This is a genomic window from Pseudomonas sp. KCJK9016 (genome assembly GCF_046231795.1).
GTDB classification, from domain to species: domain Bacteria; phylum Pseudomonadota; class Gammaproteobacteria; order Pseudomonadales; family Pseudomonadaceae; genus Aquipseudomonas; species Aquipseudomonas bananamidigenes.
The window spans coordinates 1-57,004 of sequence record NZ_JBJJMM010000027.1 but is presented as its reverse complement, the minus strand read 5'-3'; the positions used below and the strand labels follow the sequence as shown (position 1 = coordinate 57,004).

51 protein-coding genes, 2 tRNA genes and 4 pseudogenes (1 of these 57 cut by a window edge) are annotated in these 57,004 nt (G+C 60.5%); 36 read left to right on the top strand and 21 right to left on the bottom strand.

The window, feature by feature from the left end; all coding sequences use genetic code 11:
• The 9 genes in view from ACK6BI_RS22780 to ACK6BI_RS22740 are tightly spaced (at most 55 nt apart) and all read left to right on the top strand, a layout consistent with a single transcriptional unit that may run on beyond the window.
• Positions 1-614, top strand: partial view of a MerR family transcriptional regulator gene (locus ACK6BI_RS22780; protein WP_409318825.1) — the 3' portion only. It extends 328 nt beyond the left edge of the window; the window shows 614 of its 942 coding nt (coding positions 329-942); its start codon lies off the left edge, out of view; the stop codon is at positions 612-614.
• Positions 615-634: 20 nt separating this feature from the next.
• Complete coding sequence (gene phrB / locus ACK6BI_RS22775; RefSeq protein ID WP_409318824.1) at positions 635-2,080, top strand: deoxyribodipyrimidine photo-lyase; 1,446 nt, start codon at positions 635-637, stop codon at positions 2,078-2,080.
• Complete coding sequence (locus ACK6BI_RS22770) at positions 2,073-2,495, top strand: nuclear transport factor 2 family protein (protein ID WP_409318823.1); 423 nt, start codon at positions 2,073-2,075, stop codon at positions 2,493-2,495. The genes phrB and ACK6BI_RS22770 overlap by 8 nt, the downstream gene beginning before the upstream one ends.
• Complete coding sequence (locus ACK6BI_RS22765) at positions 2,492-3,274, top strand: SDR family NAD(P)-dependent oxidoreductase (protein ID WP_409318822.1); 783 nt, start codon at positions 2,492-2,494, stop codon at positions 3,272-3,274. Before ACK6BI_RS22770 ends, ACK6BI_RS22765 begins: the two co-directional genes overlap by 4 nt.
• On the top strand, positions 3,271-4,518 hold the full coding sequence (locus tag ACK6BI_RS22760) for an NAD(P)/FAD-dependent oxidoreductase (RefSeq protein ID WP_409318821.1): 1,248 nt from the start codon (positions 3,271-3,273) through the stop codon (positions 4,516-4,518). The genes ACK6BI_RS22765 and ACK6BI_RS22760 overlap by 4 nt, the downstream gene beginning before the upstream one ends.
• A complete protein-coding gene (locus ACK6BI_RS22755; RefSeq protein ID WP_409318820.1) occupies positions 4,515-5,330 on the top strand; it encodes a DUF1365 domain-containing protein in 816 nt (271 codons plus the stop codon). Before ACK6BI_RS22760 ends, ACK6BI_RS22755 begins: the two co-directional genes overlap by 4 nt.
• A complete protein-coding gene (locus tag ACK6BI_RS22750) occupies positions 5,317-6,588 on the top strand; it encodes a class I SAM-dependent methyltransferase (RefSeq protein ID WP_409318819.1) in 1,272 nt (423 codons plus the stop codon). The genes ACK6BI_RS22755 and ACK6BI_RS22750 overlap by 14 nt, the downstream gene beginning before the upstream one ends.
• Complete coding sequence (locus ACK6BI_RS22745) at positions 6,581-7,069, top strand: DUF2878 domain-containing protein (protein ID WP_409318818.1); 489 nt, start codon at positions 6,581-6,583, stop codon at positions 7,067-7,069. The genes ACK6BI_RS22750 and ACK6BI_RS22745 overlap by 8 nt, the downstream gene beginning before the upstream one ends.
• Positions 7,070-7,124: 55 nt before the next feature.
• Positions 7,125-7,430 carry a YkgJ family cysteine cluster protein gene (locus tag ACK6BI_RS22740; protein ID WP_409318817.1) on the top strand — a complete coding sequence of 102 codons (306 nt, stop codon included), beginning with the start codon at positions 7,125-7,127 and terminating at the stop codon, positions 7,428-7,430.
• Positions 7,431-7,470: 40 nt separating this feature from the next.
• Here ACK6BI_RS22740 and ACK6BI_RS22735 read toward each other — a convergent pair whose 3' ends face one another.
• From ACK6BI_RS22735 to hemA, 6 genes are all read right to left on the bottom strand, one after another.
• Positions 7,471-7,989 (bottom strand): acyloxyacyl hydrolase, encoded by a 519-nt coding sequence (locus tag ACK6BI_RS22735; protein WP_409318816.1) that lies wholly within the window; start codon positions 7,987-7,989, stop codon positions 7,471-7,473.
• Between the two features lie 111 nt (positions 7,990-8,100).
• Positions 8,101-8,892: a glutamate racemase gene (murI, locus tag ACK6BI_RS22730; RefSeq protein ID WP_409318815.1), complete on the bottom strand. Its 792-nt coding sequence runs from the start codon at positions 8,890-8,892 to the stop codon at positions 8,101-8,103.
• Entirely contained in the window at positions 8,885-9,640 is a 756-nt protein-coding gene (locus ACK6BI_RS22725) for a molybdopterin-synthase adenylyltransferase MoeB (protein ID WP_409318814.1), read from the bottom strand. Before ACK6BI_RS22725 ends, murI begins: the two co-directional genes overlap by 8 nt.
• The gene (gene prmC, locus ACK6BI_RS22720) at positions 9,634-10,464 is read right to left on the bottom strand and encodes a peptide chain release factor N(5)-glutamine methyltransferase (RefSeq protein ID WP_409318813.1); all 831 of its coding nucleotides are present in this window, start codon (positions 10,462-10,464) and stop codon (positions 9,634-9,636) included. The genes ACK6BI_RS22725 and prmC overlap by 7 nt, the downstream gene beginning before the upstream one ends.
• The gene (gene prfA / locus ACK6BI_RS22715) at positions 10,465-11,547 is read right to left on the bottom strand and encodes a peptide chain release factor 1 (RefSeq protein ID WP_409318812.1); all 1,083 of its coding nucleotides are present in this window, start codon (positions 11,545-11,547) and stop codon (positions 10,465-10,467) included.
• Positions 11,544-12,830 carry a glutamyl-tRNA reductase gene (gene hemA, locus ACK6BI_RS22710; protein ID WP_260520989.1) on the bottom strand — a complete coding sequence of 429 codons (1,287 nt, stop codon included), beginning with the start codon at positions 12,828-12,830 and terminating at the stop codon, positions 11,544-11,546. The genes prfA and hemA overlap by 4 nt, the downstream gene beginning before the upstream one ends.
• 182 nt (positions 12,831-13,012) lie before the next feature.
• Here hemA and ACK6BI_RS22705 point away from each other — a divergent pair, with 182 nt between their 5' ends.
• The 8 genes from ACK6BI_RS22705 (at position 13,013) to ychF (ending at position 19,928) form a co-directional block, all read left to right on the top strand.
• Positions 13,013-14,737, top strand: a complete 1,725-nt coding sequence (locus ACK6BI_RS22705; RefSeq protein ID WP_409318811.1) for a tetratricopeptide repeat protein — start codon at positions 13,013-13,015, stop codon at positions 14,735-14,737.
• A 3-nt stretch (positions 14,738-14,740) separates the two neighbouring features.
• The gene (gene lolB / locus ACK6BI_RS22700) at positions 14,741-15,358 is read left to right on the top strand and encodes a lipoprotein insertase outer membrane protein LolB (RefSeq protein ID WP_409318810.1); all 618 of its coding nucleotides are present in this window, start codon (positions 14,741-14,743) and stop codon (positions 15,356-15,358) included.
• A gap of 2 nt (positions 15,359-15,360) precedes the next feature.
• Positions 15,361-16,212: a 4-(cytidine 5'-diphospho)-2-C-methyl-D-erythritol kinase gene (gene ispE, locus ACK6BI_RS22695; protein ID WP_409318809.1), complete on the top strand. Its 852-nt coding sequence runs from the start codon at positions 15,361-15,363 to the stop codon at positions 16,210-16,212.
• A 37-nt stretch (positions 16,213-16,249) separates the two neighbouring features.
• A tRNA-Gln gene (locus tag ACK6BI_RS22690) sits at positions 16,250-16,324 on the top strand.
• 47 nt (positions 16,325-16,371) lie between these two features.
• On the top strand, positions 16,372-17,313 hold the full coding sequence (locus tag ACK6BI_RS22685; protein WP_003171603.1) for a ribose-phosphate pyrophosphokinase: 942 nt from the start codon (positions 16,372-16,374) through the stop codon (positions 17,311-17,313).
• Positions 17,314-17,453: 140 nt separating this feature from the next.
• A complete protein-coding gene (locus tag ACK6BI_RS22680) occupies positions 17,454-18,050 on the top strand; it encodes a 50S ribosomal protein L25/general stress protein Ctc (RefSeq protein ID WP_260520993.1) in 597 nt (198 codons plus the stop codon).
• 170 nt (positions 18,051-18,220) lie between these two features.
• The gene (gene pth, locus ACK6BI_RS22675) at positions 18,221-18,805 is read left to right on the top strand and encodes an aminoacyl-tRNA hydrolase (protein ID WP_007951726.1); all 585 of its coding nucleotides are present in this window, start codon (positions 18,221-18,223) and stop codon (positions 18,803-18,805) included.
• Positions 18,806-18,827: 22 nt separating this feature from the next.
• Complete coding sequence (gene ychF, locus ACK6BI_RS22670; RefSeq protein WP_085584701.1) at positions 18,828-19,928, top strand: redox-regulated ATPase YchF; 1,101 nt, start codon at positions 18,828-18,830, stop codon at positions 19,926-19,928.
• A gap of 63 nt (positions 19,929-19,991) precedes the next feature.
• On the opposite strand, the gene ACK6BI_RS22665 is transcribed toward ychF, so the two are convergent.
• A complete protein-coding gene (locus ACK6BI_RS22665) occupies positions 19,992-21,203 on the bottom strand; it encodes an MFS transporter (RefSeq protein ID WP_409318808.1) in 1,212 nt (403 codons plus the stop codon).
• 333 nt (positions 21,204-21,536) lie between these two features.
• Between ACK6BI_RS22665 and ACK6BI_RS22660 the strand changes: the two genes are divergently transcribed.
• Positions 21,537-23,594: a methyl-accepting chemotaxis protein gene (locus ACK6BI_RS22660; protein ID WP_409318807.1), complete on the top strand. Its 2,058-nt coding sequence runs from the start codon at positions 21,537-21,539 to the stop codon at positions 23,592-23,594.
• On the opposite strand, the gene ACK6BI_RS22655 is transcribed toward ACK6BI_RS22660, so the two are convergent.
• Positions 23,587-24,489: a LysR substrate-binding domain-containing protein gene (locus ACK6BI_RS22655; protein ID WP_409318806.1), complete on the bottom strand. Its 903-nt coding sequence runs from the start codon at positions 24,487-24,489 to the stop codon at positions 23,587-23,589. The genes ACK6BI_RS22660 and ACK6BI_RS22655 overlap by 8 nt on opposite strands.
• Positions 24,490-24,715: 226 nt before the next feature.
• Between ACK6BI_RS22655 and ACK6BI_RS22650 the strand changes: the two genes are divergently transcribed.
• The 7 genes and pseudogenes from ACK6BI_RS22650 to ACK6BI_RS22620 all read left to right on the top strand — a co-directional run.
• Positions 24,716-25,834 carry an ABC transporter ATP-binding protein gene (locus ACK6BI_RS22650; protein WP_409318805.1) on the top strand — a complete coding sequence of 373 codons (1,119 nt, stop codon included), beginning with the start codon at positions 24,716-24,718 and terminating at the stop codon, positions 25,832-25,834.
• 15 nt (positions 25,835-25,849) lie between these two features.
• The gene (locus tag ACK6BI_RS22645) at positions 25,850-26,770 is read left to right on the top strand and encodes an ABC transporter permease (protein WP_409318804.1); all 921 of its coding nucleotides are present in this window, start codon (positions 25,850-25,852) and stop codon (positions 26,768-26,770) included.
• Positions 26,770-27,576 (top strand): ABC transporter permease, encoded by an 807-nt coding sequence (locus ACK6BI_RS22640; protein WP_409318803.1) that lies wholly within the window; start codon positions 26,770-26,772, stop codon positions 27,574-27,576. The genes ACK6BI_RS22645 and ACK6BI_RS22640 overlap by 1 nt, the downstream gene beginning before the upstream one ends.
• Before the next feature lie 27 nt (positions 27,577-27,603).
• On the top strand, positions 27,604-28,650 hold the full coding sequence (locus tag ACK6BI_RS22635; RefSeq protein ID WP_409318802.1) for an extracellular solute-binding protein: 1,047 nt from the start codon (positions 27,604-27,606) through the stop codon (positions 28,648-28,650).
• A 58-nt stretch (positions 28,651-28,708) separates the two neighbouring features.
• Positions 28,709-30,163: an amidase gene (locus tag ACK6BI_RS22630; RefSeq protein WP_409318801.1), complete on the top strand. Its 1,455-nt coding sequence runs from the start codon at positions 28,709-28,711 to the stop codon at positions 30,161-30,163.
• Positions 30,164-30,249: 86 nt separating this feature from the next.
• Positions 30,250-30,326, top strand: a tRNA-Met gene (locus ACK6BI_RS22625).
• A 143-nt stretch (positions 30,327-30,469) separates the two neighbouring features.
• A pseudogene (locus tag ACK6BI_RS22620) lies at positions 30,470-30,597 on the top strand (integrase); the annotation flags it as partial.
• A gap of 79 nt (positions 30,598-30,676) precedes the next feature.
• Here the strand turns inward: ACK6BI_RS22620 and ACK6BI_RS22615 are convergent.
• Together ACK6BI_RS22615 and ACK6BI_RS22610 are read right to left on the bottom strand one after the other, a co-directional pair.
• Positions 30,677-30,841, bottom strand: a complete 165-nt coding sequence (locus ACK6BI_RS22615; protein ID WP_409318800.1) for a hypothetical protein — start codon at positions 30,839-30,841, stop codon at positions 30,677-30,679.
• Positions 30,842-31,236: 395 nt separating this feature from the next.
• Complete coding sequence (locus ACK6BI_RS22610) at positions 31,237-32,277, bottom strand: DMT family transporter (protein WP_409318799.1); 1,041 nt, start codon at positions 32,275-32,277, stop codon at positions 31,237-31,239.
• Positions 32,278-33,002: 725 nt separating this feature from the next.
• Between ACK6BI_RS22610 and ACK6BI_RS22605 the strand changes: the two are divergent.
• Both ACK6BI_RS22605 and ACK6BI_RS22600 read left to right on the top strand, forming a co-directional pair.
• Positions 33,003-33,143: pseudogene (locus tag ACK6BI_RS22605) on the top strand (pyocin); the annotation flags it as partial.
• A 70-nt stretch (positions 33,144-33,213) separates the two neighbouring features.
• Complete coding sequence (locus ACK6BI_RS22600; RefSeq protein ID WP_409318798.1) at positions 33,214-33,426, top strand: bacteriocin immunity protein; 213 nt, start codon at positions 33,214-33,216, stop codon at positions 33,424-33,426.
• Positions 33,427-33,661: 235 nt separating this feature from the next.
• Here ACK6BI_RS22600 and ACK6BI_RS22595 read toward each other — a convergent pair whose 3' ends face one another.
• Entirely contained in the window at positions 33,662-34,768 is a 1,107-nt protein-coding gene (locus tag ACK6BI_RS22595; RefSeq protein ID WP_409318797.1) for a M14 family metallopeptidase, read from the bottom strand.
• Positions 34,769-34,923: 155 nt separating this feature from the next.
• Here ACK6BI_RS22595 and ggt point away from each other — a divergent pair, with 155 nt between their 5' ends.
• Positions 34,924-36,756, top strand: coding sequence for a gamma-glutamyltransferase (gene ggt / locus ACK6BI_RS22590; protein WP_409318796.1), 1,833 nt, complete (start codon positions 34,924-34,926; stop codon positions 36,754-36,756).
• Positions 36,757-36,895: 139 nt separating this feature from the next.
• Here the strand turns inward: ggt and ACK6BI_RS22585 are convergent, their stop codons facing one another.
• The 4 genes and pseudogenes from ACK6BI_RS22585 to ACK6BI_RS22570 form a co-directional block, all read right to left on the bottom strand.
• Entirely contained in the window at positions 36,896-37,495 is a 600-nt protein-coding gene (locus tag ACK6BI_RS22585) for a flavin reductase family protein (protein WP_409318795.1), read from the bottom strand.
• A gap of 86 nt (positions 37,496-37,581) precedes the next feature.
• Positions 37,582-38,013 (bottom strand): annotated as a pseudogene (locus tag ACK6BI_RS22580) (methyl-accepting chemotaxis protein); the annotation flags it as partial.
• Between the two features lie 108 nt (positions 38,014-38,121).
• Positions 38,122-38,808: pseudogene (locus tag ACK6BI_RS22575) on the bottom strand (PAS domain-containing protein); the annotation flags it as partial.
• A gap of 206 nt (positions 38,809-39,014) precedes the next feature.
• Entirely contained in the window at positions 39,015-40,328 is a 1,314-nt protein-coding gene (locus ACK6BI_RS22570; protein ID WP_409318794.1) for an MFS transporter, read from the bottom strand.
• Positions 40,329-40,527: 199 nt separating this feature from the next.
• Here ACK6BI_RS22570 and ACK6BI_RS22565 point away from each other — a divergent pair, with 199 nt between their 5' ends.
• The 4 genes from ACK6BI_RS22565 (at position 40,528) to ACK6BI_RS22550 (ending at position 45,799) form a co-directional block, all read left to right on the top strand.
• A complete protein-coding gene (locus ACK6BI_RS22565) occupies positions 40,528-41,946 on the top strand; it encodes a short-chain fatty acid transporter (RefSeq protein WP_065261181.1) in 1,419 nt (472 codons plus the stop codon).
• Between the two features lie 156 nt (positions 41,947-42,102).
• A complete protein-coding gene (acpA, locus tag ACK6BI_RS22560; RefSeq protein ID WP_409318793.1) occupies positions 42,103-43,803 on the top strand; it encodes an acid phosphatase in 1,701 nt (566 codons plus the stop codon).
• A 119-nt stretch (positions 43,804-43,922) separates the two neighbouring features.
• Positions 43,923-45,095 carry a hypothetical protein gene (locus ACK6BI_RS22555; RefSeq protein ID WP_409318792.1) on the top strand — a complete coding sequence of 391 codons (1,173 nt, stop codon included), beginning with the start codon at positions 43,923-43,925 and terminating at the stop codon, positions 45,093-45,095.
• Between the two features lie 179 nt (positions 45,096-45,274).
• Complete coding sequence (locus ACK6BI_RS22550) at positions 45,275-45,799, top strand: SET domain-containing protein-lysine N-methyltransferase (protein ID WP_409318791.1); 525 nt, start codon at positions 45,275-45,277, stop codon at positions 45,797-45,799.
• Between the two features lie 8 nt (positions 45,800-45,807).
• Here ACK6BI_RS22550 and can read toward each other — a convergent pair whose 3' ends face one another.
• Positions 45,808-46,452 (bottom strand): carbonate dehydratase, encoded by a 645-nt coding sequence (gene can / locus ACK6BI_RS22545; protein WP_065261176.1) that lies wholly within the window; start codon positions 46,450-46,452, stop codon positions 45,808-45,810.
• Positions 46,453-46,593: 141 nt separating this feature from the next.
• On the opposite strand from can, the gene ACK6BI_RS22540 reads away from it, so the two are divergent.
• A complete protein-coding gene (locus ACK6BI_RS22540; protein WP_065261175.1) occupies positions 46,594-46,998 on the top strand; it encodes a serine kinase/phosphatase in 405 nt (134 codons plus the stop codon).
• A 46-nt stretch (positions 46,999-47,044) separates the two neighbouring features.
• On the opposite strand, the gene rimI is transcribed toward ACK6BI_RS22540, so the two are convergent.
• Together rimI and ACK6BI_RS22530 are read right to left on the bottom strand one after the other, a co-directional pair.
• Entirely contained in the window at positions 47,045-47,497 is a 453-nt protein-coding gene (gene rimI, locus ACK6BI_RS22535; protein WP_065261174.1) for a ribosomal protein S18-alanine N-acetyltransferase, read from the bottom strand.
• A complete protein-coding gene (locus tag ACK6BI_RS22530; RefSeq protein WP_409318850.1) occupies positions 47,490-48,242 on the bottom strand; it encodes an energy transducer TonB in 753 nt (250 codons plus the stop codon). Before ACK6BI_RS22530 ends, rimI begins: the two co-directional genes overlap by 8 nt.
• A 232-nt stretch (positions 48,243-48,474) precedes the next feature.
• Between ACK6BI_RS22530 and mksB the strand changes: the two genes are divergently transcribed.
• From mksB to mksF, 3 genes are read left to right on the top strand one after another with little or no spacing between them, the layout of a single operon-like run.
• Entirely contained in the window at positions 48,475-49,755 is a 1,281-nt protein-coding gene (gene mksB, locus ACK6BI_RS22525; RefSeq protein ID WP_176704497.1) for an Mks condensin complex protein MksB, read from the top strand.
• The gene (mksE, locus tag ACK6BI_RS22520) at positions 49,745-50,446 is read left to right on the top strand and encodes an Mks condensin complex protein MksE (protein WP_409318790.1); all 702 of its coding nucleotides are present in this window, start codon (positions 49,745-49,747) and stop codon (positions 50,444-50,446) included. The genes mksB and mksE overlap by 11 nt, the downstream gene beginning before the upstream one ends.
• Entirely contained in the window at positions 50,443-53,283 is a 2,841-nt protein-coding gene (gene mksF / locus ACK6BI_RS22515) for an Mks condensin complex protein MksF (RefSeq protein WP_409318789.1), read from the top strand. The genes mksE and mksF overlap by 4 nt, the downstream gene beginning before the upstream one ends.
• 67 nt (positions 53,284-53,350) lie before the next feature.
• Here mksF and ACK6BI_RS22510 read toward each other — a convergent pair whose 3' ends face one another.
• From ACK6BI_RS22510 to ACK6BI_RS22500, 3 genes are read right to left on the bottom strand one after another with little or no spacing between them, the layout of a single operon-like run.
• Positions 53,351-55,654 (bottom strand): MlaD family protein, encoded by a 2,304-nt coding sequence (locus ACK6BI_RS22510; RefSeq protein WP_409318788.1) that lies wholly within the window; start codon positions 55,652-55,654, stop codon positions 53,351-53,353.
• Positions 55,647-56,270, bottom strand: coding sequence for a paraquat-inducible protein A (locus ACK6BI_RS22505; protein ID WP_409318787.1), 624 nt, complete (start codon positions 56,268-56,270; stop codon positions 55,647-55,649). The genes ACK6BI_RS22510 and ACK6BI_RS22505 overlap by 8 nt, the downstream gene beginning before the upstream one ends.
• Entirely contained in the window at positions 56,257-56,916 is a 660-nt protein-coding gene (locus ACK6BI_RS22500) for a paraquat-inducible protein A (protein ID WP_409318786.1), read from the bottom strand. The genes ACK6BI_RS22505 and ACK6BI_RS22500 overlap by 14 nt, the downstream gene beginning before the upstream one ends.
• Positions 56,917-57,004: the final 88 nt, after the last annotated feature.

Below are 57,004 nucleotides of genomic sequence, written 5' to 3'. Positions count from 1 at the left end.
GCCAGGCCGCCTTGCTGGCGATCACCCGGTTGAATGAACGCAACCTCGACGACAGCATCAATCAGGCCATGGCGCTGTATCCACCACGTACCTTGTGCGAGCAATTGCTGATGCCATTGCTGGCGGAACTCGAACAGCGCTGGCAAGGCCAGTTCGGCGCGCAGATGGAGCGGGTGTTTTTTTACTCCTGGCTGCGTAGCAAATTCGGCGCACGCATCTACCATAACAATCGTCAATTGCGCGGCGCACCGCTGCTGCTGGTCAATCAGTCGGATCTGTTGCTTGAGCCACACCTGTGGCTCTGCGCCTGGCTGATCAGCAGCGCCGATTGCCCGGTGCAGGTGTTCGACTGGCCGTTGCCGGCGGGGGAGCTGGCGCTGACCGTCGATCACCTGCAAGCCCGCGGCGTCCTGCTGTACTCCAGCAAAGCCATGAATTTCGGGCAGTTGCCAAAACTGTTGAACGGCATCGACTGCCCAAAAATGATTGCCGGACCCACGGTGTGTATCCACCACGCCGAGTTGTCCACAAGAACCACCGAGATCGCTGATCTGCACTTGGCCGAAGATCCCTTGTCGGCTCATCGGGCACTCCTTCAGCGTGGGTGGATTTGATGATTCGGGCCGAGAACACCATGCAATTGATCTGGCTGCGCAGCGATCTGCGCCAACATGACAACACCGCCCTGACGGCCGCCGCCGAGCGTGGTCCGACCGTGGGCGTTTACCTGTTGAGCCCCGAACAATGGCAGGCACATGACGATGCACCGTGCAAGGTCGATTTCTGGCTGCGCAACCTGCAGGCACTGAGCAAAAGCCTCGGCAAACTGAACATCCCGCTGCTGATACGCAGCGCCCCGCGCTGGGATCAGGCCCCGGCAGTACTGCTTGAGCTGTGCCGGCAACTGCGGGTCGAAGCCGTTCATGTGAATGAGGAATACGGCGTCCACGAAAGCCGCCGCGATGCTGCCGTTGCCAAGGCATTGAAGGCCGAGGGGATCGCATTTCAAAGCTATCTCGATCAGTTGCTCTTCAAACCCGGCAGTGTCCTGACCAAGACCGGCAGCTACTTTCAAGTGTTCAGCCAGTTCCGCAAGGTCTGTTATGAAGGTCTGCATCACTCGATACCGGGGCTGATAAAGGCTCCGTCGGCCCAGGCGCCACTGGCGTTGAAAAGTGATGCGGTACCCGATGCCATCAAGGGGTTCCCGGCACCGTCACAATCCTTGCGGGATCTGTGGCCCGCCGGCGAAGCCGAGGCCCGACGCCGGCTCGACACTTTCATTGATGAGCAGATCGACTACTACAAAAGCGAGCGCGACTTTCCGGCCAAACCCGGCACCAGCCAGCTCTCGGCCTATCTCGCGGCAGGCGTGATCTCGCCGCGTCAGAGCCTGCATGCCGCGCTGCAAAGCAATCAGGGCGAATTCGAGAGCGGCAAGGTCGGCGCTGTCACCTGGATCAACGAACTCCTTTGGCGCGAGTTCTACAAACACATCCTGGTCGGTTATCCGAGGGTTTCCCGGCATCGCGCGTTCCGCCCGGAAACCGAAGCCCTGGCCTGGCGCGATGCGCCGCAGGAACTCGCAGCCTGGCAGGAGGCGCGCACCGGCGTGCCGATCATCGACGCGGCCATGCGTCAATTGCTCGAAACCGGCTGGATGCACAATCGCCTGCGGATGGTCGTAGCGATGTTCCTGACCAAAAACCTGCTGATCGACTGGCGCGAAGGCGAACGCTTTTTCATGCGTCATCTGATCGACGGCGATCTGGCGGCGAACAACGGTGGCTGGCAGTGGAGCGCATCGACCGGTACCGACGCGGCACCCTACTTCCGGATTTTCAACCCGATCAGCCAGTCGGAAAAGTTCGACAGCGAAGGCCTGTTCATCAAGCACTGGCTGCCCGAACTGGCCGGGCTGAACAAAAAAGAAGTGCACGACCCGGCCAGTGCCGGCGGGCTGTTCGGTGTCGCGGACTATCCATCGCCGATCGTCAACCTGAGCACTTCACGGGAGCGGGCGCTGACAGCGTTCAAGAATCTGCCCTCCCTTGCGTCTACCGGAGAAGGCCATGAGTGAATTTCTGCGCCGTTTCGCCCGCCAGTTTGCGCAACTGAACAAGGACAACCTGCACACTCTGGAAGCGCTTTACAGCGAGGACATTCATTTCACCGACCCGTTGCACGAGGTACAGGGATTGACGCAATTGCGCGACTACTTCAATGAGTTGTACGCCAACGTCAGCGAACTGCGCTTCGACTTTCACGGCTTTGACCAGATCGGCGACTGCGAAGGCTATCTGCGCTGGGTCATGAGTTACCGCCACCCGCGTCTGGCCGGCGGACGGTTGATCCGGGTCACAGGCTGCTCGCACCTGCTCTGGCGGGACAAGGTTTATCGCCACCGGGATTACTTCGATGCCGGGGCGCTGCTTTACGAACATTTACCCATATTGGGCCGGGTGATCACCTGGCTGAAAAGGAGACTGGGATGAATCTTTCAACTCCACGCCGTTACTGGCTGACCGGCGCCAGCAGTGGCATCGGTGCGGCACTGGCCGACGAAATTCTGAAAACCGGTGCGCACCTGGCGGTCAGTTCCCGCGATGTCGCAACACTCAAAGAATTGTCACAGCGTTATCCGGGACAAGTGCTGGTGGTGGCCGGGGATCTCACCAACAGCCAGACCGTAAGGGAAATCGGTGAACAGATCTCGCAGGCCTGGGGCTCGCTGGACACGGTGATCCTCAACGCGGGCACCTGCGAATACGTCGACGCCAGACAGTTCGATGCCTCGATCGTCGAACACGTAGTGCGCACCAACCTGCTGGCCAGCAGTTATTGCATCGAAGCCGCCCTGCCCCTGCTGCGCAAAGGAACCGCGCCGCATCTGGTGGGCATGGCCAGCTCCGTCACCTACGTGCCGCTGCCCCGCGCCGAGGCCTACGGCGCGTCGAAGGCCGGACTGCGTTACCTGTTCGAGTCATTGCGCATCGATCTGGCGGACGAGGGCATAGAAGTTACCGTCATCAGCCCCGGTTTTGTCGAAACGCCGCTGACGGCGAAAAACGACTTCCCGATGCCATTGAGCTGGCCGGCGGAAAAGGCGGCGAACCATATCCTTGGCAGACTCAAGGAACGGCCTCTGGAAATTGCTTTTCCGGCACTGTTCATGGCCGCACTCTGGCCGCTGTCGAAAATGCCTGCGCGTGTGCAACTGGCGATCGGCAAGCGCATGGTGCGCAGCACGCCGCCCTTGCGGGATGCGACGTGAACATCGCCATCGTCGGCAGCGGGATCGCAGGTCTGACCTGCGCCTACCTGCTCGGTCGCCGGCATGACGTCACGGTGTTCGAGGCCGACGACCGGATCGGCGGCCATACGCACACGGTAAACGTAACCGTTGATGGCTCTGATTACGCGATCGACACCGGCTTCATCGTGTTCAACGACTGGACGTATCCGAACTTCATTCGCCTGCTCGGCCAATTGGGTGTCAGCAGCCGACCCACCGAGATGAGTTTCTCGGTAACCGACCCCGATACCGGCCTGGAATACAACGGCAACAACCTCGACAGCTTGTTCGCTCAGCGCCGCAACCTGTTTTCGCCAGGTTTCTGGGGCATGCTGCGCGACATCCTGCGCTTCAACAAACAAGCCCGGCGAGACCTCGCCGAACAGCGGATCAGCGGCGACACCACGCTGGACGACTACCTCAAGGCCGGCGGCTACGGCGAGCGCTTCATCCTGCACTACATCGTGCCGATGGGTGCGGCGATCTGGTCGATGCCGATGGCCGAGATGCTGAATTTTCCGTTGCAGTTCTTCGTGCGTTTCTTCGAAAACCACGGTTTGTTGTCGGTCAACAATCGCCCGCAATGGCGGGTGATCGAGGGTGGTTCCAGTGCCTACATTGCACCGCTGATCGCGCCATTCAAAGATCGGATTCGCTTGAATTGCCCGGTCACCCGCATCGACCGCAACGAACATGGCGTGATGATTCACAGCCCTGCGGGCATCGAACATTTCGACAAGGTCGTGCTGGCCTGTCACAGCGATCAGGCGTTGCGACTGCTGGGCAGTCCCGGCCATGCAGAAAGAGAGATTCTCGGCGCACTGCCTTATGCCGACAATGAAGTGGTGTTGCATACGGACACCCGCCTGCTGCCGACACGCAAACGGGCCTGGGCCAGCTGGAACTACCGCCTCGGTGGAGCCGGCCACACCCAGGCGACCGTGACCTACGACATGAACATTCTGCAGGGCATCCAGAGCGACACCACATTCTGCGTCAGCCTTAACCAGAGCGCCGGGATCAGCCCATCCAAAGTGCTTGGCCGCTTCACCTACGCCCACCCGCAATACAGCCTCGCAGCTGTGGCGGCCCAACGGCGCTGGGCCGAACTGGATGGTGTGCAACACACCCACTACTGCGGCGCCTACTGGGCCAACGGTTTTCATGAAGACGGCGTGGTCAGTGCTCTGCGTGTCGCCGCCGCGTTCGGAGAAAGCCTGTGAACAGCGCGCTCTACAGCGGATGGATCGCCCATCGGCGCTTCGCCCCACGCCGTCATGAGTTCCGCTACCGGATCGGGTTGCTCTATCTCGATCTGACCGAACAGGACGCCGTGCTGAACCTGTCGCCGCTGGCCGGCAAAAGCCGCCTGGCACCGTTTTCGTTTCGCGAGAGCGACTACCTCAAGACCTTCACCGGTCGCGGTGTTCGCCTGATCGATGCCGTGCGTTTGCAAGTGGGGGCGGCTCTCGGTCATGAACCGCAGGGCGCGATCTGTCTGCTGACCCAACCGCGCAGTTGGGGCCTGGCATTCAACCCCGTGAGTTTCTTTTATTGCCACGAGGCCGACGGGCAACTGGCGGCGATTCTCTGCGAAGTCAGCAACACGCCGTGGCGCGAGCGTTATCACTATGTGCTGCCGGCGCGAACACCGACCAGCGTGTGCGACTTCCATCAGCACTTTGCCGTGGCCAAGGCGTTTCATGTGTCGCCGTTCCTGCCACCAGATGTTGAATACCGCATGAGCTTCAGCCCCGCCGCGCAAACCCTTGGCGTGCACATGGCGGACTGGCAGGGCGAACACAAACTGTTCGATGCCACGCTCGTCCTGAAACGCGAACCCATTGATCGACACAACCTGCACCGGCATCTGTGGCGATTTCCCTGGATGACCGCCAAGACCGTTCTCGCGATCTATTGGCAAGCCCTGCGATTGCTGCTCAAGCGCACCCCGCTGTTTCCCCATCGCAAGGCCGACGATGGCTTTCGAACCGCCACAGTCTCTCCCGAGGAGCACCGTCATGAAATCCTCTAGCGTTTCAGCCAGAACCTTTCCGTTCAGTACACAAGGCATCACCGGTTCGCTGCTGCGCCGTGGTGTTCTGCGTCAACTCGCACAGCTCAAGCAGGGGCAACTGGTGCTGATCGAAGACGGCGAGCGCCAGGTCTTCGGTACGCCGGGCAGCGCACTGGTGGGCGAGATTCATGTCCTCGACGCGGCGGCCTGGGGCATGGTCGCGGGCAACGGTTCGATCGGCGCTGGGGAAGCGTTCATTCACGGCTACTGGAGTTCACCGGACCTGACCGCCGTGGTGCGCGTCTTCGTCAGCAACCTTGAGGTGCTGGACGGCATGGAAGGTGGACTGGCGACGATCGGCCGTTTGCTGGTGCGCGGTCTGCATTGGCTCAATCGAAATACGCGCAAGGGTTCGCAGAAAAACATCGCCGCGCACTACGATCTTGGCAATGACCTGTTCGAGCAGTTTCTCGACCCGACCATGATGTATTCGGCGGCGCAGTTCCTCAGTCCCGATGACAGCCTGGAACAGGCACAACTGAACAAGCTGGAACGGATCTGCCGCAAACTTGCCCTGCAACCCGACGATCACCTGCTGGAAATCGGCACCGGGTGGGGCAGCATGGCGCTGTATGCCGCGCAGCACTATGGCTGCAGAGTCACCACGACCACGCTGTCCAAAGAGCAATACGCCTTCACCGCCCGGCGCATTGAAAGCCTCGGTCTGCAGGATCGGGTGACGTTGTTGCTCAAGGACTACCGCGACCTCACCGGCCAGTACGACAAGCTGGTGTCGATCGAAATGATCGAGGCGGTCGGCCATCGCTTCCTGCCCACCTATTTCAAGCAATGCGCGCACCTGCTCAAAAGCAACGGCCTGATGCTGCTGCAAGCGATCACCATCCGGGAGCAGCGCTACGAGCAGGCCAGACGCGGCGTGGATTTCATCCAGCGCTATATCTTTCCCGGTGGCGCCCTGCCCTGTGTGCAGAAGATGCTTGAAATCGTCAGCCGCGACACCGACATGAACCTGCTGCACATGGAAGATTTCGGCCTGCACTACGCCCGGACCCTGAACCTGTGGCGCGAGAATTTTCGCCACGCCCACGGTCGCCTGAGCGAATTGGGCTACGACGATTATTTCCTGCGGCTGTGGGAGTTTTACCTGTGTTACTGCGAGGGCGGATTCCTCGAACGCACCATCGGCACCGCGCAAATGCTGCTGGCCAAACCGGCGGCGATGCCGGCACCACTGCTTGGACGCTTCGATGCCTGAGCGGATCGCCAATGCGCTGCTGTTCCAGATTGGCTGGCTGGCCTGCGTGCTCGGCGGCAACAGCTTGTGGTTGCTGATGGCACTGGCGGTATTGGTGATTCATCTGCGATGGGTCAGCAGTTGGGCGGCGGAAGGTCGCCTGATTCTCAGCGTGGTGATTATCGGCACCGCCGTCGACAGTGGCCTGCGCAGCCTCGGGGTCTTCGAGTTCAAGGATCTGTCGCCGCTGATTCCGCTGTGGCTGATGCTGTTGTGGGCACTGCTGGCCACGACGTTGCGCCATTGTCTGCAATGGAGCGCTCGTCCCTGGTGGCTGGCGAGCGCACTCGGGGCCGTTGGTGGTGCGTTGTCGTACTGCGCGGGCGGACGGCTGGCCGGTGTGCAATTTCCCTACGGCGAGTTACCGACCCTGATTGGCATCGGTCTGTTGTGGGCGTTGCTGTTCCCGTTGCTGCATCACGTGTCCCGTCGTCTGGCGTAATCATCGTCCGTCAGCGCTTTCACACGTTTGCGAACCACTGCCGTACACTGCGCCCATGAAGACCATTCCCCTCCTGTCGGTCGAAGAGCCCGTCATCACCTGCTCGACTTGCGCAGCCTGCTGTTGCCGGCTCGAAGTCATGCTGATCACCGACACCGGCGTGCCCGAGCGCTATATCGATATCGATGATTGGGGCGGGGAAGTGATGCTGCGCCTGGACGACGGCTGGTGCGCCGCGCTGGATCGCGACACGATGATGTGCACCATCTACGACAAACGCCCGCTGATCTGTCGCGAATTCGAGACGGGCGCGCCGGAGTGCATCGACGAACGCCATGGGATAACAACGGCGTATCGTTGAATACAAAAAAGGAGCGCCTGGCGCTCCTTTTTCATTGGATTTACAACGGCAACGTGTAGTGCAGCGAGTAGCTTTCCACACCGTCGTTGTTGCTGCTCAGACCGGCGTTGGAATAGTGCGTGGCCCGGATTCCGACTTCATGCCCACCGTTGAATCGCAGGCCGAAACCGATGCGGTCTTCAAACTGGAAGGCCCCACCGATATTGTTGTCTTCGTACTGGGTGTTGGAGAACAACGCCACTCCGATCCCTGCTTCGACGTAGGGTTTGACCGACTGACCGGCAAATTCGTAAACAAAAACCGGCGAGAACGAAAGGCTGTTGTTGCTGGAGGTCTTGTCACCTTCCCAGTAAGTGTAGGCACCGCTCCAGTAGCCGGTCAGGCGACCGACATCACTTTGCAGCCAGCTCTTGTCCCAGTCGAAATTCATCCCCAGGCGATAGGTCATCGTTGAATCGCTGGTAGCGCCGACCCCGAATTCGACGCCAGCAGCCTGTGCAGTAAAACTTTGCCCCATCAGTGCAGCCGCAATCGCGGCCAAGCAGAATAGTCGCTTCACGTTGAAACTTCCTTTTCCGGAACGATCGTTTGGTTTTTAGGTAACTCAGCGGTATAGAAATCGGCGCTTAAACAGAAGTTCACCCGATATTCGGGTTATTTCACAATCTTTTTACAAGTGGAAGCGTTGCACATCGCCAAGCGTTTGTCCCAGCAACGGCAGAATGTTTTTCATGGACTGTGGATCGGCACTGGTCCAGAACTTCGCGGGCCGGCTCGGGCCGGCGGCGAGCAACTCCCGCTCGGCCAACAATCGCTGAAGCTGCCTGGCCACGGCGGCGCCCGTATCGATCAGACTGATGTCGTCAGGAAGCATCGTCTTGAGCATCGGCTTCAGAAATGGATAGTGGGTGCAGCCGAGAATGATCGTGTCGCAACCTGCGGCCAACAAAGGCTCGACGTAACGGCGCAGCAGCTGTTGCAGCGCGATGCTGTGCAGGTCACCGCTTTCGATCAGTTCCACAAGCCCGGGGCACGGCTGGGTGACGACCCGGATATCGGTGGCGAACCGATCGAGCAACGCCGCGAATTTCGCACTCTGCAGGGTGCCGGTGGTGGCGAGCACGCCGACCACGCCACTGCGCGTCGCTGCGGCAGCCGGCTTGACTGCCGGCTCCATGCCGACAATCGGCCAATCGGGGAAATCACGCCGCAGGTCGGCGACGCCGGCCACGGTCGCGGTATTGCAGGCGATCACCAGCGCCTTGGCGCCCTGCTCGCGGAAAAAACCGGCCATCACATTGCAGCGCTGGCGGATGAACTCCGGAGACTTCTCGCCATAGGGAATGTGCCCGCAATCGCCGAGATAGAGCAGCGATTCATTGGGCAGCAGCCGCTGGATTTCCGCCAGCACCGACAGACCGCCGACGCCGGAATCGAAAACGGCGATCGGCGCTTCACGCATGCGGCTTGCCACAGACGCTGCATCCCGGATCACGCTTGACCCGCAACTCACGAAAGCGCGAGCCCAGTGCATCGATCAACAACAGGCGGCCCACCAGAGGCTCGCCGAACCCCGCCAGCAGCTTCAAGGCTTCCAGCGCTTGCAGGCTGCCGACCAGGCCGACCAGCGGCCCGACCACGCCGGCCTCGCTGCAGGTCAGTTCGGCTTCGCTGCCGTGGCCGTACAGACAGTGGTAGCACGGGCTCTCGGCCCGACGCGGGTCGAACACCGACAGTTGTCCTTCAAGACGGATCGCCGCGCCGCTGACCAACGGTTTGCCCGCGGCTACACACGCGGCGTTGACCGCTTCGCGGGTGGAGAAGTTGTCCGAGCAGTCGAGCACCAGATCCACCGCCGCCACGGCGGCGGCGAGAGAGTCCTCGTCCAGCGCCTGACGGTGGGGCACCAGTCGAATGTCAGGATTGATTGCGCCCAGACGCTTGAGCGCCGAGTCGACCTTGGTCATGCCGACAGTATCGGTGTCGTGAATGATCTGGCGTTGCAGGTTGGTCAGATCGACCGTATCGAAATCCGCCAGATGCAGCTCGCCCACACCCGCCGCTGCCAGATACAAGGCAACCGGAGCGCCGAGCCCACCGAGGCCGACGATCAGCACGCGGCTGTCCTTGAGCTTCAACTGGCCATCGATGTCGATGTGTTGCAGCAAAATCTGCCGACTGTAGCGCAACAATTCCTGATCATTCAGCACGGCAAGCGCCCCAGGCTGATCCGTTGATGACCGCCCAGATCGGTGCGGCTGTGGACTTCTTCGAAACCTTGCGTCAGCAGCAGATCGCGCACGGCTTCGGCTTGATCATAGCCGTGTTCGAGCATCAGCCAGCCACCGGCCTCCAGATGGGCCGGCGCCTGAGCGATGATCAGGCGTATATCGTCGAGCCCGTCGATACCGGCCACCAAGGCGCTTTCCGGTTCGAAACGCACATCGCCTTCGACCAGGTGCGGGTCGGCGGCACGGATATACGGCGGGTTGCTGATGATCAGCTCGAAACGCTTGCCTTCGAGGGCGCTGAACCAGTGACTGCTGAGCACTTTGGCGTTGTTCAAGTGCAGACGTTGACGGTTGCGCTCGGCCAGGGCCACGGCTTCCAGTACGCGATCCACCGCGGTGACGTTCCATGCCGGACGCTCACTGGCCAGGGCCAGGGCAATCGCCCCGCTGCCGGTGCCCAGATCAAGTACCCTGGCCGCAGTCGCCGGCAGCAGTTCCAGTGCGGCCTCCACCAGCAATTCGGTGTCCGGGCGCGGAATCAACGTGTGCGGCGCGACTTCCAGATCGAGCTTCCAGAAACCCTGCTGGCCGAGAATATAGGCCACCGGCTCGCCACTGCGACGACGCTGCAGGTATTCGGCGAAGACCAACACGGCTTCGCTCGGCACGATGCGTTCGGGCCAGGTGTGGAGAAAGCTGCGGGGTTTGCCCAGCGCCGCGGCGAGAAGCAGTTCGGCATCCAGGCGCGCAGTGGGCGAGTCCGGCAGTTCGGCGGCGCGCAACAGGCTGGCGATGATGGTCATTTACTCACCTATCGCTGCCAGTTGGTCGGCCTGGTATTCGGCCAGCAACGGCTCGATCACTGCTTCGACGCCGCCTGCGAGGATTTCGTCCAGGGAATACAGGGTCAGGTTGACGCGGTGGTCGGTGACCCGGCCCTGGGCGAAGTTGTAAGTACGAATACGCTCGGAGCGGTCACCGGAACCCACCAGCAATTTACGCTCGCTGGCGATGGCGCTCGCCGCTGCTGCGGTCTGCTGGTCGTTGAGCTTGGCCGACAGCCAGGCCATCGCCCGTGCACGGTTCTTGTGCTGGGAACGCTCTTCCTGGCACTCGACCACGATGCCGGTCGGCAAGTGAGTGATACGGATCGCCGAGTCGGTCTTGTTGACGTGCTGACCACCGGCCCCGGAGGAGCGATAAGTATCGACGCGCAAGTCCGCCGGGTTGATCTCGATCGCTTCCTGCTCGTCCGGCTCCGGCAACACGGCCACGGTGCAGGCCGAGGTGTGAATTCGGCCCTGGGATTCGGTGGCGGGCACGCGCTGTACGCGGTGGGCGCCGGACTCGAACTTCAGCTTGCCGTAGACGTTGTCGCCCTCGACCCGGGCGATGACCTCTTTATAGCCGCCGTGCTCGCCTTCGTTTTCCGAAAGGATTTCCACCCGCCAGCCGCGTTTTTCGGCATAGCGCGAGTACATGCGGAACAGGTCGCCGGAGAAGATTGCCGCCTCGTCGCCACCGGTGCCGGCGCGGATTTCGAGGAACACGTTGCGTCCGTCGTTGGGATCCTTGGGCAGCAGCATGCGCTGCAACGTGGCTTCCAGTTCGATGAGTTGCTCTTTGGTTTCGCGGACTTCTTCCACGGCCATTTCGCGCATGTCCGGGTCGCCGTCCTTGAGCAGCGCCTGGGCGCCCTCCAGATCGGCCTGTGCCTTGAGCAGCTGTTTATAGGTTTCGACAACCGGCTCGACTTCGGCGTACTCCTTGGAATAGGCGCGGAATTTGGTCTGGTCGGAAATGACTTCGGCGTCGCCAAGCAGCGCCGTCAGTTCCTCGAAACGGTCCTGGAGGATATCCAGCTTATTGAGCAGTGACGCTTTCATTGCGGTTTTTTATCCGAAAAGCTGTCCGGTGAGCCCTCAAGGGCAAAGAGTTCCTGGGCCATGGCCAGCGCATCGAGGCGGCCTTCGGCAGAAAGCTTTTTCAACTGTACGCTCGGTGCGTGCAGGAGTTTATTGGTCAGGCCACGGGCCAACTGGCTCAGCACATCTTCGGCATTGCCGCCGTTGGCCAGCAGACGCAGGGCCTTTTGCAGCTCTTCGTCACGCAGGCGCTCGCTCTGCTGACGATAGGCCTTGAGCACATCGACGGCGGCCAGTTCGCGCAGACGCACCATGAAATCGTCGGCACCGACCGAAACCATTTCTTCGGCGGCCTGGGCAGCCCCCTGACGGCTCTTGAGGTTCTCGGCGACCACTTCGTGCAGATCGTCGACGCTGTAGAGGTAAACGTCGTCGAGCTCGCCGACTTCCGGTTCGATGTCCCGGGGAACGGCAATGTCGACCATGAAGATCGGTTTGTGCTTGCGCTGCTTGAGTGCGCTTTCCACGGCGCCCTTGCCCAGGATCGGCAACTGACTGGCGGTGGAACTGATGACGATATCACTGCGTACCAGTTCAGCCGGGATATCCGACAGCAGCACCGCGTGGGCACCGAACTGCTCGGCCAGCAGGCTGGCGCGCTCCAGCGTGCGGTTGGCCACCACGATCCGCTTGACCCCCAGCTCGTGCAGATGACGGGCGACCAGGGTGATGGTCTCGCCGGCACCGATCAGCAGCGCCTGGCTGCGTTGCAGGTCGCTGAAAATCTGTTTGGCCAGGCTGACGGCGGCAAACGCCACGGACACCGGGTTTTCGCCAATGGCAGTGTCGGTGCGTACCTGCTTGGCGGCGTTGAAAGTTGCCTGAAACAAACGCCCGAGCAGCGGTCCGATGGTGCCGGCCTCCCGGGCCACGGCATAGGCCGATTTCATCTGGCCGAGAATCTGCGGTTCGCCCAGCACCAGCGAATCGAGCCCGGAGGCGACGCGCATCATGTGACGAACTGCCGCATCATCTTCATGCACATAAGCGCTCGCGCGCAGCTCTTCGAAGCTTAAATGGTGATAGTCGGCCAGCCAGCGCAGCACGATATCGGCCGAAAGCTGATCCTGTTCTATATACAGTTCACTGCGATTGCAGGTGGAAAGGATCGCAGCTTCGCGGCTGTCGGTGAGTCGGCAGAGCTGCTGCAGGGCCTCCACCAGCTGCTCAGGAGTAAAGGCCACGCGCTCGCGGACGTCTACGGAAGCAGTCTTGTGGTTGATACCGAGTGCAAGGAAGGCCATTCAAAGTCGCTGATGGTGACGTGAAGCCGGCAATTGTCCTACTTCGTCAGATTCAGAACAACTACCGCTGACTATTGTCCCAATTGTCGGCCCCTATAATGGCCACAATCGAGACTCGGTTATGTTTGGCCGAAGGCTTGTGTCATGATGATCCGACCGCAGGTTAGTCGTCCTCTTCCTATATGAATAGATCTTCCGCGTTGCTCCTTGCTTTTGTCTTCCTCAGCGGCTGCCAGGCCTTGGCCCCCGTTTCGCACGATGGCACCCCATCGGTCGAAGACACCACGCCAGCCCCTGAAAAGCCCAAGGTTTACAGCTCGTTCAGCGAGGAAACCGTATTCAGCCTGCTGAGTGCCGAACTCGCCGGCCAGCGCAATCGTTTCGACATCGCCTTGGACAACTACGTGACCCAGGCCATCAACACCCAGGACCCGGGCGTTTCCGAACGTGCATTCCGTATCGCCGAATACCTGGGCGCAGATCAGCCGGCCCTCGATACCGCGCTGATCTGGGCGAAAAACGCTCCCGACGACCTCGAAGCGCAACGCGCCGCCGCCGTGCAACTGGCACGCGCCGGGCGCTATGACGACTCGATGGTCTACATGGAGAAGGTCCTGCAGGGCAAGGGCGACACCCATTTCGACTTCCTCGCACTGTCGGCCGCCGACACCGATCAGGACACCCGCAACGGCCTGATGAAAAGTTTCGACCGTTTGTTGCAGCGTCACCCGCACAACAATCAGCTGATTTTCGGCAAGGCCCTGCTGATGCAGCAGGACGGTGACCTCAAGGGTGCGCTGACCCTGCTTGAGGACAATCCGCCGGACGACGGCGAAATTGCCCCGATCCTGCTGCGCGCGCGCCTGTTGCAAGGGTTGAACCGCGGCGGCGAAGCCCTGCCACTGCTGCAAAAGAACATCAGGAAGTATCCGGAAGACAAACGCCTGCGCTTGACTTACGCGCGGATGCTGGTGGAACAGGACCGGATGGACGACGCCAAGGTCGAGTTCTCCACCCTGGTCCAGCAATACCCGGAAGACGACGAACTGCGTTATTCGCTGGCGCTGGTCTGCCTGGAAGCCAAGGCCTGGGAAGAGGCCAAGGGTTACCTGGAAGACCTGATCGCCCGGGAAAGCCACGTCGACTCGGCCCACTTGAACCTGGGTCGCATCGCCGAAGAACGCAACGACCCGCAGGGCGCACTGATCGAGTACGCCCAGGTCGGACCGGGCAACGACTATCTGCCGGCGCAACTGCGTCAGGCCGACATCCTGATGAACAACGGCAAGACCGCCGAAGCCCAGAGCAAGCTGGCCGCCGAACGCGATGCGCAACCGGACTACGCCATCCAGTTGTACCTGATCGAAGCCGAGACCCTGTCCGCCAACAATCAGGGCGACAAAGCCTGGAAAACCCTGCAACAGGCGTTGCTGCAGTACCCGGACGACCTGAATCTGCTATACACCCGAGCCATGCAGGCGGAAAAACGCAATGACCTGGCGCAAATGGAAAAAGACCTGCGCCTGATCATCAAGCGCGATCCGGACAATGCCATGGCGCTCAATGCCTTGGGCTACACGCTGTCGGATCGCACCACCCGCTACGCCGAGGCCAAGGCACTGATCGAGCAGGCGCACCAGATCAACCCGGAAGACCCGGCAGTACTCGACAGTCTCGGCTGGGTGAATTTCCGCATGGGCAACCTGGATGACGCCGAGAAGTATCTGCGCCAGGCGCTGGAGCGTTTCCCCGATCACGAAGTCGCCGCTCACTTGGGCGAAGTCCTGTGGGCCAAGGGTAATCAACGCGAAGCAAAACAAATCTGGGGCAAGTTCCTCAAGGACCAGCCCGACAGCACCATCCTGCGCAGCACCATCAAGCGCCTGACCGGATCCGAGACTCTTTAACTCATGTTTTTGCGCCACGTCATCGTTTTCAGCCTCATCGCCCTGCTCGCCGGTTGCGCGGGCTTCGGCGCCCGCGAGTCCGTCGAGGGGCATGGCAGCCCTGCACAATGGGCCGCGAACAAACAACAACTGAGCGGCCTCGACGGCTGGCAGATCGACGGCAAGATCGGCATCCGCGCCCCGAAAGATTCTGGCAGTGGCACGCTGTTCTGGCTTCAACGCCAGGATTACTACGATATTCGCCTGTCCGGCCCGCTGGGTCGCGGCGCGGCGCGGTTGACCGGTCGCCCGGGCAAGGTTTCGCTGGAAGTCGCCAATCAGGGCCGCTATGACGCGCAGTCTCCGGAAGCGCTGCTGGAAGAACAGCTCGGCTGGAAACTGCCGGTGTCGAATCTGTCCTGGTGGGTTCGCGGCCTGCCGGCTCCGGCCAGCAAGAGCCGTCTGACGCTCGATGCCGACAGTCGCCTGGCCAGCCTGGATCAGGACGGCTGGCAGGTCGAATACCTCAGTTATGCACAGCAGGACGGTTACTGGCTGCCCGAGCGCATCAAACTGCACGGCACCGACCTGGATGTGACTCTGGTCATCAAGACCTGGCAACCACGCAAGCTGGGGCAATAAGCATGACCGCTCCACGCCTGACCCTTCCTTCACCCGCCAAACTCAACCTGATGCTGCATATTCTGGGTCGCCGTGAAGACGGCTATCACGAATTGCAGACGATTTTTCAGTTTCTCGATTACGGCGACGAAATCACCTTCGCCGTTCGCGACGATGGCGTGATCCGCCTGCACACCGAATTCGACGGCGTCCCCCACGACAGCAACCTGATCGTGCGCGCGGCGAAAAAACTGCAGGAACAATCCGGCTGCACCCTCGGCATCGACATCTGGATCGACAAGATCCTGCCGATGGGCGGTGGCATCGGCGGCGGCAGCTCGAATGCGGCGACCACCCTCCTCGGCCTCAATCATTTGTGGCAACTGGGCTGGGACGACGATCGGCTGGCAACGCTGGGCCTGAGCCTGGGTGCGGATGTCCCGGTCTTCGTGCGTGGGCACGCCGCTTTCGCCGAAGGTGTGGGCGAGAAACTGACTCCGGTCGAACCCGCCGAGCCGTGGTATGTCGTGCTCGTGCCGCAAGTCTCTGTTAGTACGGCAGAAATTTTTTCAGATCCATTGTTGACACGTAACACGCCGCCCATTAAAGTGCGCCCCGTTCCCGAGGGAAACAGTCGAAATGACTGCTTGCCGGTGGTTTCAAGGCGTTATCCAGAAGTACGTAACGCATTGAATTTGCTAGGTAATTTTACCGAAGCAAAACTTACCGGAACTGGAAGTTGTGTGTTTGGGGGCTTCCCAAGCAAAGCTGAAGCTGATAAAGTCTCGGCCCTTCTGACAGAGACCCTTACAGGGTTTGTAGCGAAAGGAAGCAACGTTTCGATGTTGCATCGCAAGCTGCAAAGTCTGCTCTAACGGAATCAAGTGCGCGGCACTTGCAAGCAACAGATACAGGGGCGTCGCCAAGCGGTAAGGCAGCAGGTTTTGATCCTGCCATGCGTTGGTTCGAATCCAGCCGCCCCTGCCATTTTCCTATACTCATCCAGGTATACCCTCAGCCTTCAGGTACTGCGCGTGTCCAAGATGATGGTCTTTACGGGGAACGCTAACCCCGATCTGGCTCGGCGTGTCGTACGTCAGCTGCATATCCCTCTCGGTGACATTTCTGTCGGTAAATTCTCCGACGGCGAAATTACTGCCGAGATCAATGAAAACGTTCGTGGTAAAGACGTCTTCATTATTCAGCCGACTTGCGCTCCGACCAACGATAACCTGATGGAACTGGTAGTGATGGCTGACGCCTTCCGCCGCTCCTCGGCTACTCGTATCACTGCTGTTATTCCTTATTTTGGTTATGCCCGTCAGGATCGCCGTCCGCGTTCCGCACGTGTGGCCATCAGCGCGAAAGTCGTCGCTGACATGCTCACCGTAGTCGGCATCGACCGTGTCCTCACGGTTGATCTGCATGCTGACCAGATTCAGGGTTTCTTCGATATTCCGGTAGATAACATCTACGGCTCCCCGGTTCTGGTGGATGACATCGAAGATCAGCGCTTCGAGAACCTGATGATCGTGTCTCCGGACATTGGTGGCGTCGTGCGTGCACGTGCCGTTGCCAAGTCTCTGGGCGTGGATCTCGGGATCATCGACAAACGCCGTGAGAAAGCCAATCACTCTGAAGTGATGCATATCATCGGTGACGTCGAAGGGCGTACCTGCATCCTGGTTGATGACATGGTCGATACCGCCGGCACCCTGTGCCACGCGGCCAAGGCCCTGAAAGAGCATGGCGCAGCCAAGGTCTTCGCCTACTGCACACATCCTGTGCTGTCGGGCCGGGCCATCGAGAATATCGAAAATTCCGTGCTGGACGAGCTGGTGGTCACCAACACCATCCCGCTGTCCGCCGCAGCACAAGCCTGTGCACGTATCCGTCAACTGGATATCGCACCGGTTGTTGCCGAAGCGGTTCGCCGCATCAGCAATGAAGAATCGATCAGCGCGATGTTCCGTTAAGGGCCCTGCCCTTCTCGAAATGTCTCGTTGACGAAAAGCGCCCCGCCCCAACACACATGTTGGGGCGGGGCTTTTTTGCCCGTGCCGCTTTGACGTCGGTCGCAGACGTCACCCGAACACGGCTATTTTGGAGATACAAAATGACTGATTTCATCCTGAACGCCCAAGCGCGTACTGACCTGGGGAAAGGTGCGAGCCGCCGCCTGCGTCACGCCGCCAGCATCCCTGCCGTTGTTTACGGTGGTGACAAGCCTGCTCAATCCCTGACCATCGTGGCCAAGGAAATCGCCAAGCTGTTCGAAAACGAAGCTGCCTTCAGCCACGTTATCGAACTGAACGTCGACGGCACCAAGCAAAACGTCATTGTCAAAGCCATGCAGCGTCACCCGGCCAAGCAGTTCATCATGCACGCCGACTTCGTACGCGTTGTTGCCGGCAAGAAACTGACCGCTACCGTACCGGTTCACTTCATCAACGAAGAAGCTCCGGTCAAGAAAGGCGGCGAAATCTCTCACGTCGTGAACGAGATCGAAGTTTCCTGCGAAGCCAAGGATCTGCCTGAGTTCATCGAAGTCGACCTGGCCAAGGCCGAAGTCGGTTCGATCATTCACCTGTCGGACCTGAAAGCGCCTAAAGGCGTTGAATTCGTTGCTCTGGCACACGGCGATGACAAGGCTGTTGCCAACGTCCACGCTCCACGTGTTGCTCCAGAAGCTGCTGAAGGCGCTGCAGAGTAATCACTCTGTAAAGCCGGAGTGAACAGGTAACATCGCGGACTGGTACGTAGCGAGAAAGCGGGCGGGAACGCGGAGTTTACATCCATGGTAAATGAGCTTTTTTCGTCCGTTTTCGCCGCCCTCCCGGATTGCGGCGATGTTATCCACCACTCCAAGGAAGGGCCCCTATCGTGACTGCCATCAAACTGATCGTTGGCCTGGGAAATCCGGGCGCCGAATACGAACAGACCCGGCATAACGCAGGGGCCCTTTTTGTTGAGCGCATCGCCCACGCACAGAACGTGAATCTCGTGGCTGATCGCAAGTATTTCGGCCTGACCGGGCGTTTTTCGCACCAGGGTCAGGATGTTCGTCTGCTGATTCCCACCACCTACATGAACCGCAGCGGCCAGGCCGTGGCGGCACTCGCCGGTTTCTTCCGCATCAAGCCCGAAGAAATCCTGGTGGCACACGACGAACTCGATCTGCCTCCCGGCGTCGCCAAACTCAAGGTGGGCGGCGGCCATGGCGGTCACAACGGGTTGCGCGACATCATTGCGCAATTGGGCAATCAGAATACGTTCCATCGCCTGCGGCTCGGCATCGGCCACCCGGGCGTGGCCAGTATGGTTTCAAATTTCGTCCTGGGTCGCGCGCCACGCGCCGAACAGGAAAAACTCGATGCCAGCATCGACTTTGCCCTCGGCGTGCTGCCGGATATCCTCGCCGGTGAATGGAACCGCGCGATGAAAAACCTGCACAGCCAGAAGGCCTGACTCCAATCCAAGGGGAAACACCATGGGATTCAATTGCGGCATCGTCGGCCTGCCTAACGTCGGCAAGTCCACCCTGTTCAACGCCTTGACCAAATCCGGTATTGCGGCCGAGAACTTCCCCTTCTGCACCATCGAACCGAACAGCGGTATCGTGCCGATGCCGGATCCGCGCCTGAACGCCCTGGCGGAAATCGTCAATCCGAAGCGCATCCTGCCGACCACCATGGAATTCGTCGACATTGCGGGCCTGGTGGCCGGCGCCTCGAAAGGTGAAGGCCTGGGCAACAAGTTCCTGGCCAACATCCGCGAAACCGATGCCATCGCTCACGTCGTGCGCTGCTTCGAAGACGAGAACGTGATCCACGTTTCCAACAGCGTCGACCCGAAGCGCGACATCGAAATCATCGACCTGGAACTGATCTTCGCCGACCTCGACAGCTGCGAGAAGCAACTGCAGAAAGTCGCACGCAACGCCAAGGGCGGCGACAAGGACGCGGTGGCCCAGAAGGCCCTGCTGGAACAATTGATCCCGCACTTCACCGAAGGCAAGCCTGCGCGCAGCCTGATGAAGAACATGAGCGCCGAAGAAAAGGCGATCATCAAGGGCTTCCACCTGCTGACCACCAAACCGGTCATGTACATCGCCAACGTTGCCGAAGACGGTTTCGAGAACAACCCGCACCTGGACGTGGTCAAGGCCATCGCCGAAGAAGAAGGCGCCGTGGTGGTTCCGGTGTGCAACAAGATCGAAGCGGAAATCGCCGAGCTGGACGACGGTGAAGAGAAGGACATGTTCCTCGAGGCCCTGGGCCTGGAAGAGCCTGGCCTGAACCGCGTGATCCGCGCCGGCTACGAAATGCTGCACTTGCAGACTTACTTCACCGCCGGTGTCGAAGAAGTCCGCGCCTGGACCGTGCGCGTGGGTGCCACTGCACCGCAAGCCGCCGGCGTGATCCACACCGACTTCGAAAAAGGCTTCATCCGCGCCGAAGTGATCGCCTACAACGACTTCATCCAGTACAAGGGCGAAGCAGGCACCAAGGAAGCCGGTAAATGGCGCCTGGAAGGCAAGGACTACATCGTCAAGGACGGCGACGTGATGCACTTCCGCTTCAACGTGTAAAAGCTGCAGCCAGAAAAAAGCCGCGTTCGATACGCGGCTTTTTCATGTCTGAAATTCAGCCCGTCAGGCCTTTTTGGTGCTTGGCAGGAAGATCGCCAACACCCCGAACAACGGCAGGAACGAGCACAGCAAGTACACGTACTCGATACCGTAAATGTCCGCGAAATGCCCCAGCAACGCCGCGCCAATCCCGCCAAAGCCGAACATCAGCCCGAAGAACACCCCGGCAATCATCCCGACATTGCCCGGCACCAGTTCCTGCGCGTACACCACGATCGCCGAAAACGCCGAGGCCAGGATGAAACCGATCACCACGCTCAGAACACTGGTCCAGAACAGGTCGACATGGGGCATCAGCAGCGTGAACGGTGCCACGCCGAGAATCGAGAACCAGATCACCGCCTTGCGGCCGATCCTGTCCCCAATCGGCCCGCCGAAGAACGTGCCCGCCGCCACCGCACCGAGGAACAGGAACAGATGCAGCTGGGAGCTTGCCACCGACAGGTCGAACTTCTCGATCAGGTAGAACGTGAAGTAGCTGGTCAGACTGGCCATGTAGAAATACTTGGAGAACACCAGCAACCCGAGCACTACCAATGCACTGACCACCCTGCCCTTTGACAACCCGTGCGTGGCCGCCTGACCGGCCTTGAGCTTGAACAGATTCAAGTGATTGGCGTACCAGCGGCTGATGCGGTACAGCACGAACAGCGCAAACACCGCGAACAACCCGAACCACGCCACGTTGCCCTGCCCGAATGGAATGATGATCGCTGCCGCCAGCAACGGGCCAAATGCCGAGCCGGCGTTACCGCCGACCTGGAAGGTCGATTGCGCCAGTCCGAAACGTCCACCGGAGGCCAGCCGTGCAATACGAGAGGCTTCCGGGTGGAAGGTCGAAGAACCGATGCCGATCAATGCAGCGGCAAGCAGGATCAAGGGAAAGCTGCCCACCACCGACATCATCACGATGCCGATCAGCGTACACACCGAACCGGCCGGCAGCAGCCAGGCTTTCGGATGGCGGTCGGTGTGGTAACCAACCCATGGTTGCAACAGTGATGCGGTCAGTTGAAAGGTCAGAGTGATCAGACCGACCTGAGTAAAGCTCAAGCCATAGTTGGCCTTGAGCATCGGATAAATCGACGGCAGCACCGACTGGATCAGGTCGTTGATCAAGTGCGCCAGCGCCACCGCGCCGATGATGCGCATCACCAGAGGACTGCTTTGGGGAGGAGCCGGCGTTGCGGCGGTCTGAACGTTGCTGATAGCCATGGGAATTTCCGTACAGCAGGTGGGTGCACACGGGCAGGTGCGTCAATGTGCCATTTTTCGGTGCGCCCGCGCCATCCCCTTAGCCAGCTAACGAACTGTTCATTCACTGCGACGCAAGTGATAGCGCAAAGCCATGGTCTGATTCTTGCCTTGCCTCTCTGCTTGAACGCGGTCCCCTTACAAAGGGGATCGAGAATGGGAAGTTTTGCTACAGAGCCTGCCCACAGAGCGGGCGAGAGTGGACTTTCGAAGCCTTTTAGCAGGGCACTGATCGCGCTCGCGACGAGTGCGATGCACGCCGATAGTGCGTGGTGTCCAGAGGAGTCATGGGGTATGCAGGCTTTCTTGTCACCGGGGATCAAATTGCTGGGGCGGTTTGGCTTCGCGCGTAAATTCCAGTTGTTGTTCCTGTTGTTCATTCTGCCTCTGACCGGCAGCCTGTTGATGATCGGCCAGGACTATCGTGACAGGCTGAGCCTGATTTCCGGCGAACGTGCCGGTGTGCGACAACTGCTGGCCCTCGATGCGCTCGACAACCTGCTCGCCGCTCAGCGCGACCGCGCCGCCCGCTGGCGTGCCACGGAAACCAACCGCCAACCGACGCCCGCGACCCTCGCCGCCATGGCTGCATTCGATGGCGTGCAACCTGCCGTCGCGCAGGCCACGCTGGATCTGGGCAACGCCTTGCACGCCGAAGGTGCGGAAGGTGAAACCCTGGCTCGTTACCAGACCCTGCAAACCGCGCTCGGCGGACTGGACTCAAAGAGTCTGGGAGGGATCGGCTGGTGGCCGGACGGTTACGATCGCTTTACCAATGCTCTTGGCGCCCTGCAGGCATTGCGCGAACAGATCGCGATGGACAATCGCCTGATCCTCGCACCGTGGCTGGAGACTTATTTGCTGACACAGATTTCCACTCAACATGCACCGGACCTGATCGAACGGGTCGGTCGGCTGGCGGCGGTCGGTCAGGCATCCGTGGTATCCGGCCAGTTCACCTTGCAAAGCCGTCTGCAACTGCGTGATCTGCGCAGCCGCATCGGCGATGCCCGGGAACAACTGGTGAAAACGGCAAGCCTGCTTGAAACGCGACTGCCAGACGCGCTGCAAGGCTGGGCCGGACAATATCACGACAGCCTCAAGCAACTGGATGCCGGTCTGAAAGTACTGGATGACGGCATGTTCGGCGGCAGCATTACGCTCAAACCGGAAGATTTCGAGCGCAACCTGGACACCCTGCTTGGCAACCTTGCCTCGCTGCGCCAGCAATCGCTGGTGGCGCTGGACCAGCGCCTGGATGATTACCATGGCTCGGCGATCCGTCAGTTCATTGTGGTCGCGGCGATCTTCGGATGCCTGTTGCTCGCGGCACTGTATCTGTTCGTCTGCCTGCAAGCCTCGATCCGCCGCAGCGCCAGCGGCATCACGCTGCTCGCCGAAGCGCTGCGTGACGGCAATCTGAGCCTGCAGGTGCCCGTCACGGGGCGTGATGAACTGGCCTCGATCAGCACCGCGCTCAACGTGGCCGTGGTGCAATTGCGCACCAGCCTGCTGGGCGTCGATCACGAAACCTCGCAACTGAGCAACGCGGTGCGCAGCCTTAACGATCACTCCAGTGGCGCGCTCAGCGAAGTCGAAGCGCAGCAATTGCAGATCAGCCAGATCGCCGCTGCAGCCACGCAACTGGCGGCCACCTCCCAGGGTGTGGCGCAAAGTTGCGAACAAGCCTCCGGCAGCGCTCAGCAGACCCGAAGCATCGCCGCCGACAGCAGCCGCGACAGCCAACGCACCACGGCGAGCATTCAACAGCTCAATCAGCGGCTGAACGAAACGGCCGCAGCGCTGGGCCGGGTCAGCGAGCAAGGGCAGCAGATTCAACTGGTGGTCGATACCATTCGCGGCGTCGCCGAGCAGACCAACCTGCTGGCACTGAACGCTGCCATCGAGGCTGCCCGTGCCGGCGAACAGGGGCGGGGTTTTGCCGTGGTGGCCGACGAGGTGCGCAGCCTGTCGCAACGCACGCAATCGTCCACCGCGCAGATCGCCGGTACGGTCGACAGTCTGCGCAATACGGTCAACGAAGCGGTGAGCCTGATGGAGGCCGCCTGCGGCCAGGCACAATCGGATGCCGAAGCCGTGACGGGACTGGGTGAGCGACTGGCGGAAATCGCCAGCGCCGTGCAGAGCGTCACCGATACCCTCGCGCAAATCGCCACCGCCGTCGAAGAACAGGCGAGCACCGCCGATGAGGTCAGCGGCAATATCCAGCAGGTCGATCAGGCCGCGGTTCGCCTGCTCGAAGGTGCACGGGCGGTGAACCTCGCCGCAGACACCTTGAGCCAGGGCAGCCGGGCCTTGAGCGATAACACCGCTCGCTTCCGGCTCAGTTGATCAGCGCTTCGGGAAAATCCTTCTCCAGTTCGGATTTGAGCCACTGAACGAACCACGCCGCATCCGCCGACAACTCGGCGGACGGCGTCAACACCCGATAGCTTTCCAGCTTCACCTGAGCCTCCACGGCGCGCACCAGTTTGCCGGACTTGAGTTCTTCGCGAACCAGCACCTCGTTGGCCAACGCGATACCCTGCCCGCTCTCGGCCACCGACAGCGCGTGATCGTTGTTGACATAGAGCAGGTCGGAATTGAGGTGAATATCCAGGTCATGGGCGGCGAACCACAGGTTCCACCACTCACCGTCATCGACATGGATCAACGTGTGCCGGACCAGATCGGCCGGGCCGGCAAGCGGCTCGATACTCGCCAGGTATTGCGGGGTGCAAATCGGAAACACCCGCGGGCAGATCAGCGCTTCACGGGAATCGGCGTACTGCCCGTCGAGGCCGTAGACAATCCCGAGATCGGCGTTCTTGCCATCCACTTCGGTGAAGGTCGAGTTCGGTTCGATGGCGAATTTCAGCCCCGGCCGCAGATGCCGCATGGCCTCGATGCGCGGCATCAGCCAGCGCTTGGCGAAACCCGGCACCACCATGATCCGCAGCCAGCGCTCGGCCTCTTTGGGGCGCGCCTCCTTGCCGGCCTCGATGATCAACTGCAGGGCTGCGGCGATCTTGCGGTGGTACTTCTCACCGGCGGGCGTCAGGTTGACCCCGCGCGACGTGCGTTCGAACAGTTGAATACCCAGCCAGTCCTCCAGCAGCTTCACGTGCCGGCCAATCGCCGGCTGAGTCACGTGCAAGGCTTTCGAGGCCTCGACATAACTGCCCAGGCGGGCGGCGGCATCGAATGCGCGCACCGCATTGAGTGGCGGCAAGCGGTGGTCGGGCATGTTCCTGGCACCTGTCGGTATTAAATTAACTAACACCTGCCATGTTTAAATTGAAGTTTCGCCCCGCGCAACCCCTCGCCGATAATCGAGCCACAGCAGAACAATAAAACAGCTGGTTTCACCCCGAACGCAATCTCGATCCTGCCCAGAAAAATAATATCCATGGCCCGACCGATACGCTGATTCACAGCGCAATCGCCGGCAATGGGGGAATCGGAGGTAACGCATGAATGCCCTGCATTCGCTGCAAACGCTGGCGGTGTCGATCCGCTCGGTGCGCAAGGTCTACGGCGATCCGGACAACGGTCCGGTGGCGTTGAAAAACATCGACCTGGATATCCGCGACAACGAATTCTTCACCCTTCTCGGACCCTCCGGCTGCGGCAAGACCACGCTGCTGCGGATGATTGCCGGGTTCGAATTTCCGACCCGGGGCGAAATCCTGCTCTACGGCGAAAACATCGCCGGGCGCCCACCGTTCCAGCGCCCGGTCAACACGGTGTTCCAGCACTACGCATTGTTCCCGCACATGACCATCGCCGAAAACCTGGCCTTCGGCCTTGAATCGCACCCGATGGGCAAGGTCATGAACAAGACGCAGATCGCCGAGCGGGTTCGCGAGATGCTGGGCCTGGTGCAGATGGAGCGCTTTGCCAGCCGCAAACCGGCGCAACTCTCCGGCGGTCAGCAGCAGCGCGTCGCCCTCGCCCGCGCCTTGGCGCCGCATCCCAAGGTCCTTTTGCTTGACGAGCCGCTGTCGGCACTTGATCTCAAGTTGCGCCAGGCCATGCGCGAAGAGCTGAAAACCATCCAGGCCAGAACCGGCATCACCTTCATCTTCGTCACCCATGACCAGGAAGAAGCGCTGACCATGTCCGACCGCATCGCCGTACTGTCCGAAGGCGAAGTGCAGCAGGTCGGGCGCCCCGAGGACATCTACGAACGGCCGCGCAATCGCTTCGTGGCCGACTTCATCGGCGAAACCAACTTCATTCAGGCCAGCGTCACTCGCGTCGAGGACGGCATGGCGTGGTTCGCCGGGCCGGCCGGACATCCTTTGCCGGCACAACCGTGCAACGACGTGAAACCGGGCACCACTGTGACCCTGTCGGTTCGCCCCGAGCGCCTGCACCTGGTGCCCGCCCACACAGAGACTGCGTTGCCATGCCAGGTCGAAGCGCAGATCTATCTGGGCACCGACCTGCAATACCAGGTCAGTCTCGGCGACGGTTCGCGTCTTACCGTGCGCACACCCAACTGCGTCGATCAGAGCCTGCGCTTTGCCGTCGGAAGTCAGGCCGGTCTGCTGTTCGACCGGGGAAGCGCCAGCGTCCTGCACGATTGAGCCCGAGGAGTTGCCATGCACGCCTTACCGATAACCAACACGCTTGAACGCCGACGGGCGTTCCAGAGCTTCCTCGGTGTCAGCCCGGCGCTGATCGCCATTGCCCTGTTTCTGGTGGTGCCGATCCTGATCGTCATCGGGTACTCGCTAATGGAAGCCAACCCCTACGGCGGGGTCAACAAGGTGTTCAGCAGCGACGCCTACACCTCCCTGCTGTTCGAGCGGCAGATGGACGATAGCCTGGCCTTCGCCGATTCCTACCTGATCATCGCCCTGCGCTCGGTCGGGATTGCCGGCCTGACCACCGTCATCACCCTGCTGATCGGTTTTCCGGTGGCGGTGTGGCTGGCCATGCAACCGGCGCATCGGCGTGGTCTGTTGATCTTTCTGATCACAGTGCCGTTCTGGGCCAACCTGCTGATCCGCACTTACGCGTGGATTCTGCTGCTGCGTAACACCGGGGTGATCAACAACAGCCTGATGGGCATGGGTGTCATCCATGAGCCGCTGCAGTTGCTGTACACCGACGGCGCCGTGCTGCTGGGGCTGGTTTACACCTATGCGCCCTTCGTGGTTTTGCCGATCTACGCCACGCTGGAAAAGATGGATATCCGTCTGCTCGAGGCCGCTCAGGACCTCTATGCCGGGCGCCTGCGCACCTTGCGCAAAGTGGTGTTGCCGATCGCCAGACCGGGCATTCTCGCCGGTGCCATTCTCACCTTCGTGCCGTGCCTGGGCGCGATGATCGCCCCGGAACTGCTCGGCGGCGGCACGCGGATGATGCTTGGCAACCTGATCTTCCGGCAGTTCAGCGATGCCCGTAACTGGCCGTTCGGCGCGGCGTTGTCGCTGGTGCTGATGGCGGCGGTGATGCTGGTACTGACGGTCTATGCCCTGCGCGCCGAACGCCAGCGCATCGCCAAAGGAGGTGCGTGATGACCGGTCTGTTCAAACGCAAGGGCCTGGGCGTACAGGATTTCCCCGGATTCGGCGGTTTCAGTTTCCTGTTCTACCTGTACCTCTACGCGCCGATCGTGGTGCTGGTGGTGTTCTCGTTCAACGCCAACCAGTCGGCCACGGTATGGACCGGGTTCAGCCTCGACTGGTATCGCGCCGCGTTCGCCAATCAGGCATTGCGCCAGGCGGCCGGCAACAGTCTGCTGATCGCGGTGTGCGCGAGCATGGTTGCCACGGCGATTGCCACCCTCGCGGCTCTCGGTACCTCACGGGGCGCGAAGTTCAAGGGCCTGCAACTGTCGATGGGCGCGATCATGCTACCGCTGGTGCTGCCGGAAATCGTCGTCGGCGTCGCCACGCTCGCGCTGTTCTCCACCCTCGGCCTGTCGCTCGGCTACGGCAATCTGATCATCGCCCATACGGTGTTCTGCATTCCGTTTGCCTACCTGCCGATCCGGGCGCGGCTGAACGATATGGATCTGTCGCTGGAACACGCCTCGGCCGACCTGTATGCCGGGCCATGGCGAACCTTTCGCAAAGTCACCCTGCCGCTGCTGATGCCGGGGATTTTCTCCGGGCTGATGCTGGCCTTCATCGTCTCGCTGGATAACTTCGTGATCTCGATGATGGTTTCCCAGGCCGGCACCACAACATTGCCGATCTTCATCTTCGGCCTGTTGCGCATGGGCGTGACACCCGACGTCAACGCCGTGTCGACCCTGATCCTGGGCGTCTCGGTACTGTTTGTCAGCCTTTCTTACCTGCTGGGCAAAAAGAACGCCTGAACCTTCCAAGAACCGTGGGGAAATAGCATGAGCAAGTGGATAAAAAGCGTCGGCACTTCGTTGTTCCTGACTGTGCCGCTGGTCATGGCCGGGAGTGTTCAGGCCGCCGAAAAACTTAACGTGGTGAGCTGGAGCGGTTACTTTTCACCGGAAATTCTCGCCAAATTCCAGAAGCAGACCGGCATCGAAGTCACCGTCGACTCCTACGATTCCAACGAGACGCTGCTGGCCAAGCTGAAACAGGGCGGCGCCGGTTACGACGTGGCGATTCCCTCGCACCAGTTCATTCCGATTCTGATCAAGGAAAACCTGCTGGAGCGCTTCGATCCGGTCAAGGAGCCGTACTACGCCGGTGTGGTCGACAACCTGAAAAAACCGAGCTGGGACTCGGAAGGCGCCTATTCGGTACCGTTCATCTGGGGCACCACCAGCGTGGTCCTCGACAGTGGCCGCTACAAAGGCCCGGCCGACAGCTACAAGGTGCTCTATGAGCCGCCCGCCGAGCTGCAGGGGCGGATCAACATGTTCGATTCGGTCAGCGACATGGTCGACATGGCCAGCCTGTACCTGAACATTCCGCTGTGCAGCGAGGACCCGAAACAGATGCAGCAGATCCTCACGCTGCTCAAGGCGCAGAAGCCATTCGTCAAAACCTACAGTTCCAAGGCCGGTTCGATCCGCGAGAACCTCGCCTCGGGCGAAATCGATATGTCGATGTTCTGGGGCGGTTCGTCAATGCGCGCCCGTGAGATGAAACCGAGCCTGAAGTACCTGTACCCGAAAGAAGGGGTTCTGGCCTGGGTGGACAACATGGTCATCCCCGCCGGCAGCAAGAATCCGGCAAATGCCAAGGCGTTCATCGCGTTTCTCAGCCAGCCGGAAAACTCGGCCATGACCCAGAACTTCCTCAAGCATCAGAGCCCGATCAAGGGCGTCGAACCCTTCCTCGATGCGAACCTCAAGGATGCACCGGAACTGCATATTCCCGAGGGCACCCACGTGGTGTTCAGCAAGACCTGCGGTGAAGGCGCGATCCGTCTGGCAGACCGTCTGTGGACCAACCTGATGCGTTGATTTCTGCCGCCCCGGCACGAGGCCGGGGCGTTTCTCCAGCCGTCTTAAGGGCGTCGTCATGAACTCCAATAACATCAGCGAACTGGTCCTGTTGCAGGCCATCGAGCTCGCCGAACGCATCCGCCTGCGCCAGGTTTCCTGCCGCGAAGTGATGCAGACCTATCTTGCCCATATCGAGCGGTTCAACCCGTCAGTCAACGCATTGATCAGCCTGCAGGCACCGGAGGTGCTGCTGGCTCAGGCCGACGCGCGCGACGCCGAACTGAGCCGTGGCCAATACCGGGGCTGGATGCACGGCCTGCCCCACGCCATCAAGGATCTGTCGCTGACCCGCGGCATCCGCACCACGCTGGGCTCACCGTTGTTCAAGGACTTCATTCCCGAGCGTGACGGCATCATGGTCGAGCGGATCAAGGCCGCCGGCGCGATCATCATCGGCAAGACCAACACCCCGGAGTTCGGCCTCGGATCGCAGAGCTACAACCCGTTGTTCGGCGCCACCGGCTGCGCCTATGACCCGAGCAAAACCGCCGGCGGCAGCAGCGGTGGCGCGGCGGCGGCGCTGGCGATGCATCTGGTGCCGGTGGCCGATGGCAGCGACATGATGGGCTCGCTGCGCAACCCGGCAGCGTTCAACAACATTTTCGGTTTCCGTCCTTCTCAGGGCCGCGTGCCGTTCGATGACAGCGCCGATCTGTTCTTCGATCAACTCGGCTATGAAGGGCCCATGGCACGCAGCGTGCGCGATGCCGCGATGCTGCTGTCGGTGCAGGCCGGCGGGGATGCGCGGGCACCGCTGTCGATCCGTGAATCCGGTGAGGTCTTTACGGCGCCACTGGAGCGCGGCTTCACCGGTACAAGGATCGGCTGGCTCGGCGACTTCGGCGGGTATCTGCCCATGGAGAACGGCATTCTCGCGTTGTGTGAAAAGACTTTCGCCGACTTTGAAAGCCTGGGTTGTCGGATCGAGCCGGTGCGTCCGGAATTTGCTCCTGAAAAACTGTGGAACAGCTGGCGCACCTTGCGCCACTGGATGGTCGCCGGTTCGCTTGGCGCGGCGTATGCCGATCCGCAAAAACGAGCGCTATTGAAACCGGAAGCCTGCTGGGAAGTGGAAAACGGCTTGAAGCTCTCGGCCAGCGAAGTGTTTGCCGCCTCGGTGGTGCGCAGCGACTGGTATCGGGCGATCTCACGCTTGTTCGAGCAATACGACTATCTGCTGCTGCCCAGCGCGCAGGTCTTTCCGTTCGACAAGTCACAGCCATGGCCGACCATGATCGAGGGGGTGAGCATGGACACTTATCATCGCTGGATGGAGGTGGTGATACCCGGCACCTTGTCCGGCTGCCCGGTGGCCAGCGTCCAGGCCGGCTTCAGTGCCCACGGGTTGCCGACGGGATTGCAGATCATCGGCCGGCATCAGGCAGACTTCGCCGTTCTGCAACTGGCGCACGCGTATGAGCAGGCCAGTCGGTGGTTCCAGCGCTGCCCTTCGCCGCTTTTGAACACCTGATTTTGATAAACGGTTGAAAGCGTAGAAAAAATTTTGAAATTTACGCTTGACGCTTTTCCATTTCAGGGGAATAATGCGCGCCACTTGGCTACATAGCTCAGTTGGTTAGAGCATAGCATTCATAATGCTGGGGTCCGGGGTTCAAGTCCCTGTGTAGCCACCAAGTACCGATTCACAGATGTCTCCAGATGTCTCTGAATCAAAACAAGAAGCCCGCCTAGTGCGGGCTTTCTTGTTTCTGGCTATCCCTCCTTTTATCCCCCTGTGTTCCTCGGCAAATATTTGAACCGAAGGGACACCGGTCAGATGAAGCGTTCAGAGATAAAGCGTCGCCCCCCCTCTCCGATACCGCATTGGCCGGGCTAGAGCCTGACGCCAGGGAGTATCGCGAGCTCGATGGGAACAGCCTTTATTTCCGCGTGAAAACTGACGGTCAGGCGCAAGAAGCCGCAATCAAGCTTGCTGCCGCGGATGACTGCCCCAGGATTGCTGGGTCTTTCGGAGCAGTAATCGCTAATCCTCGCCAGACTTGATCAGGATGATTTTCCTGATCAGGCTGCCTTTTGGGAGATACTTTTTGGCGAGAACAGTCAGCCAGTCTTCCAGCTTGACCAGCAACTGCAAGCCGACGAGTACGGCGGCTATTTGAAGCACCTTTAACAAATGCTCATCAACCACACGGACCTCCCGGGCGTAATGCCCTCACCTACCGGAGCGGTACCTGGCTCGTCTAGAGTCCAGTCGCTCCGCAGGATCAAGAAGATCCACTGGCTTGGCCGTTAGTCGGCCTACATCGCGCGTGGTAACCACCAGTGGTAACCACCTCGTTTGGTTACCGTCCGCACCCGGTATCCGTTCTGGTATCCGCGGCCCAGAACATTTCAGGCTGATACGGGAGATAGTGACCAAGTACGGTGACCAGCATCAGTGACCACCTCCGCTCTTACAATCGGCACGAATACCCGTGACTTGGTTGCCACTCAGGTTGCCAGGGTATTTCAGCGGTTTCCTCTGGCAGCCGGACGACACTCTGTGTAGGAATCAACACTGTGTGCGTGACTTATTCAGTCCAGTCAGTGTTTGTGCCGATGATGAACGTCGGGGAAATGGGCGTGACTGTGTTTAATCGGCGTATGTTGATGCTGGTGGCTGTGTGGCTCAGAGCCGTCCCACTCAAAGTCGTGTTCATGCTGGTGATGTTCGTCATGAGTATGCCGATGGCTGTGTTTGACGGGATCATGTTGGTGCTCGTGAGCATGGTTTTCCATCAAGTGAATCCAGACACCTATGACCATCAATGCGGCAGCGAGCAAGAACATCAGCGATACCGACTCCCCCAGGATCATGATCGAGATGACCGCGCCCAAGAAAGGAGCAGTGGAAAAGTACGCGCCGGTACGAGCACTCCCAAGCCCGCGAAGGGCGAGAACGAACAACACCAAACTCACGCCATACCCGAGAAACCCTACCAGCACGATTGGCGCTAGCGTGGCCACTGCGGGTAGCTGCGCCCCAACAGCCAATGCCAAGCAGCAGTTGACTACCCCCGCCGCCAGGCCTTTGCTGCCGGCGATAAAAAGCGCATCTGAGGCAGAGACTTTGCGGGTCAGGTTATTGTCGATGGCCCAAAAAAGACAAGCAAAAGCCACGGCCAGCGGTCCAGCCCAATCATGAGCCGTCGCCGTCTCTTGCGGCCATGACAGAATGACCCCTCCCAAAACAATAGCGATCATGCCGATGACAATCCGGCGATCAGCGTTCTCCTTGAACACGACCCATGCCAGCACTGCAGTGAGCACTGATTCAAGATTGAGCATCAGTGACGCGGTCGCTCCCGTTGTCCGAGTCAGGCCGAACATGAGGGCCACAGGCGCAAGCACACCTCCAAACACGATGGCCCCCATCAGCCAGGGCCATTCTCCTGTTGTAAGTCCAGGCCGTTGCCAGCATTTATCGCGAGTAAAACGAACGATGGTCAGGCCTACACCACTGCCCAGATAAAGCAGTCCTGCCAACAGGATGGGGGGAGTTTCCACACCCAAGAGCTTGGCGAGCGGCGTGCTTGCGCCAAACAACGCTGCAGCAGCCAAAGCGTATAGAACACTCAGATTCATAACAGGGTCGCCCGATCAAACGGCTTACGTACAGGCGAGTATCATAGCTTTGCTCGGGTGAGAATTATGTGAACACCAGCCCGTTACCTCATCGGAAATTTCCGGCTATACACAACCCCTTGGGCATCGCTTAAACAATGGCTATACCCCCCCCCAGGCATCGAGCACTTCCAGCCACTCGAAACGCTCGTCGACGAGTGAGCAGTGAGCAGTGAGCAGTGAGCAGTGAGCAGTGAGCAGTGAGCAGTGAGCAGTTTGTTTCATGCCTCGACCTAACCAGCGCTGCTACGCCTTCATTTTCTCGAATGGAATCGAACCGATGCCCCCCCTGAATACTCTCTCCCAGATGTCCTGGAGCGCATGTATCCCAACCGGCTGGCTCTAGAGGCAGCGCCAATGAAGCTGACCTGAATTGTCGAAAGCCAAGGGCATACCGACGTTGGTGACAACATTCGGACCACCCTGCAGACGCTCGGCGAAAACGCCGGGCACATCAATCAAGGTTTTGCCCGACTAAAAGCACAAGGCGCGCAGTGACCAAGCCCGGGTCAGGAGCGCATATGGACGATGAGTGCGAAGTTGTGTTCGTAGCGGGTCTGAGCAAGATGCTCGGTCGCACAGAGGCTGCGGTCCGCCAGGGCCTGAGCCGTGGAGTCGCCTGGCTGCCCGAGAGCTTCAGGATGGGCACCAGACACTGCTGGCTGAAGGCGGATGTTCGGGAGTTCAAAGCCGATAGTGTCGGCGGCAGAAGATCTTACGAGCTTCATCATCTCGAAAAAGTATCCGAGGGTGGCGACGTCTACGACGTTGATAATCTACGAGTAAATACGCCTCGAAACCACATCGATATCCACCGGAACGAATAGGCCAGCCACGAAAGACCATCTACTGAAAAGCAGCATTTCGGAGTACACAGAGACCAGGGTCGTTGCGTAGTTGGAAGAACTCGTTAAAGAAGATGAAGAAGCCGAAGACGATGGTCGGGCTGATTTGCTACTGCTGCACTTCGAGAAAATCAGCGAACACCCGGCCGGATCCGATGTGATCTATTACCCGGAGACAGGCGCGGATAGCTCTCCTCGGGGGGGCACGCAGATTGTGAAAGAATGGCGAGCTGCACAGGGCCTGCCTGGGTTCAAAGGTCAGTAATGACTCAACGCTTTGTCATTGACGAGATCAGAAGGGAAGACAAAGCACCGACAGATGACCGTGCAGATATTCTATTGCTGCACTTCAACGAGATCGTTGGGCATCCGAGCTAGATGGACCTTATCTACGCAAACGGGCTGCCAGGATTCAAGCAGTAACCCTCCGGCATCCATAATCAAAACCGCTGCGCACCACCAGGCAGCAAAAGCGGCTTACCGAAAGGCAAGCCGTTTGTTTATCCCTCGCCCGCTAAAGCCCTGAGCCCCTTCGCCCATATCTGCCGCGTGCGCAATCCCACCATCGCCCGCCAGTCCGGATCCGCCGGATAGAACTGCTCCAGCAGGTTCAACTTGATCGCCCGCCCGGTCGCATCCAGCGGATCGCCGTGCAGATGCAGCCAGTGATCATCGCGCAAGTAGCGATGCACATCCGGCCCCGGATAAGTCCCGCACTCGATCACGAACGGCATCAACTGCACTCCCGGCAGCGCATCGAGCAGCGCCTGCGAGGTGTACCCGGTGGCGGTCGCCGCAACACCGGTTTCGCTCAAGGTTTCGGCACCGGTGTGCAGCGTATAGAGCCATGGGCCATAGATCGACTGCGCTTTGACCAACGCCGGATACGGCGCCCGGGTGATCGTCAGCAGCATCGGATGGCCGTACTCGCCGGCGCCGGTGTGCAGGTCGAAACACATTACGGTTTCAGCGCCGGCCAGATGATTCTCGATGATCTGATGCAGCGTGCGATTCGACCAGCTCGGAGCAAAGCCTCCGAAAAACATACCGTCGGGATGGCTGTGCTGACCGCCCTCGACAATCGACATCACCGCCGGCCAGCCGTGCTCGGCGATTTGCGCATCCAGCAAGGTATCGGCCTTTAAACGCTCGGGACCGTTCAAATCGGTGCAGGCGTAAATCTCGTGCAGCGCGGCGTAGGCCTGGTTGTCCGGCAGGGGCTGGCTGAAATCCAGATGATTGCGATTGAGGTCAATGTTGTCTTCGTTGACTCGCCGCAGCCATGCCGTGCCCCACGGGTTGATCAGGTGGATCATTACCACCGCGACGTCCTTCGGCAGCGACCCCGGCGTGAAATGCGTCAGCCAGTCGATCTGACATTCCGAACCGTAATAGCCCTCCACCCCGTGGGTGCCGCTGAGCGCCACCAGACGTCGTTTGGCTTGCGGATCCCCCAGCACCGCCACATCGGTACTCAACGGCTCGCCGAACGGTCCGCAACGCGGATGGGCGTAGGAGGTGAGTGTCGAACCGGCCGCGGTGGCGGCGGCAAGAAACTGGTCGCGCTGCTGGCGGTAGCTGGAGTGGGTCGGTAACTCGCTGTGCATGCTGGCCTCTTGTTGATTGTTCTGGCTTCTCGCTTGCCTCTGACCCTACAGAAAATTTGCCAAGGCATGAAGGACAAACATACCGACGGTTTGCGTCCTGCACGGTCGGCCGATACAGTCCGTCAGACTTTTATCCCACGGACGGAGTGCCCCGCGTGTTTCCAGCCCTGCCCCTGAGCCGCTTTCGCCTGCCGGTGCTGACTCTGATCGTCAGCGCCCTCACCCTCACCGCCTGCAACGCCCCACCCTCTTCGACCCTGCCGCTGGCACCGGAAGCCGCCTCCGGTTACCGCTCCGGCCTGCAAACAAGCCATGCCGAAAAACACATGGCCGCTGCTGCAAATCCATTGGCCGCCGAGGCCGGTCGCGAGATGTTGCGTAAAGGTGGATCGGCCATCGATGCGGCAATTGCGATGCAAGCCGTGCTGACCCTGGTCGAGCCGCAATCCTCCGGGATCGGCGGTGGCGCGATGATCGTGCTGTGGGACGGCAAACAGGTGCGCACTTACGATGGTCGCGAAACAGCACCGGCCGGTGCCACCGAAAAGCTGTTCCTGCAGGCAGATGGAAAACCGATGCCTTTTACGCAGGCGCAGATCGGTGGACGCTCCGTCGGCACACCGGGTGTGATGCGGGCGCTGGAGATGGCGCACAAACAACATGGCCGCTTGCCGTGGGCAACGCTGTTCGAACCGGCAATCAAACTGGCGGAACAGGGCTTTGCGATCTCGCCTCGGCTGCATTCGCTGCTGGAGTCTGACCCTGTGGTGCACCGCTCACCAGACATGGCCAAGTATTTCCTCAACAGCGACGGCAGCGTCAAAGCCATCGGTACGCGCTTGCAAAACCCGGCGTTGGCCGCCGTGCTCAAACGCATCGCCAGCGAAGGTGCAGATGCACTTTACAAAGGCCCGATCGCCGAAGAGATCGTGGCCAAAGTGCAGGGCCACAACAACCCCGGCAGCCTGTCGTTGAACGACCTTCAGCAGTATCAGGCCAGGGAGCGCGCACCGCTGTGTACCGATTACAAACGCTGGCAGGTTTGCGGGATGCCGCCGCCGTCCTCGGGCGGAATTGCGGTGGCGCAGATCCTCGGCACCCTGCAGGCGCTGGAAACCCGCGACCCGCGCCTGTCCCTGACACCGCTCAAACCCGTGAAAACCGATAAACCGGCCGGCCTCGAACCGGTACCGCAAGCCGTCCACCTGATCGCCGAAGCCGAACGCCTGGCGTATGCCGACCGCGCGCAATATGTCGCCGATACCGACTTCGTACCGGTACCGGTCAAAGGTCTGGTCGACCCGGGCTATCTGGCCAGTCGCGCCAGCCTGATCGGAGACCGCAGCATGAATACCGCGAAGCCCGGTACACCTCCGGGAGTGCAGGTTGCCTACGCACCGGATCACTCGCCGCTGCGCATCTCCACCTCGCAAGTGGTGGCCGTGGATGACTTCGGTGGCGCGGTGTCGATGACCACCACCATCGAAGCGGCATTCGGCTCGCACCTGATGGTTCAGGGCTTTTTGCTCAACAACCAGATGACCGACTTCTCGTTCATCCCCGAAGAAAACGGACAGAAAGTCGCCAACCGCGTGGAGCCCGGCAAACGCCCGCGTTCATCGATGGCACCGACCCTGATCTTCGATCGTAACAGCGGCGAGTTCGTCGCCACTGTCGGCTCGCCCGGCGGCTCGCAGATCATCGAATACGTGGCCAAGACCACCGTCGGCCTGCTCGATTGGAACCTCGACCCGCAAAGCGCCATCAGCCTGCCCAACTTCGGCAGCCGCAATGGCCCGACGGAACTGGAACAGGGCCAGTTCAGCCCGACATTGATCCAGGCGCTCAAAGACAAGGGCCACACCGTGAGCGAAATCGACATGACCAGCGGCACCCAGGCCATCATGCGGGTCAAGGATGCGCAAGGAAAGGCAACACTGGCCGGGGGGGCGGATCCGCGGCGTGAAGGAGAAGCGTTGGGGGACTGAAATCCCTTTCGCCAACTGAAAAAGGCTTACCGAGAGGTAAGCCTTTTTTGCATGGCCAATGGTCATGTCGGTTAAGGGGCAGGCGCCTGATGAATCAGACAATGCCCCCGACCTTGCAACATCCAGCGTTGTTTTGCCATCAGACCGAAAGCGTCTTGCCATCGATCGGATCACCAATCGTCAGGAAGTGCCCACCGGCCACATGGTGCAGAGTACGCAAGCCGTCATGCCCTTCAAAATGCCAGCGCCCATCACTGAAGACTCGCGAGTCCGCCTGCGCCGCGATCACCTCAGCCAGAAACAGATCGTACTGTTCATGATTGCGCGGCTCCGGCAGCAACCGGCATTCGAGCCACGCTACGCAACCGTCGAGCATCGGTGCCTCGACCTGCTCGCCGGCGAAGGTCTGCAGGCCATAGGCCTGGAACTTGTCCTGCCCTTGATCACGATTGATTTCCAGACCCGAAGTCGAACCGACGGTCTGCACGATGTCAGCCTGATTCACGCACGGTACGTTGAGAACAAAGGTGCCCGACGCCTCGAGCAACTGCCGGGTCCAGGTGGATTTGTCCAGCACCACCGCGACTTTCGGCGGTTCGAAATCCAGCGGCATGGCCCAGGCCGCAGCCATGATGTTGCGCTGCCCGTCGTGAGTGGCGCTGACCAGCACGGTCGGCCCGTGATTGAGCAATCGGTAGGCTTTGTTCAGGGGAACCGGGCGACGAAAGGATTCGCTCATGGGATCTGCTCCGGGAAAAGAGCCGATTGTAGCGAGATAAAAACGGCGAAGGGATTGCCCTGGACAATCCCTTCGACTGGCAGATATCAGCTCGACAACTGGTTGGCGAACTGGCCGACCGCGTCCACCACCTTCTGTGCGCCATCCTGGATCTCGACGATCACCGTGCCCGCTTCCGCCGCCAGCGCCAGCCCTTGCTCGGCCTGGAGCTTGCCGTCGGTCATCAGCGCCACGGCGTTGCGCGCCATGTCCTGGTTCTGACGGACCACGCCGACGATTTCCTCGGTCGCCTGGCTGGTGCGTGAAGCCAGTTGCCGCACTTCGTCGGCCACCACCGCAAAACCGCGCCCCTGCTCACCTGCTCGTGCGGCTTCAATGGCTGCGTTGAGTGCCAGCAGGTTGGTCTGTTCAGCAATGCCACTGATGGTCTTGACGATGGTGCCGATCACTTGCGACTGCTCGTTCAGCGCCTCGATGCCTTCGCCGGCAGTCTGCATGTGCCGCGACAGGTCGCGCATCACATTGACCGCCTCGGTGACTACGCGAGTTCCGCGCTGGGCGGTGCTGTCGGTTTGCAAGGAGGTGCTGTAGGCAATGTTGGCAGCCTCGGCGACCGCTTGCTCCTGATTGACCTGATCGGTGATCACGGTGGCGAACTTCACCACTTTGTAGAGCTTTTCATTGGCGTCGAGCACCGGGTTGTAGGAAGCCTCCAGCCAGACTTCCCGCCCATGACTGTCGATTCGCTTGAAACGGCCGGCCACGAATTCGCCGTTGTTCAAGCGACGCCAGAAATTCTGATACTCGGCGCTGTTGGCCTCACCCGGCTCGCAGAACATGCGGTGATGTTTGCCTTTGATCTGCGCCAGGCTGTAACCCATGCCTTGGAGGAACCGGTCGTTGGCGTTCAGCACGGTGCCATTGAGATCGAATTCGATGACGGCCGTCGAGCGCACCAGTGCGCCTATCAGGTTTTCGTGCTCGCGGGAGGCTTCAATGGTGCGGGTCAGATCGCTGGAGAAAATCGAGAAATGCTTGATGCGTCCGTCCGACGAACGAATCGGCTGAGCAATCGAACGCAACCATGCTTCCTCGCCATTTCCACGCAACAGACGCACGGCGCCGGCAAAGTGTTCACCCCGGCTCAGCGCGGCCCGAAAGCGGTGATGAAACTCGTCGGATTTGACATGGGCCGGCACGATGTCTTCGATGGCACGGCCGATCAGGTCGTGGCTCTTGTAGAGCATTTCGTTGAGGAAGTTCTGGTTGACCGATTGAATCCGCCCGTCGGGCTCAAGGGTCAGTACCAGCATCTCGCTTTCCAGACTCTCCTTCACTTGCAGAAGGCTGGAGAGTTCTTCACGAAGAGCCGCCAGCTCTTGCTTGAGGCGTTTGTTGAACATGGGAAAGCACCGATGGACTGGATGGAAAGCGGGTTACAGCCTAACCATCGGCCTTGGAAATCTTTTCTGAAGTGCGTTCGGGCCTTGTCCTACAAAAATAATTGCGCCTCGAAAAATCAGGCGGTTCCAGCCACCCGACAATGCCCTGCACGCGGCATCCGCGAGCCGAAATATGCCGCACTGGCAATGCCCACGGCCCCCATCACCGTGCAGAACATCACGCAGATCCACGGGCTCCACGGCATCAGACCGATCAGCAGCAACGGTGTGACACTGGCCCACGCGGCGTATGCGATGTTGTAGGTGAAGGAAATGCCCGACACGCGAATCCGTGCCGGAAACAGGCTGACCATGACGGATGGCACCGCACCGACCACTCCACAGCCCAATCCGGCGATGGCGTAGGCGAGACCGACCCAATCCCCGCCGCTGATCAGACAGCTGTAAAGCACGCCGATCCCCAACGGCAGCAGCAGGCTATACAGCATCACCGTGCGCCAGGCGCCGATGCGGTCCACCAGGTGCCCCGCAACCACGCAGCCGATGTTCAGGAAAACGATACCCAGCGCACTCAGGGCAAAGGTATGGCCGGCGGTCATGCCGAAGGTTTTTTGCATCATGGTCGGGGTGATGACCACAAACACCACCACCGCGGAAGTCAACACACAGGTCAGGATCATGGCCGGCAGCATCGCCAGGCGATGCTCGCGCAACACCGTGCGCAACGGCAGTTCGACCCTGGCCTGACGCTGCGCTTCCATGGCCATGAACACCGGAGTCTCGCTCAGCCAGCGCCGCAGCCACACCCCGATCACACCGAATACGCCACCCAGCAGGAACGGATAGCGCCACGCGTAATCGAGCACTTCGGCAGGCGTGAAAACCTGCGCCAGAGCAGTCGCGGTCAGCGCGCCTATCAGGTAACCGAAGGTCAGCCCGGCCTGGAGAAAGCCCAACGCATAACCGCGATGCCCGACCGGCGCGTGCTCGGCCACGAACACCCAAGCGCTCGGCACTTCACCGCCAACCGCCGCACCTTGCAGGATGCGCAGTGCCAGCAGCAACAGCGGTGCGAAATAGCCGATCTGCGCGTAGGTCGGCATGATCCCGATCAGCAGGCACGGCAGCGCCATCATCAGGATGCTCAGGCTGAAGACCTTCTTGCGCCCCAGGCGGTCGGCAAAATGCGCCATCAGGATTCCGCCCAGCGGCCGCGCCAGATAACCGGTGACAAAAATCCCGAAGCTTTGCAGCAGGCGCAGCCACTCGGGCATTTCCGGCGGGAAAAACAGCTGGCTGAGTGTCAGGGCGAAGAATACGAAAATGATGAAATCGTAGATCTCCAGCGCCCCGCCCAGGGCCGCAAGGCCAAGGGTCTTGTAGTCGGAACGGCTGAACGGCGCCGGTCGGACAGTGGAATGGGCAGTCATGGCAAAGCACTCTGGCAGGCAAAAAACCAAGGCGCCCATGGTCTACGCAAATGCCTCGATGGACAACCCGTTAGACCAAAGTCTGATTCAGTGAAACACGGTCACAAAAATCCGCCGGTTGATTTACTGTTGGCACCTGTCCAGACGGGCTGGCCAAGCCCCGAAGACCACAATAAACATAAAAATCCGAGGTACTCCCGTGGCCGTTGATATCGAAGATAGCCGCTCTGCGCGCTTTGCCTTGCGCTGCTCCAGTTTTGCCGAACGCTGGTTTCCCGACTCCTGGGTGTTCGCCGCGCTCGCCGTGATCATCGTGGCCTTGGCCACCCTGGCCATGGGCGCCAGACCCACCGATGCCGCCATGGCCTTCGGTGACGGCTTCTGGAGCCTGATCCCCTTCACCATGCAAATGGCCTTCGTGGTAATCGGCGGTTATGTCGTCGCCAGTTCACCGCCCGCCGTAAAGCTGATCGATCGTCTGGCGCGAATCCCGAAGAACGGCCGCTCTGCCGTGGCCTGGGTCGCGCTGATTTCGATGGTCGCATCGTTGCTCAACTGGGGCCTGTCGCTGGTGTTCGGCGGCTTGCTGGTGCGCGCCCTCGCCCGCCGCAGCGATCTGAAAATGGATTACCGCGCCGCCGGAGCCGCGGCTTATCTGGGTCTTGGCGCCGTGTGGGCACTGGGTCTGTCGTCGTCCGCCGCACAATTGCAGGCCAACCCCGCCAGCCTGCCACCGTCGATCCTGTCGATCACTGGCGTGATTCCGTTCACCCAGACGATTTTCCTCTGGCAGTCCGGGGTGATGTTGCTGGCACTGGTGGTGATCTCGATCATCATCGCCTACGCCACTGCGCCCGGCCCGAATTCGGCGCGCGACGCCCAGGCCTGCGGCATCGACCCGGCGTTCAACCTGCCGCCGCTGCAACCGCGCACCCGCCCGGGCGAATGGTTGGAGCACAGTCCGCTGCTGATCATCGTGCTGGTGCTGCTGGCGGCCGGATGGCTGTTCCACGAGTTCTCGACCAAACCGGCGATCACCGCGATTTCCGGGCTCAACACCTACAACTTCCTGTTCATCATGCTCGGTGCACTGCTGCACTGGCGTCCGCGCAGTTTCCTCGATGCGGTGGCGCGAGCGGTGCCGACCACCACCGGCGTGCTGATCCAGTTCCCGCTGTACGGCTCGATCGCGGCGCTGATGACCACGGTCAAGGGCACTGACGCCCAGACTCTGGCTCACCACATCTCGACGTTTTTCGTCAGCATCGCGTCCCACGACACCTATGCGCTGCTGATGGGGGTGTACTCGGCGATTCTCGGTTTCTTCATTCCGTCCGGGGGCGGCAAGTGGATCATCGAGGCGCCGTACGTGATGCAAGTGGCTACCGACCTGAAATACCACCTGGGCTGGGCCGTGCAGATCTACAACGCCGCCGAGGCGCTGCCAAACCTGATCAACCCGTTTTACATGCTGCCGCTGCTGGGCGTGCTGGGATTGAAGGCGCGGGACCTGATCGGCTTCTCCTTCGTGCAACTGCTGGTGCACACACCGCTGGTACTGCTGTTGCTGTGGGCGTTGGGGACGACGCTGGCGTATACGCCGCCGGTGATGCCGTGACGCGGAGTCATGCTAAGGCGTAATTCTCTTGAGGGGGCTAGCGTATTGGCTCCCTCATTTGTTTCTGCGACCTGAAAATGTCACCCAACCGTCACATTCCCTTGCTAGCGTCCGCCAGAAACATACTGAAACAATTAAGCATAAACGGACTTGTACATGAACGACGACACACACGGCAAAGATCCCTCCTCGCCAGAATCCGACAACCCCACCGACACCAGCCGCCGCCGTTTTCTCGGCGGTGTCGCCGTGTTGGGTGTGGGCGCCACACTGGCCGGGTGCGGGAATGCCGGTGGTCAGCCGGGTAAACCCGAGGAGCGTCCGCTTTCGCCTGCCGAGCTGGACAAGGCTCTGCGCGAACAGGTGAAGACCGTCGTGGTGATTTACGCCGAAAACCGGAGTTTCAATAACTTGTTCGGTGATTTCCCCGGAGTCGAGAAGCCGTTGTCGGCACTCAAGCCCGAGGAATACCAACAACGCGACCGCGACGGCAGTCTGCTGCAGACCCTGCCGCCGGCCTGGGGCGGTGTGTTGCAGATCGGCCCGCAGACACTCGATGGCGTGACCTATCCCAACGCCGTGCAGTTTCAGGAAAACCTGCCGAACGCACCTTTCGCTCTGAAAGGCCCGAATGCCGAGGACCTGCCGTTGGGCCTGGTCACTCGAGATCTGTGGCATGTGTTCTATCAGAATCAGATGCAGATCAACGGCGGCAAGAACGACGGTTTCGTCGCCTGGGCCGACTCCGGCGGCCTGACCATGGGGCACTATGCCCAGAGCCGCTATTCCCTGCGCCTGTGGGACGTGGCTCGAGAGTTCGTGCTGTGCGACAACTTCTTCCAGGGTGCATTCGGCGGTTCGTTTCTCAACCATCAATACCTGATCAGCGCCACCGCGCCGTTCTACCCGAACGTCGCCAACTCGGTCGCCAGAAGCCAGATCGCCGCGCTGCAAAGCGATGACCCGGCCGACCCGCGCCTCAAGCCTCTGGAACAATCGCCGGCCAGCGCCATGACGGGTCCGCCACAGTTCGGCCCGAGCGCGCTGACCCCGGACGGTTACGGGGTCAACACCCTCGCCCCGCCCTATTGGCCGACGTGGATCCGCGACCCGGAACGCCCGGCCTATTCCAAGGCCGATCTGCCGAACGTCCTGGTGCCCCAGACCCACGAACACATCGGTGACAAACTGTCGAAGAAGAACATCGACTGGGCGTGGTATGCCGGTGCCTGGCAGGCGACGCTGGATCAGTTCAAGGATTCCGGCGGGATTCCGAAAATCCCCAACTTCCAGTATCACCATCAGCCGTTCAATTACTTCCAGCAGCAAGGCCCGGAGCATCCAGAAGAGCGCAGCAAGCGTCTGCGCGACGCCGGTCTGGGTGATGAGTCCAGTACCAACAAATTCTTCGCCGATGCCGAAGCCGGCAAACTGCCTGCCGTGACGTTCTACAAGCCTCAGGGCAACCTGAACATGCATGCCGGTTACGCCGACGTGGCCTCCGGAGATCGGCACATCGTCCGCGCGTTGAAAGTGCTGCGGGAAAGTCCACAGTGGAAAAACATGGTGGTCATCGTGACCGTCGATGAAAACGGCGGCTGGTGGGACCACGTCGCGCCGCCCAAGGGCGACCGCTGGGGGCCGGGGTCACGGGTGCCGGCGCTGGTCGTGTCACCGTTTGCCCGCAAGGGCACGGTGGATCACACGGTCTATGACACCGCCTCGATCCTGCGTCTGATTACCCGGGTTTTCCAGCTGGAGACATTGGCAGGTATCAAACAGCGCGACGATGCGATGATCGGCCGGGGCCAGAAACCCATGGGGGACTTGACCAACGCCCTGCGTTTCAAGGTCTGAGGACGAGCCCGGCGACCCGGCTCAAAAAACCGTGGCTGACGGCTTCTCGCCATCACGCGGCTGATCCAATATGTGACGCACCCGAACAACGGGGAACCCACGCTGAAAAGGATCTGAGCATGTTCAAACTCGCAGGACTCACCCTTGCTGCGCTCACGTTGAGCGCAGCCGCCCACGCCGATGTCGACCTGAAACTGGGCAGCACCGAACGCGTCACCCGCCTCTTCGCTTATCCCAACAATTGCAGCGTGATCTGCTTTCGCAACTGGACGCTTGAGCAGACCGTCGCCCACTATCTGAGCCAGAGCGTGCAGCGCGATGGCTACACCGGCGCCAAGGTGCTGGTAAAGAATGACAACGATCAGATCCATGTCGAGATCAGCGGCGTGCCAAAAGGCTACGATAAACCGCTGACCGCGCTGCTGGATGCCGGCGACCTGGCCTATACCGGCGCCAGCAAACTCAACGCCGATGGCAAATGGGCGTACAGCTGGTATCTGTTCCTGCCGCTGGGCATGGCGCTGGAAAACCGTAAAAGCGTCGAACTGCTGCACTTCCCGCCGGATTACTCACTGACCCAGGCTCAGGACTACCTGCGCTCCAACACCACCGATCGCTGGGCCGCGCTGTTGACCGACAACGGTATCCCGGCCGACCAGACGCCGGCCTATCAGACCATCGTCGACATCGCGCCAATCGCCGCGCCTGCCAGCGCCGGCAGCGATCTCGAGGGCGTCTACGGCTACTTCAAGGACTACCAGACCACCATGGTCAAACAGGTCAGCGTCAGCGCCAGCGGTGCTACCCTGCCGATGGTGGCCTTCGGTGCACCGGTGCGTAACTGGATCAAACAGCAATACGGACCGACCGTGAACGTGCTCGGCCTGGCAACCATCACCCCGAGCACCGGTGTTAACGTGCCGGTACTGGGCTCCAACCACCCGAGCTACATCTGGTACGCCGCCGATCCCAAGAGCTATACCGGCGACGATGCCCAGGCCAAGGCCGATGCGGCCGGTTTGAAGGTGATGGGCCAGGACCTGAGCGCCGCCTGCTGGCAGGCGGGGATGGGCAGCAAACCGGGCACCGATCCGAAAAGCCTGCTGAACGGCTGCACCCAGACCTGGCAGGTGACACAGAAGGTCAAGACGTGTGAGTTGTTCTACACCTCGATCCGCAACCTGACCGCCGAACAGGCCGCTGCCAAGTGCGCCACCCCGCCGATCAAGGCCCAGTTGCAACAGCTTCAGAGTCCGTTGCCGGACACCGCAGAGCCTGCTCCGCATATTTGATGTGCAATACCGTCTCCCCGTGTCAGCCTTGGCTGACGCGGGGAAGCGTCTTTAACGCCTGTCAGATATGACAGTAGATCTGCTATCTCATATAAGTGAACATTGGATCCAATGTGTTGCAGGGGGTCGAAAGGAGTTCGCCCCGCTGATGTAGCAGCACCCGGCTGACAGGGAACGTTATGAATACGCACGCGCTTTACCCGCGTTCATCGCGCAATACCGAGGGGATCTACCCATTCATGGCGCTTCCCGTGCGCCTCGGATTCCCTGCGCATGCCGACTTCGAAGTGATTCACGACGACAGAGGGAAACCTTGCGCAATCGTCGCACGCCGGGAATTCCTGCGTATCACCCGCATGTGCAGGATCTCGGGCCAGTTGTTGCCCTACCGCGGCCGTCAGACCCGGCAATTGCAGGCCGGCATCCATATTTACGATCCACGTTTCTGCGGGTTGCTCGAACACTCCTGCGACCCGAACGTGTTCATCGACATGACCGAATTGTGGCTGTGGGCCCTGCGGGACATTCAGCCGGGCGAGCGACTGACCATGGATTTCACCGCCACCGAAGACAAACTGCTCAAGCAGTTCGCCTGCGGTTGCGGATCAGCTCATTGTCGCGGCTGGATCACCGGTTACGACGAACCGCCCAGCATTGAAGGCCAGCACTATTTAAAGAACTGGCTCCGCCAGGGCGTGCGCTGACTGGCGGTTTACGGTGCGCCGACCGGGCGCAAGCGGTACTGCGGCGGCAATTGCTCAAAACCGCTGATGGTCGTGTTCAGGCTTTTCCAGCGACCGTCCTTGATCCCGTAAATGCAGCCATGGACCGACAGGCTCTGCCCGCGATGCCAGGCATTCTGGATGATGCTGGTGTGGGCGACGTTGGCCACTTGCTGGATAACGTTAAGCTCGCACAGTCGGTCGACCTGCTCTTCTTCGGTCGGCAGTCTGGCGAGTTCTTCTCGTTTTTCGTAATACAGATCACGGATCGACCGCAGCCAGCCATCGATCAGGCCGAACTGGCGATCCTGCATCGACGCACGCACGCCACCGCAACCGTAGTGCCCGGTGACCAGAATGTGTTTGACCTTGAGCACATCCACGGCGTACTGGATCACCGACAGACAGTTGAGGTCGGTGTGCAGCACCACGTTGGCCACATTGCGGTGCACGAACAGATCGCCCGGCAGCATGCCCACAATTTCATTGGCCGGAACCCGCGCATCGGAGCAGCCGATCCACAGGTATTCAGGCGTCTGTTGACGGGCCAGCTTGGCGAAGAAATCCGGGTCTTCCTTGGTGATTGCGTCAGCCCAACGCTCGTTGTTATCAATCAGGTCTTGTAAGTCATGCATGCTGTAAGGCCTCAAGAAAGATGCGCTGGTTTGACAGACGACCGTCCGTCGGGGTCACGGAAGGACCGCAAGTGATTTCGTTGGAATTCTCGGGAGCCCGGTGAGTCCACCTCAGTAAGGCCCACAGTATGAGGATTTGCCATGACTGATTCACGACGCCCCTTCGACGCGGTACAACCGGAGCCCATCGATGACAACGAAGACCGCATGGGGTCGGTGCATGAGCTGGATTTCGACGACGAACAACCCAGCGCGAAGATCGGCGATGAACTGCCGGATCGCGAGCGCGAACGACGCATCCCCCGTGAACGGGTGCGTGAAGCCGGCATGACCGGCGCCTCGGTGGCAGATCACGAGCCGACCGACGATGACTTGAGTCCGGAAACTCTGATCCGCGAAGACGGCGCGCGCGATGCGGATGAGCCGGGGGCGGGCAATCAGGCGGATTGGGACTTGAGCATTGTCGATGAGGAAAACATTGGCGGCGCAGATGGCCTGGATGAAGCGGAACTGGCGCGGCGCGATCCGATTGACGGCAAACGCTGAAGGATTCCTTCGAAGCTGCCTCAAGTGAAGCAGCTTCTATCGGCGGTCACTCAACCAGGGTACAGGCCATGACCACCGCATCTTCACGTCCACCCACCGCCGGGTAGTAATCGCGGCGACGGCCGATTTCATTGAAACCGTAGCGCTCGTACAAGCGAAACGCCGATGCGTTGCTGTCGCGCACTTCCAGGAAACATTCGCGGGCATCCGCGGCATAGGCACGGGACATCAGGAACTGGAGCAAAGTCAGCCCGAGGCCTCGTCCCTGGTTTTCCGGTTTGACCGTAATGTTCAGCAGGTGTGCCTCATCCAGAATGATCTGCACCACGCCGTGGCCGACCTGCTGCTCGCCTTCGAACATCAGCCAGATCTGGTATTTGCCCAGCCCGTCGAGAAAAATCCCGCGAGTCCAGGGATGGCTGTAGGCCGCGTATTCGATTTTCAGCACAGCGTCCAGATCGGCTTCGACCATCGGACGGAAGGTTACAGCATCACTCATTCGCTTCTTTCCAGCGCGCCATCAGCCGACGCATGGCTTGCCACACCGCGGCTTTGCGCTGTGGCTCTTCCATCAACAATTCCAGTCCCGGCAAGGCCCAGGCCAGGCCAAGACCTTCGATCTGCCATTCACTGTTGAACGCCTCGGCGTCCTTCTCACCGGCAAAGCGCACCGCCGGCAGACCGATCAACCAGAGGCAGGCACACGGTGACGTCTCCATTTGCACCGAAAGGAAACCCTGAACGAAATCCCGGGCCGCCTCAGGCCCCTGATCCATGGTGCCGCGCACCAGCAGTGGCCAACGCACCGGATCGCCGACGATCTGCGGCGCATCCGGCAGACCGGCGGCCCGCAGCATGTCCTTGAGCAGCAGATAGGCAGGATCCCGGCTCTGGAACGATTCGCCGGTGGGCAATTCCACCAGCAACAGACAACGACCGGCGCGCAGCAATTGCAGGGCGAAACGCGGTGGCGGCACCGGCGCTGGACGTGCGACCACCGGCACTTCTTCGGCTTCGTCCACCGGCTTGGCGGCAGGGCGGCCGCTGGCCGGTGTCGGTCGCGGGACCTCGATCTTCGGCCGCTCGACCACGCGCGCGACCGGCTGCGCTGGCGCGACGGCTTCGTGCGCCGGCGCCACGGGCAGCAAAACCTCGGGCTCCGGTTCCGCAAGCTCCAGGAGCTCGGGCCGCGATGGTGCGGCGAAGGGCAATTCGGTGCGCGGCAGCCAGTTGACCACCTGCATGGCGTTCAAATAGGCGCGGCGGCGGGACTCGATTAGCAAGGGTCGGCCACTTGTGGATAACTGAAGTGCGCTGATTCTACCGCCCTTCGCTCAAGATCGCTTGCGCTTGATCGATAGTCTTGACCACCGCTCTTCACCTCATAAAAAGCGACAGCCCGTCCCGAGAGTGAATCGCATCGCCCGTGATGCAGTACAATCGCGGCTTTTAATCGCCAACCAGCCGGCCATTCCGATGATCGAACCCAAGCGCGTCTTGCGCGCCCTCGCTGAACACTGGGCACTTCTGGAGCCACTGTGCGAGCACTTCGACCAGGGCACCCTGAGCCTCAACGAACTGCGCACGCAACTGGCCGCCCAACAACTGGAAAGCACACCGCAGGACATCACCAGCCTGCTCGACGTGTGGATTCGCCTCGACATTCTGGTGCCCGTGGCGAAAAGCCCGAACCGTTTCGAACTCAATGCGCAAATCCACGACTTCCTCGCCTATCTGCGCCGGGAGCACCGGCTGGGCCTGTGTCTGGAGATCGAGGCCTACCTGCGTCACCTCGAGCGTCTGGCCGGTTATATCCAGGATGCGTTCGACGTCCGCGACGGCAATGATCTGGCACGCCAGTTGCGCCTGCTCGACATGCGCGTGCGCGACGTCCTGAAGAAGCTCGACAACGACGAGCAGGCACTGGTGGCGGTGGCCGAACGAGCCAAGACCAGCGACCGGCAGATCCCCCTGCGCCAGCGCTATGCCGAAGTACTGGCGACCTGGGACGAATACGTCGAACCCATGATCGACCTGGTGAACGCCGACGGCGCCTTCGAACAAGGCGTGCGCAAGGTCGAAACCGTGCTGTTGAAAATGCTCAGCGAACAGCAGCGCCTCGGCCATCTGGTCGATGACGACATGCTGCTGCGCACCCACGCGCGCATCCTCGAAATGCAGACCAGCGCCCAGTTGACCCTGCGTCACGCCCGGGAACTGCTGCTGCCGCTGCGTGAGGAAGCGCGTCGGCACAACGCCGTCACCCGTGGCGCGGCCCTCGCTCTGGCAGCGATCCGCCGCAAAGGCATCGACGCCGTGCCGCAAGCCGCGATGCCGCTGTTCACCCGCCCGCAAAGCACCTTCCTCGGCAGCGCCAGTCAGGTTGAAGCCTACGTCTACGCTCTGGCCCGATTCGAGCCGAAACCGGCACGCTTCCCCAAGGCGCACAAATCGCAAAAGACCGGCGATGCTCCACGCGCGCCGCGCACCGTTCGGGAAATGGTCGACCGCTGCGAAGAGTCCCTGCCGATGCCGGATCTGATGACCTGGCTGCTGGAGCAGGAACCGGACGGCGCCACCGACGAATTGCTTTACTGGTTCTCGCGCCTGTCGCGGGAAAAACGCTTCAAGCGCGAGCGTCTGGAACGCCGCGAATACCACACTCACGAGCACCGGGTCAGCCTGCGCTCCTTCGCCCTGCTCTCGGCCCGCGACCCTGCCGCCGAGGATTCTGCGAGCACTCCACATGCATCTTGATCTTTCCGAACTGTCTCAACTCGCGCCGATCTTCCGCGAGCTGTTCAAGGGTTACCACGTCAGCCGTCGCGACCCCGAACTGTACGCGCAACTGTCCAACTTCCAGGACCAGTACCGCACACTGTTCAAGGCCCTGGGTTTCGAACTGGTCTGCGACACCCGTGGTTTCTATTACTTCGTACCGGAGATGGCCGCAGCCGCGGTGAACAAGACTGCCCAGCGTCTGGCACTGTTCACCTTCATCCTGGTGGAGCACCTGGCCGACCAGGGCCGCGATCCGATTGCGGTGCTGGACGGCGGTAGCCTTGGCCGCGACGAATTGCCTTCGCTGCTGGAAAAATACCGCGACCTGTTCATCCAGGCCGAAGTGCAGACCGTTGATGAGCTGGAAGAAAAAATCATGCGCCGCATGACCCAGCTCGGTTTCGCCGGGGAAGAAAACGGCGTGTACCGTTTCCTTCCGCCGATGCACCGTTTCCTCGACGTGTGCCTGTCGGTGCAGCAGGACCGTGATCTGGCGGCCAGCGTCCACAGCGTTCTGCCGTTGCCTGCGCCGGTGCTGATCGACGAAGAAGCCGAAGCCCGACTGCTGGAAACCGACGATCCGCTCGATTTATCGGAATTTGAAGAAGAAAGCGAAGAAGAGGCACTGGCCCGCGCCATTGCCGAAGAACAGGAGTCCGATGCATGAGCCAGGAACGCTACGGCATCCGCCGCTTTGCCCTTTTGAACACGGCCGGCTACAGCCTCGGTCTGTTCCCGCTGGAAGAGCCGCTGTCGGTCTACGGCGCGAACAACCTCGGCAAATCCGCCTCGATCAACGCCTTGCAGTTCCCGATCCTGGCGCGCATGTCGGACATGAGTTTCGGCAAATACAGCCTGGAACAGTCCCGGCGCTTCTACTTTGCTTCCGACACCAGTTACATCCTCGTCGAAGTGAATCTGCCCCATGGCCCACATGTGATCGGCGTAGTCGGTCGTGGCCCGGGCGGCGGTTTCGGCCACCAGTTCTTCGCCTATGCCGGCCAGCTCGATCTGGCGCATTACCAGAAAAACGATACCTGCCTGCGTCAGAAAGAACTCTTCAGCAACCTTGAGAAGGAAGGCCTGAAGGCTTACGAGCTCAAGCCGGATGAACTGCGGCGTCTGCTGGTCGGCGGCCATACGTCGATCCCGCTGGACCTGACGCTGATCCCGCTGCGCTCCACCAGCGAGCAGAGCCTGAAGACCTTCCGAGCCCTCTTCATCAACCTGCTGCACATGCGCGAAATCACTGCGGCCAAGCTCAAGCAGCTGTTCCTCGATGCCTTCGAACACAGCCTGCGTTCCGGCAGCGTCGATTACATCGCCGCGTGCGAAGAAGCCTTCCGCGATGTGCGTCGCATGGAACAGGACTACAACTCGCTGGTGGCCGCCGGTCCGCTGGTCGAAGCCTTGGCCAACGGGGTGAAACATCGCGACGTGCTGCGCGGCAAGCTGCATCGTCTGTCGCCACTGCTCGACTCGCTGCTCGGCACCTGGTCAGACTACGCCACGGCGCGCAAGGAAGAGCTGACGATTCAGGCCGAACACTACCGCCGCGAGCAGGACGATCTGCAAAATGATCAGCGCGGCAGCACCCAGGAACTGATGCGACTGGAACGGGAAATCTCCGGCATTCAGCGCTGGCTCGGCGAGTTGTCGGTGCTGAAGAACCGCTTTGCCCTGATCGATGACGTGAAGGTGCTGGAGCAGCAACTGCTCGCCGCCAAGGACGCTCACGATGAACTGGCCGGTGCGCTGGCGCAGTCCCGTCAGTTCAGTGCCGAGGATCTCGAAGAGCGACTTCGCGATCTGGAAAAACGCCTGAAGTCGGTGAAGCAGCAACTCGATCACGCCGACAACAACAGCTACGCCCGCCTGCGCGAGGAGTTTTCGCAACAGGACGTCGAGCGTCTGATGCGTCTGTTCAACAGCGCGCTGTTCAGCCTGCCGCTGGGTGAGCACGGCATCACCCTCGACGAGGATGGCGAATGGGTCAAATCGGTCGAACTGATCCTCGACGGCTTCAAGGGCGAGCGTTTCGAAGTGCCGGGCCTGTCGATCGACATCTCGCACATCGAGCCGCCGGCCCTGCAAGCGCTGGCTGACCGTGCCGCGTTGCGCGATCAGAAAGAGCGTCTGGAAAAAGAACTCAAGCAACTCAAGACCCAGCAAGCCGTGGCCGCCGACCGCGCCGCGAGCAAGACCCAGACCGAAGCACTGTACCAGCAGGTGCTGGACGCGCAGAAAGCCCTGGAAGACTTCCGTCGTACCCAGACCCTGAGCGCCGAAGAAGGCGACAAGCTCGAGCAACTGGCGCAGATGGAAGCGGCGCAGGACGAACTCAAGCGCTCCAGCGATGCGTTCACCGAGCGCGTCCAGCAGCTGTCGGCCAAGCTGCAGCTGGTCGGCCGGCAGATCGCCGACATGGAAGCCAAACAACGCACCCTCGACGATGCCTTGCGTCGCCGCCAGTTGTTGCCGGCAGACCTGCCGTTCGGTACGCCGTTCATGGATCCGGTCGACGACTCCATGGACAACCTGCTGCCGCTGCTCAATGACTATCAGGACAGCTGGCAAGGCCTGCTGCGTGCCGATGGCCAGATCGAAGCGCTGTACGCGCAGGTACGCCTCAAGGGCGTGGCCAAGTTCGACAGTGAAGACGACATGGAGCGTCGCCTGTCGCTGCTGATCAACGCTTACGCGCACCGCACCGACGAAGCACTGACCCTGGGCAAGGCCCGTCGTGCGGCGGTCACCGATATCGCCCGGACTCTGCGCAACATCCGCAGCGATTACGACAGCCTCGAACACCAACTGGCGCTGTTCAACCGCGAGATCAACAAGCGTCAGGTGTCCAACCTGCAGAGTTTCCGCATTGTTCTGGCACCAAACAAGGAAGCGCTCAAGCACATCGACCAGATCATCCACAGCGCCGGTCAGTACAAAGAAGGCGAAACCCTGTCGGTGTTCGACTTGAGCCAGAGTGCAGAACAGGACAACAAGAACGAAGAGGCCAAGGAATACCTGGCACGGCTGGTGGCGGCAAACCACAACCAGCTCGGTCTCAAGGACCTGTTCGAACTGGCGTTCGAGATCACCAAGGTCAACGGCCAGCCGGTGATTCACACCGATATCGATGGCGCGGCGTCCAACGGCACCACGATGACCATCAAGGCGCTGACCAACATGTACTTGTTGCTGCACTTGATGGACCGCGATCTCGCCGGTCGTGTACGTCTGCCGTACTACCTCGATGAGGCAGCCGACATCGACGAGAGAAACCAGGCCGCTTTGCTGGAAACCAGCCTGCAGCTGGGCTTCGTGCCGATTCTGGCGAGCGTGAAGCCGCAGGTCTGCGCCAGTGTCGCCATCGACCTGGAAGGCGGAAGCGGTCCGGCCGGCATCTACATTGACGAGGCGGACTGGAAGTACATCCGCCGTCATGATGTGGTGAAGGCCACCCTCAATGTCGAAGCGGACGAGCCGGAGCTGGATGAGGTTTGATGCGTAACTGACGGGCACAAAAAAGGGCCGCGATCCATGGAATCGCGGCCCTTTTCATTGGGCGGGATTATTTGCCGAGGGGGATTTTCGGCGCCCAGGTCAGCCACTCGTCTTCGAACTTGTCGAACAGCGGGAAGGTCTGTTCCGCCCGAGCCGGGTTGCCCATCCGCTCGCCATCCGGTGTGGCGAAGGCGATACCGCCCTGAATCGCGGTTTCAAGCGACTCGGTGCGTACGGTCAGACCATTGAACAGGCCGATGTCGAAGCCGACACCGCTGGTGTTCCAGAAGCGGCTGCCACTGCGAACCAGCGGCGCGTATTTCGGCTCGATCAGGATGTGCACCAGAACGCGATCCGCTGTCTGGCCCAGTTCGTAGCCGGTGACTTTGCCCACCGTGATTTCGCGATAGGTTACCGGCACACCGGGTTTCAGCGAGCCGCGACGGGCAGCACTCAATACCAGACTGAGGCCGGCCTCTTGTTTGCTCACTTCCGGCGGATTGGCCAAGGCCACGAAGTTCTTCTGCGGGCCGAGGCTCTTCGCTGCCGGCTGAACTTCGATGTACTGCCCCGTGACGAGGGTTTCCAGATTCGAGGTCTTGATCAGCCCCAGTTCCGGCTTGACCACCCAGAACTGGCTGCCGACCCGGGCAATCTTCTCCGGCACTTCAGTAATGCGTGCAGTGAGGATCACCGATTGCAGGTCATCGGTCAGGTCGACGCTTTCGATCTTGCCGACATCCAGTCCCTTGAAGCGAACCGGCGTGCCGCTGCGCAGGCCATCGGCGCGGTCCACCTTGATAGTCACCACCTCACCTTTCTGATTGGCCTCGTCATGGTTGGCGAACAGACGGAAACGCGGAATGCGCTTTTGCAACGGTGCCTTGGCTTGCGGCGTCTCGAAGGCGATACCGCCGGCCATCAGGGTCTGCAAGGACTCGCTCTTGACCTGAATGCCCCCCGTCAGACCGCCGGTCAGCGTGATGCCGCTGACATTCCAGAAACGAGTCGAGGCGTTGACCAGGTTTTCGTATTCCTTCTCGATGTGGACGCCGATTACCAATTGCTTCCGGGTCTTGGAGAACTGATAACTCTGTACCGAGCCGACCTTGACCTGTTTGTAGAGAATCGGACTGCCGACCTCGATCGAACCGAGGCTGTCGGTGAACAGCACCAGGTGCAGGCCCGGCGCCTTCAGATCCAGCGGCGGCGCTTTTGGCCGGGCCTCGAACTCACGTTGTGGCGCTCCGCCCTTGTCGCCCGGTCGCACGGCGATGTAGTTACCTTTTACCAATGCTTCCAGACCGGTGATGCCAGCCAGGGAAATCGAAGGTTTGACCACCCAGAATTGCGTGCCGGTGACCAGATATTCTTCGGCCAATGGATCGAGGGTCAGTTCGGCGGTGGCGCTGGACAGATCCGGATCGATCTTCAGGGCTTTGAGGTTACCGACCTGAATACCCTTGTACATCACCGGAGTACGTCCGGCCTGCAGACCTTCGAAATCGCTGAGTTTGACCTTCACACGGATACCGGCTGCGGCCGCATCGAAATCTTCGTAAAGGCGAAACGGCAGGCTCGGATCGGTGGGCGGGCTATCCTTGCGGTTCTCTGGCGTGGCGAAGGCGATACCACCCGCGACGATGCTGGCCAGGGACTCGCTGCGTACCTTCACCCCGGTCAGGTTGGCGTCGATGCTGATGCCGCTGGCGTTCCAGAATCGCGTATGTTTGCGTACCAGTTTGGCGTAGGTCGGCTCGATGAACACCTTGAGCTCGACGGTGCTCTGATCTTCCGACAGTACGTAACTCTTGATCTGGCCGACCTGGATCTGTTTGTAGAACACCGGGCTGCCACGGTTCAGCGAACCGAGGCGGTCAGCCTTGATTGTCAGGTGCAGGCCGGGCTTGGAGTCCGACAATGGCGGCTCTTCGGCCAGGGCCTTGAACTTGCGGGTCGGTTCGCCTTCGCCCGGGCTGATCGCGACATAGTTACCCGACACCAAGGTTTCCAGGCCGGTAATACCGGCCAGGGTTACGCTCGGTTTGACCAGCCAGAAGCGGGTACTGGTCTTCAGGTATTGATCGACGTCCTTGTTCATCTCGATGGTGGCAATCACGCCTTTGGTGCCGCCCTCGTCGTCGAGCTTGAGGGATTTTACCTTGCCGACCGACATGCCCTTGTAGACCACTTCGGTCTTGTTGGCCTGAATGCCTTCACCACTTTCGAAGCGCACCTGAATTTCAATGCCGGTTTCGTTATAGGCACGCCATCCCAGCCAGCCACCGATGATCAAGGCGATCAACGGCAGTACCCAAATGGCAGACCAGTTCGAGGCCGGTCGGGTTTTCGCTACAGGCAAATCAGTCATGGTCGGCGTCCGACTCCGTGTTATCCCAAATCAGTCGGGGATCGAAAGTGACAGCGGCAAGCATCGTCAGAATCACCACAGTGGCGAAGGCGATGGCGCCAAGATTGGCTTCGACACTGGCAAGCCGGCCGAAGTTGACGACCGCCACCAGAATGGCGATCACGAAAATATCCAGCATCGACCAGCGGCCGATGAATTCGATGAAACGGTACATCCAGATCCTCTGGCGGGCGGATAACGGCTGGCGGCGTTGCACCGAAAACAGCAGCAACGCGATACCCACCAGTTTGAAGGTCGGCACCAGGATACTGGCGATGAATACAACGGCGGCAATCGGGATCATGCCGTGCTGCACCAGTTGTATGACACCGGACATGATCGTGCTCGGATCCCCCTGCCCCAGCGAGCTGACCGTCATGATCGGCAAAACGTTGGCCGGGATATAGACGATGGCAGCCGTAATCAATAGCGCCCAAGTGCGGGCCAGACTGTTTGGGCGGCGGGCATGGACCAATGCACCACAACGGGTGCAGGTTTGCTCATGGCTGTCCGGGTTCTGTCTGTTCAATTCGTGGCATTCGGTGCAAATCAGAATGCCCGCATCAATCGCCCGCATGGGCATCTTCTCCTGATAACGCCTGCCAGATCTGGTGCGGGGACATCACCACTTCCAGCCAGACCTGAACCAACAACAAACCGATGAAACACGCCAGACCGAGACCGATGGTGATGGTTGCCATGTCTGCCAGTTTGACAATCGCCACCAGAACGCCCATCAGGTAGACCTCTAGCATGCCCCAGTCTCTGAGGTGATGATAAATGCGGTAGAGCAACAGGCCGTAGCTACGACCGACGTTGAAACGAATCGTCAGCAACACGCTCAACTGACACAGCAGTTTCAGCAGTGGAATCAGCATGCTGCACAGAAATACGACGACTGAAATACCACGCATATCGGTATTGAACAGGCCGATAACACCGCTCCATACAGTGTCCTGCGACGATTGCCCGAGAACATTGAGCTGCATGATGGGTAAAAAGTTCGCCGGCACGTAGAGCAACAGTGCCGTAATGACCAGGGCAAGACTGCGCTGCACCACGTTATGGCGATGGGCATACAGTTCATAGCCGCAACGTGGGCAGAGGGCTTTTTCGCCGTGAGCAAGCTTGGGCTTGCGCATCAGCAGATCGCACTCATGGCAGGCCACCAAGTCATCCAGCGGTAAATCTGACAGCCCGGGGGTGTCAACCGAATCTGACATAAGGGCTCAGGCTCCGAAAAAGATGGGGGCTATTCTAGTGTTCTGATTCGAAAATAACTGTGCAAATTTGTTCGATGTCGCGGACAAA

Excerpts from the sequence above, each read along its gene's own strand:
- phrB (WP_409318824.1), top strand. The coding sequence starts at position 635 with ATGCAATTGATCTGGCTGCGCAGCGATCTGCGCCAACATGACAACACC.
- ACK6BI_RS22770 (WP_409318823.1), top strand. The coding sequence starts at position 2,073 with ATGAGTGAATTTCTGCGCCGTTTCGCCCGCCAGTTTGCGCAACTGAAC.
- ACK6BI_RS22765 (WP_409318822.1), top strand. The coding sequence starts at position 2,492 with ATGAATCTTTCAACTCCACGCCGTTACTGGCTGACCGGCGCCAGCAGT.
- ACK6BI_RS22750 (WP_409318819.1), top strand. The coding sequence starts at position 5,317 with ATGAAATCCTCTAGCGTTTCAGCCAGAACCTTTCCGTTCAGTACACAA.
- ACK6BI_RS22745 (WP_409318818.1), top strand. The coding sequence starts at position 6,581 with ATGCCTGAGCGGATCGCCAATGCGCTGCTGTTCCAGATTGGCTGGCTG.
- ACK6BI_RS22740 (WP_409318817.1), top strand. The coding sequence starts at position 7,125 with ATGAAGACCATTCCCCTCCTGTCGGTCGAAGAGCCCGTCATCACCTGC.
- murI (WP_409318815.1), bottom strand. The coding sequence starts at position 8,892 with ATGCGTGAAGCGCCGATCGCCGTTTTCGATTCCGGCGTCGGCGGTCTG.
- prmC (WP_409318813.1), bottom strand. The coding sequence starts at position 10,464 with ATGACCATCATCGCCAGCCTGTTGCGCGCCGCCGAACTGCCGGACTCG.
- prfA (WP_409318812.1), bottom strand. The coding sequence starts at position 11,547 with ATGAAAGCGTCACTGCTCAATAAGCTGGATATCCTCCAGGACCGTTTC.
- hemA (WP_260520989.1), bottom strand. The coding sequence starts at position 12,830 with ATGGCCTTCCTTGCACTCGGTATCAACCACAAGACTGCTTCCGTAGAC.
- ACK6BI_RS22705 (WP_409318811.1), top strand. The coding sequence starts at position 13,013 with ATGAATAGATCTTCCGCGTTGCTCCTTGCTTTTGTCTTCCTCAGCGGC.
- lolB (WP_409318810.1), top strand. The coding sequence starts at position 14,741 with ATGTTTTTGCGCCACGTCATCGTTTTCAGCCTCATCGCCCTGCTCGCC.
- ispE (WP_409318809.1), top strand. The coding sequence starts at position 15,361 with ATGACCGCTCCACGCCTGACCCTTCCTTCACCCGCCAAACTCAACCTG.
- ACK6BI_RS22680 (WP_260520993.1), top strand. The coding sequence starts at position 17,454 with ATGACTGATTTCATCCTGAACGCCCAAGCGCGTACTGACCTGGGGAAA.
- ychF (WP_085584701.1), top strand. The coding sequence starts at position 18,828 with ATGGGATTCAATTGCGGCATCGTCGGCCTGCCTAACGTCGGCAAGTCC.
- ACK6BI_RS22665 (WP_409318808.1), bottom strand. The coding sequence starts at position 21,203 with ATGGCTATCAGCAACGTTCAGACCGCCGCAACGCCGGCTCCTCCCCAA.
- ACK6BI_RS22660 (WP_409318807.1), top strand. The coding sequence starts at position 21,537 with ATGCAGGCTTTCTTGTCACCGGGGATCAAATTGCTGGGGCGGTTTGGC.
- ACK6BI_RS22655 (WP_409318806.1), bottom strand. The coding sequence starts at position 24,489 with ATGCCCGACCACCGCTTGCCGCCACTCAATGCGGTGCGCGCATTCGAT.
- ACK6BI_RS22650 (WP_409318805.1), top strand. The coding sequence starts at position 24,716 with ATGAATGCCCTGCATTCGCTGCAAACGCTGGCGGTGTCGATCCGCTCG.
- ACK6BI_RS22645 (WP_409318804.1), top strand. The coding sequence starts at position 25,850 with ATGCACGCCTTACCGATAACCAACACGCTTGAACGCCGACGGGCGTTC.
- ACK6BI_RS22640 (WP_409318803.1), top strand. The coding sequence starts at position 26,770 with ATGACCGGTCTGTTCAAACGCAAGGGCCTGGGCGTACAGGATTTCCCC.
- ACK6BI_RS22635 (WP_409318802.1), top strand. The coding sequence starts at position 27,604 with ATGAGCAAGTGGATAAAAAGCGTCGGCACTTCGTTGTTCCTGACTGTG.
- ACK6BI_RS22630 (WP_409318801.1), top strand. The coding sequence starts at position 28,709 with ATGAACTCCAATAACATCAGCGAACTGGTCCTGTTGCAGGCCATCGAG.
- ACK6BI_RS22610 (WP_409318799.1), bottom strand. The coding sequence starts at position 32,277 with ATGAATCTGAGTGTTCTATACGCTTTGGCTGCTGCAGCGTTGTTTGGC.
- ACK6BI_RS22595 (WP_409318797.1), bottom strand. The coding sequence starts at position 34,768 with ATGCACAGCGAGTTACCGACCCACTCCAGCTACCGCCAGCAGCGCGAC.
- ACK6BI_RS22585 (WP_409318795.1), bottom strand. The coding sequence starts at position 37,495 with ATGAGCGAATCCTTTCGTCGCCCGGTTCCCCTGAACAAAGCCTACCGA.
- ACK6BI_RS22570 (WP_409318794.1), bottom strand. The coding sequence starts at position 40,328 with ATGACTGCCCATTCCACTGTCCGACCGGCGCCGTTCAGCCGTTCCGAC.
- acpA (WP_409318793.1), top strand. The coding sequence starts at position 42,103 with ATGAACGACGACACACACGGCAAAGATCCCTCCTCGCCAGAATCCGAC.
- ACK6BI_RS22555 (WP_409318792.1), top strand. The coding sequence starts at position 43,923 with ATGTTCAAACTCGCAGGACTCACCCTTGCTGCGCTCACGTTGAGCGCA.
- ACK6BI_RS22550 (WP_409318791.1), top strand. The coding sequence starts at position 45,275 with ATGAATACGCACGCGCTTTACCCGCGTTCATCGCGCAATACCGAGGGG.
- can (WP_065261176.1), bottom strand. The coding sequence starts at position 46,452 with ATGCATGACTTACAAGACCTGATTGATAACAACGAGCGTTGGGCTGAC.
- ACK6BI_RS22540 (WP_065261175.1), top strand. The coding sequence starts at position 46,594 with ATGACTGATTCACGACGCCCCTTCGACGCGGTACAACCGGAGCCCATC.
- rimI (WP_065261174.1), bottom strand. The coding sequence starts at position 47,497 with ATGAGTGATGCTGTAACCTTCCGTCCGATGGTCGAAGCCGATCTGGAC.
- ACK6BI_RS22530 (WP_409318850.1), bottom strand. The coding sequence starts at position 48,242 with ATGCAGGTGGTCAACTGGCTGCCGCGCACCGAATTGCCCTTCGCCGCA.
- mksB (WP_176704497.1), top strand. The coding sequence starts at position 48,475 with ATGATCGAACCCAAGCGCGTCTTGCGCGCCCTCGCTGAACACTGGGCA.
- mksE (WP_409318790.1), top strand. The coding sequence starts at position 49,745 with ATGCATCTTGATCTTTCCGAACTGTCTCAACTCGCGCCGATCTTCCGC.
- mksF (WP_409318789.1), top strand. The coding sequence starts at position 50,443 with ATGAGCCAGGAACGCTACGGCATCCGCCGCTTTGCCCTTTTGAACACG.
- ACK6BI_RS22510 (WP_409318788.1), bottom strand. The coding sequence starts at position 55,654 with ATGACTGATTTGCCTGTAGCGAAAACCCGACCGGCCTCGAACTGGTCT.
- ACK6BI_RS22505 (WP_409318787.1), bottom strand. The coding sequence starts at position 56,270 with ATGCGGGCGATTGATGCGGGCATTCTGATTTGCACCGAATGCCACGAA.
- ACK6BI_RS22500 (WP_409318786.1), bottom strand. The coding sequence starts at position 56,916 with ATGTCAGATTCGGTTGACACCCCCGGGCTGTCAGATTTACCGCTGGAT.